The sequence below is a fragment of the Roseomonas gilardii subsp. gilardii genome (genome assembly GCF_023078375.1).
In the GTDB taxonomy this organism is placed as follows: Bacteria; Pseudomonadota; Alphaproteobacteria; order Acetobacterales; family Acetobacteraceae; genus Roseomonas; species Roseomonas gilardii.
The window spans coordinates 1071639-1128259 of the sequence record NZ_CP095554.1; the positions used below are offsets into that span (position 1 = coordinate 1071639).

General features: G+C 71.1%; 48 protein-coding genes and 3 pseudogenes (2 of these 51 cut by a window edge). 34 read left to right on the forward strand and 17 right to left on the reverse strand.

Going from position 1 to position 56621, the window contains the following annotated elements:
- The 5 genes in view from MVG78_RS04920 to MVG78_RS04940 are tightly spaced (at most 35 nt apart) and all read left to right on the forward strand, a layout consistent with a single transcriptional unit that may run on beyond the window.
- Positions 1–309: the final stretch of a methionine ABC transporter ATP-binding protein gene (locus MVG78_RS04920; protein WP_247558740.1), read on the forward strand. It extends 759 nt beyond the left edge of the window; the window shows 309 of its 1068 coding nt (coding positions 760–1068); the start codon falls outside the window, past its left edge; it ends in the stop codon at positions 307–309.
- The gene (locus MVG78_RS04925) at positions 309–983 is read left to right on the forward strand and encodes a methionine ABC transporter permease (RefSeq protein ID WP_247558742.1); all 675 of its coding nucleotides are present in this window, start codon (positions 309–311) and stop codon (positions 981–983) included. The genes MVG78_RS04920 and MVG78_RS04925 overlap by 1 nt, the downstream gene beginning before the upstream one ends.
- 35 nt (positions 984–1018) lie before the next feature.
- On the forward strand, positions 1019–1840 hold the full coding sequence (locus tag MVG78_RS04930) for a MetQ/NlpA family ABC transporter substrate-binding protein (protein WP_247558744.1): 822 nt from the start codon (positions 1019–1021) through the stop codon (positions 1838–1840).
- 10 nt (positions 1841–1850) lie between these two features.
- Positions 1851–2681, forward strand: coding sequence for a MetQ/NlpA family ABC transporter substrate-binding protein (locus tag MVG78_RS04935; protein WP_247558746.1), 831 nt, complete (start codon positions 1851–1853; stop codon positions 2679–2681).
- A gap of 10 nt (positions 2682–2691) precedes the next feature.
- Positions 2692–3579: a MetQ/NlpA family ABC transporter substrate-binding protein gene (locus tag MVG78_RS04940; protein WP_247558748.1), complete on the forward strand. Its 888-nt coding sequence runs from the start codon at positions 2692–2694 to the stop codon at positions 3577–3579.
- Between the two features lie 271 nt (positions 3580–3850).
- On the opposite strand, the gene MVG78_RS04945 is transcribed toward MVG78_RS04940, so the two are convergent.
- The gene (locus tag MVG78_RS04945; RefSeq protein WP_247558750.1) at positions 3851–4054 is read right to left on the reverse strand and encodes a succinate dehydrogenase assembly factor 4; all 204 of its coding nucleotides are present in this window, start codon (positions 4052–4054) and stop codon (positions 3851–3853) included.
- A gap of 41 nt (positions 4055–4095) precedes the next feature.
- On the opposite strand from MVG78_RS04945, the gene htpX reads away from it, so the two are divergent.
- The 11 genes and pseudogenes from htpX (at position 4096) to MVG78_RS05000 (ending at position 17606) form a co-directional block, all read left to right on the forward strand.
- Positions 4096–5103, forward strand: a complete 1008-nt coding sequence (htpX, locus tag MVG78_RS04950) for a zinc metalloprotease HtpX (protein ID WP_247558751.1) — start codon at positions 4096–4098, stop codon at positions 5101–5103.
- Between the two features lie 324 nt (positions 5104–5427).
- Entirely contained in the window at positions 5428–6978 is a 1551-nt protein-coding gene (locus MVG78_RS04955; protein ID WP_247558753.1) for an ABC transporter substrate-binding protein, read from the forward strand.
- The gene (locus tag MVG78_RS04960; protein WP_247558755.1) at positions 6978–7928 is read left to right on the forward strand and encodes an ABC transporter permease; all 951 of its coding nucleotides are present in this window, start codon (positions 6978–6980) and stop codon (positions 7926–7928) included. Before MVG78_RS04955 ends, MVG78_RS04960 begins: the two co-directional genes overlap by 1 nt.
- A gap of 2 nt (positions 7929–7930) precedes the next feature.
- Positions 7931–9793, forward strand: a complete 1863-nt coding sequence (locus MVG78_RS04965) for a dipeptide/oligopeptide/nickel ABC transporter permease/ATP-binding protein (RefSeq protein WP_247558757.1) — start codon at positions 7931–7933, stop codon at positions 9791–9793.
- Positions 9790–10772: pseudogene (locus MVG78_RS04970) on the forward strand (ABC transporter ATP-binding protein). Before MVG78_RS04965 ends, MVG78_RS04970 begins: the two are co-directional and overlap by 4 nt.
- Before the next feature lie 60 nt (positions 10773–10832).
- Entirely contained in the window at positions 10833–11657 is an 825-nt protein-coding gene (locus MVG78_RS04975; RefSeq protein WP_247558759.1) for a creatininase family protein, read from the forward strand.
- Positions 11658–11907: 250 nt separating this feature from the next.
- Positions 11908–13362, forward strand: a complete 1455-nt coding sequence (gene hydA / locus MVG78_RS04980) for a dihydropyrimidinase (protein ID WP_247558761.1) — start codon at positions 11908–11910, stop codon at positions 13360–13362.
- Between the two features lie 87 nt (positions 13363–13449).
- On the forward strand, positions 13450–14412 hold the full coding sequence (locus tag MVG78_RS04985; protein WP_247558763.1) for a GAF domain-containing protein: 963 nt from the start codon (positions 13450–13452) through the stop codon (positions 14410–14412).
- A 133-nt stretch (positions 14413–14545) separates the two neighbouring features.
- Positions 14546–16063, forward strand: a pseudogene (gene adh, locus MVG78_RS04990) (aldehyde dehydrogenase).
- Between the two features lie 86 nt (positions 16064–16149).
- Positions 16150–17180: pseudogene (gene adhP, locus MVG78_RS04995) on the forward strand (alcohol dehydrogenase AdhP).
- 51 nt (positions 17181–17231) lie between these two features.
- The gene (locus MVG78_RS05000) at positions 17232–17606 is read left to right on the forward strand and encodes a DUF779 domain-containing protein (RefSeq protein ID WP_247558764.1); all 375 of its coding nucleotides are present in this window, start codon (positions 17232–17234) and stop codon (positions 17604–17606) included.
- Between the two features lie 160 nt (positions 17607–17766).
- Here the strand turns inward: MVG78_RS05000 and MVG78_RS05005 are convergent, their stop codons facing one another.
- From MVG78_RS05005 to MVG78_RS05020, 4 genes are all read right to left on the reverse strand, one after another.
- A complete protein-coding gene (locus MVG78_RS05005; protein ID WP_247558766.1) occupies positions 17767–18717 on the reverse strand; it encodes a LysR family transcriptional regulator in 951 nt (316 codons plus the stop codon).
- Between the two features lie 528 nt (positions 18718–19245).
- Positions 19246–20505 (reverse strand): glycosyltransferase, encoded by a 1260-nt coding sequence (locus tag MVG78_RS05010; RefSeq protein WP_247558768.1) that lies wholly within the window; start codon positions 20503–20505, stop codon positions 19246–19248.
- A 417-nt stretch (positions 20506–20922) separates the two neighbouring features.
- Positions 20923–22116 (reverse strand): extracellular catalytic domain type 1 short-chain-length polyhydroxyalkanoate depolymerase, encoded by a 1194-nt coding sequence (locus MVG78_RS05015; RefSeq protein WP_247558770.1) that lies wholly within the window; start codon positions 22114–22116, stop codon positions 20923–20925.
- Positions 22117–22208: 92 nt separating this feature from the next.
- Positions 22209–22631: a CopG family transcriptional regulator gene (locus MVG78_RS05020; RefSeq protein ID WP_247558772.1), complete on the reverse strand. Its 423-nt coding sequence runs from the start codon at positions 22629–22631 to the stop codon at positions 22209–22211.
- 170 nt (positions 22632–22801) lie between these two features.
- On the opposite strand from MVG78_RS05020, the gene MVG78_RS05025 reads away from it, so the two are divergent.
- The 3 genes from MVG78_RS05025 to MVG78_RS05035 all read left to right on the forward strand — a co-directional run bounded on the left by MVG78_RS05025 (position 22802) and on the right by MVG78_RS05035 (position 27841).
- A complete protein-coding gene (locus MVG78_RS05025; RefSeq protein ID WP_247558773.1) occupies positions 22802–24583 on the forward strand; it encodes a S9 family peptidase in 1782 nt (593 codons plus the stop codon).
- Positions 24584–24696: 113 nt separating this feature from the next.
- Entirely contained in the window at positions 24697–26271 is a 1575-nt protein-coding gene (locus MVG78_RS05030) for an ABC transporter substrate-binding protein (protein WP_247558775.1), read from the forward strand.
- Between the two features lies 1 nt (position 26272).
- Positions 26273–27841: a GMC family oxidoreductase gene (locus tag MVG78_RS05035; RefSeq protein ID WP_247558777.1), complete on the forward strand. Its 1569-nt coding sequence runs from the start codon at positions 26273–26275 to the stop codon at positions 27839–27841.
- Positions 27842–28085: 244 nt separating this feature from the next.
- Here the strand turns inward: MVG78_RS05035 and MVG78_RS05040 are convergent, their stop codons facing one another.
- From MVG78_RS05040 to MVG78_RS05055, 4 genes are all read right to left on the reverse strand, one after another.
- Positions 28086–29384: an MFS transporter gene (locus tag MVG78_RS05040; protein ID WP_247558779.1), complete on the reverse strand. Its 1299-nt coding sequence runs from the start codon at positions 29382–29384 to the stop codon at positions 28086–28088.
- A 107-nt stretch (positions 29385–29491) separates the two neighbouring features.
- On the reverse strand, positions 29492–31021 hold the full coding sequence (locus tag MVG78_RS05045; RefSeq protein WP_247558781.1) for a DHA2 family efflux MFS transporter permease subunit: 1530 nt from the start codon (positions 31019–31021) through the stop codon (positions 29492–29494).
- 4 nt (positions 31022–31025) lie between these two features.
- Positions 31026–32228: an HlyD family secretion protein gene (locus tag MVG78_RS05050; RefSeq protein ID WP_247558783.1), complete on the reverse strand. Its 1203-nt coding sequence runs from the start codon at positions 32226–32228 to the stop codon at positions 31026–31028.
- Between the two features lie 20 nt (positions 32229–32248).
- A complete protein-coding gene (locus MVG78_RS05055) occupies positions 32249–32755 on the reverse strand; it encodes a MarR family winged helix-turn-helix transcriptional regulator (RefSeq protein WP_247558785.1) in 507 nt (168 codons plus the stop codon).
- 371 nt (positions 32756–33126) lie between these two features.
- Here MVG78_RS05055 and hchA point away from each other — a divergent pair, with 371 nt between their 5' ends.
- Together hchA and MVG78_RS05065 are read left to right on the forward strand one after the other, a co-directional pair.
- Positions 33127–33993 carry a glyoxalase III HchA gene (gene hchA, locus MVG78_RS05060; protein WP_247558787.1) on the forward strand — a complete coding sequence of 289 codons (867 nt, stop codon included), beginning with the start codon at positions 33127–33129 and terminating at the stop codon, positions 33991–33993.
- Between the two features lie 56 nt (positions 33994–34049).
- On the forward strand, positions 34050–34706 hold the full coding sequence (locus MVG78_RS05065) for a PA1136 family autoinducer-binding transcriptional regulator (protein ID WP_247558789.1): 657 nt from the start codon (positions 34050–34052) through the stop codon (positions 34704–34706).
- Positions 34707–34844: 138 nt separating this feature from the next.
- Here the strand turns inward: MVG78_RS05065 and MVG78_RS05070 are convergent, their stop codons facing one another.
- The 3 genes from MVG78_RS05070 to MVG78_RS05080 are packed head-to-tail and all read right to left on the reverse strand — an operon-like array spanning position 34845 to position 37844.
- The gene (locus tag MVG78_RS05070) at positions 34845–36380 is read right to left on the reverse strand and encodes a tripartite tricarboxylate transporter permease (RefSeq protein WP_247558790.1); all 1536 of its coding nucleotides are present in this window, start codon (positions 36378–36380) and stop codon (positions 34845–34847) included.
- Positions 36381–36384: 4 nt separating this feature from the next.
- Complete coding sequence (locus tag MVG78_RS05075; protein ID WP_247558792.1) at positions 36385–36864, reverse strand: tripartite tricarboxylate transporter TctB family protein; 480 nt, start codon at positions 36862–36864, stop codon at positions 36385–36387.
- Positions 36861–37844: a Bug family tripartite tricarboxylate transporter substrate binding protein gene (locus tag MVG78_RS05080; RefSeq protein WP_247558794.1), complete on the reverse strand. Its 984-nt coding sequence runs from the start codon at positions 37842–37844 to the stop codon at positions 36861–36863. The genes MVG78_RS05075 and MVG78_RS05080 overlap by 4 nt, the downstream gene beginning before the upstream one ends.
- 146 nt (positions 37845–37990) lie before the next feature.
- On the opposite strand from MVG78_RS05080, the gene MVG78_RS05085 reads away from it, so the two are divergent.
- From MVG78_RS05085 to MVG78_RS21480, 3 genes are all read left to right on the forward strand, one after another.
- Entirely contained in the window at positions 37991–39259 is a 1269-nt protein-coding gene (locus MVG78_RS05085; RefSeq protein WP_247558796.1) for a hypothetical protein, read from the forward strand.
- Entirely contained in the window at positions 39256–40221 is a 966-nt protein-coding gene (locus MVG78_RS05090; RefSeq protein WP_247558797.1) for a hypothetical protein, read from the forward strand. The genes MVG78_RS05085 and MVG78_RS05090 overlap by 4 nt, the downstream gene beginning before the upstream one ends.
- A 168-nt stretch (positions 40222–40389) precedes the next feature.
- A complete protein-coding gene (locus tag MVG78_RS21480) occupies positions 40390–41139 on the forward strand; it encodes a helix-turn-helix domain-containing protein (protein ID WP_282615050.1) in 750 nt (249 codons plus the stop codon).
- A 39-nt stretch (positions 41140–41178) separates the two neighbouring features.
- Here the strand turns inward: MVG78_RS21480 and fbaA are convergent, their stop codons facing one another.
- The 3 genes from fbaA to MVG78_RS05110 all read right to left on the reverse strand — a co-directional run bounded on the left by fbaA (position 41179) and on the right by MVG78_RS05110 (position 43621).
- Complete coding sequence (gene fbaA / locus MVG78_RS05100) at positions 41179–42276, reverse strand: class II fructose-bisphosphate aldolase (protein ID WP_247558799.1); 1098 nt, start codon at positions 42274–42276, stop codon at positions 41179–41181.
- Positions 42277–42557: 281 nt separating this feature from the next.
- Positions 42558–43217, reverse strand: a complete 660-nt coding sequence (locus MVG78_RS05105; RefSeq protein ID WP_247558801.1) for a hypothetical protein — start codon at positions 43215–43217, stop codon at positions 42558–42560.
- Between the two features lie 38 nt (positions 43218–43255).
- The gene (locus tag MVG78_RS05110; protein WP_247558803.1) at positions 43256–43621 is read right to left on the reverse strand and encodes a hypothetical protein; all 366 of its coding nucleotides are present in this window, start codon (positions 43619–43621) and stop codon (positions 43256–43258) included.
- Between the two features lie 253 nt (positions 43622–43874).
- On the opposite strand from MVG78_RS05110, the gene MVG78_RS05115 reads away from it, so the two are divergent.
- The 3 genes from MVG78_RS05115 (at position 43875) to MVG78_RS05125 (ending at position 46797) form a co-directional block, all read left to right on the forward strand.
- Positions 43875–44687 (forward strand): FadR/GntR family transcriptional regulator, encoded by an 813-nt coding sequence (locus MVG78_RS05115; RefSeq protein ID WP_247558805.1) that lies wholly within the window; start codon positions 43875–43877, stop codon positions 44685–44687.
- A gap of 88 nt (positions 44688–44775) precedes the next feature.
- Entirely contained in the window at positions 44776–45699 is a 924-nt protein-coding gene (gene kdgD, locus MVG78_RS05120; protein ID WP_247558807.1) for a 5-dehydro-4-deoxyglucarate dehydratase, read from the forward strand.
- A 105-nt stretch (positions 45700–45804) separates the two neighbouring features.
- Positions 45805–46797, forward strand: a complete 993-nt coding sequence (locus MVG78_RS05125) for a Bug family tripartite tricarboxylate transporter substrate binding protein (RefSeq protein ID WP_247558809.1) — start codon at positions 45805–45807, stop codon at positions 46795–46797.
- Here MVG78_RS05125 and MVG78_RS05130 read toward each other — a convergent pair.
- Positions 46784–47845: a DMT family transporter gene (locus MVG78_RS05130; protein ID WP_247558811.1), complete on the reverse strand. Its 1062-nt coding sequence runs from the start codon at positions 47843–47845 to the stop codon at positions 46784–46786. The two genes, MVG78_RS05125 and MVG78_RS05130, sit on opposite strands and share 14 nt — an antisense overlap.
- A gap of 242 nt (positions 47846–48087) precedes the next feature.
- On the opposite strand from MVG78_RS05130, the gene MVG78_RS05135 reads away from it, so the two are divergent.
- A complete protein-coding gene (locus MVG78_RS05135) occupies positions 48088–49554 on the forward strand; it encodes an MFS transporter (protein WP_247558813.1) in 1467 nt (488 codons plus the stop codon).
- Positions 49555–49994: 440 nt separating this feature from the next.
- On the opposite strand, the gene pdxR is transcribed toward MVG78_RS05135, so the two are convergent.
- Complete coding sequence (pdxR, locus tag MVG78_RS05140; protein WP_247558815.1) at positions 49995–51392, reverse strand: MocR-like pyridoxine biosynthesis transcription factor PdxR; 1398 nt, start codon at positions 51390–51392, stop codon at positions 49995–49997.
- 86 nt (positions 51393–51478) lie between these two features.
- Here pdxR and MVG78_RS05145 point away from each other — a divergent pair, with 86 nt between their 5' ends.
- The 6 genes from MVG78_RS05145 to MVG78_RS05170 all read left to right on the forward strand — a co-directional run.
- Positions 51479–52114: an FMN-binding negative transcriptional regulator gene (locus MVG78_RS05145; RefSeq protein ID WP_247558817.1), complete on the forward strand. Its 636-nt coding sequence runs from the start codon at positions 51479–51481 to the stop codon at positions 52112–52114.
- A gap of 13 nt (positions 52115–52127) precedes the next feature.
- Entirely contained in the window at positions 52128–52772 is a 645-nt protein-coding gene (locus MVG78_RS05150; RefSeq protein ID WP_247558819.1) for a LysE family translocator, read from the forward strand.
- A gap of 250 nt (positions 52773–53022) precedes the next feature.
- The gene (locus MVG78_RS05155) at positions 53023–54771 is read left to right on the forward strand and encodes an alkaline phosphatase (protein WP_247558821.1); all 1749 of its coding nucleotides are present in this window, start codon (positions 53023–53025) and stop codon (positions 54769–54771) included.
- A 4-nt stretch (positions 54772–54775) separates the two neighbouring features.
- Positions 54776–55225 (forward strand): hypothetical protein, encoded by a 450-nt coding sequence (locus tag MVG78_RS05160; protein ID WP_247558823.1) that lies wholly within the window; start codon positions 54776–54778, stop codon positions 55223–55225.
- Complete coding sequence (locus MVG78_RS05165; RefSeq protein ID WP_247558825.1) at positions 55218–55946, forward strand: ABC transporter ATP-binding protein; 729 nt, start codon at positions 55218–55220, stop codon at positions 55944–55946. The genes MVG78_RS05160 and MVG78_RS05165 overlap by 8 nt, the downstream gene beginning before the upstream one ends.
- A gap of 67 nt (positions 55947–56013) precedes the next feature.
- Positions 56014–56621 carry the 5' portion of an FtsX-like permease family protein gene (locus MVG78_RS05170; protein WP_247558827.1) on the forward strand. 613 nt of this gene lie beyond the right edge of the window, so only the first 608 of its 1221 coding nucleotides appear in the window; its start codon is at positions 56014–56016; its stop codon lies off the right edge, out of view.

A 56621-nucleotide genomic window follows, 5' to 3' on the forward strand; every position in this document is an offset into this window, starting at 1 on the left:
ATCGGCCATGCCGTGCCGCCCGGCACGGTCGCCCGCCTGCCGGCGCCGCGGCCGGGGGAGGAGCGGCGGCTTCTCCAGGTGCTCTTCGCCGGGCCGCATTCCACCCGCGCCGTGGTCAGCGAGGCCTCGCGCCGCTTCGGGCTGGACCTGAACATCGTGTCCGGCCGCATCGACGAGATCGGCGGCGAGCCTTTCGGCCTGATGGCCCTCGCCGCCTATGGCACGCCGCCCCAGCTCGACCAGGGCGTGGAATGGATGCGCTCGCTCGGCCTCGACGTGGCTGATGTGAAGGAAGGGAGCCAGCACTGATGCCGAACCTGTTCCCCTGGCTGCCCCCCGCGTTGCAGGATCTGATGATCGACGCGGCCTGGGAGACCCTCGTGATGGTCTTCGTCTCCATCGCGGTGGCGGTGGCGATCGGCCTGCCCCTGGCGCTGCTGCTCTACAGCACGGGGCAGGGCGGGCTGCGCCCGAACGGCTGGATCAACCGGCCGCTCGGCCTGCTGATCAACGCGGTGCGCTCCACCCCCTTCATCATCCTGATGGTGGCCATCGTGCCCTTCACCCGCTTCATCGCGGGCACCTCGATCGGCACCAGCGCCGCCATCGTGCCGCTGGCACTCGCCGCCACTGCCTTCATCTCCCGCCTGTTCGAGGGCGCGCTGCGCGAGGTGGACCGGGGGGTGATCGAGGCCGCCCGCGCCATGGGCGCCACGCGGATGCAGATCCTGACCCGCGTCCTGGTGCCCGAGGCGATGCCCGGCATCATCGCCGCCATCACCGTCTCGCTGGTCAGCCTGGTGGGCTTCTCCGCCATGGCGGGCGCCATCGGCGGCGGGGGGCTCGGCGATCTTGGCATCCGCTTCGGCTACCAGCGCTTCATGCCGGAGGTGATGGCGACCGTGGTCGTCATCCTGATCCTTTTCGTCCAGGGCCTGCAATCGCTGGGCGACTGGCTGGTCCGGCGCGTCAGTCACCGCTGAACAACGAAACGCCACACGACACGGGAAAGAAGACCATGACCCTCGCACGCCGCACGGCCCTCGCCGCTGCCCTCGCCATCCCGGCCTTCGCCGCCGCGACCCGCGCCCGGGCCCAGGGTGCGGAGATCGGCACCGCCGCCCGCCCGCTGAAGATGGGTGTCACCGCCGGCCCGCATGCCCAGGTGATGGAGAAGGTGCGCGAGATCGCCGCCAGGGACGGGCTGGTGATCCGCATCATCGAGTTCACCGACTACATCCAGCCCAACGTGGCGCTCGCCTCCGGCGACCTGGACGCGAACTCCTTCCAGACCCAGCCCTTCCTCGACCAGCAGGTGAGGGACCGCGGCCTCAAGCTGGTCTCGGTGGCCAAGACCCTGACCTTCCCGATGGGCATCTATTCGAAGAAGTACAAGTCGGTGGATGCGCTGCCGCAGGGCGGCCGCATCGCCATTCCCAACGACCCCACCCAGGGCGGGCGCGGCCTGATGCTCTTCGCCCAGGCCGGTGCCATCAAGCTGCCGGCGAATGCGGATGTGGGCGTCACCGTGGCCGACATCACCGAGAACCCGAAGCGCCTGCGCATCGTGGAGCTGGAGGCGGCGCAGCTTCCGCGCGCGCTGGACGATGTGGACGCGGCCGCGATCAACACCAACTACGCCATCACCGCCGGGCTGCAACCGACCCGCGACGCCATCGCCATCGAGCGCAGCGACAGCCCGCATTCCAACCGCATCGTGGTGCGCCAGGGCGACGAGGAGAAGCCCTGGGTGCGGAAGCTGATCAACGCCTATCAGAACGACACGGTGAAGGCCTTCGTGGCGGAGACCTTCTCCGGCTCCGTCATCCCGGCTTTCTGAGGACAGAGCCATGCAGCGTCGCCCCCTCCTCGCCGCCGGCCTCCTGGCCGGCGGCATGCTCCTCCGCCCCGCCCTCCTCCGTGCCCAAACGGGGAACCAGGCGGCGGAGATCGGCAGTGCCGCCCGGCCGCTCAGCATCGGTGTCACCGCCGGGCCGCATGCCCAGGTGACGGAAAAGGTGCGCGAGCTGGCCGCGAAGGACGGCCTCGTACTGCGCCTGGTCGAGTTCACCGATTTCATCCAGCCCAACGCGGCGCTGGCCTCGGGCGACCTCGACAGCAATTCCTACCAGCACCGCCCTTTCCTGGAGCAACAGATCCGGGACCGTGGCTACAGGCTCGCCGCCGTGGCGAAGACGCTGGTCTTCCCGCTCGGCGTCTATGCGCGGAAGTACAAGGCGCTCTCCGACCTGCCGCAGGGCGGGCGCGTGGCCATCCCCAACGACCCGTCCAATGGCGGCCGCGCCCTGCTGCTGCTGGCGAAGGCCGGGCTGATCGGGCTGACGCCGGGCATGGATTTCCGCGCCACCGTGGCCGACATCACCGAGAACCCGAAGCGCCTGCGCATCGTGGAGCTGGAGGCCGCGCAGGTCGCCCGCTCGCTGGACGATGTGGACGCGGCGGTGGTGATCACCGACTACGCGCTGATCGCGGGGCTGGACCCGGCGAAGGACGCGCTGTTCCGCGAGGATGCGGACAGCCCCTATGCCAACCTCCTCGTGGTGCGTGAGGCCGACCGGGACGCCCCCTGGGTGAAGCGCCTGGTGGCCGCCTATCACCGCGACGAGATCCGCGCCTTCGTGCGCGACACCTTCCACGGCAATGTCGTGCCGGCCTTCTGAGGAGCATCCCATGAATCGGCGCCCCCTCCTGCTGGCCACGGCCGGCGGCCTCTTGCTTCCGGCGATCCTGCGGGCGCAAGGCACGGCCCAGACCGGCACGACGCAGACCGGCACGACGCAGACCGGCACGACGCAGACCGGCACGACGCAGACCGGCACGACGCAGATCGGCACGGCGGCGCGGCCCTGCCGCGTCGGCGTCACCAGCGGCGTGCATGCCCAGGTGCTGGAACAGGTGCGCGACGTGCTGGCGCGCGACGGCTTCGCCGTGAAGATCACCGAGTTCGGCGACTTCATCCAGCCGAACGTGGCCCTGGCGGGCGGCGACATCGATGCCAACACCTACCAGCACCAGCCCTTCCTCGACGCGCAGAAGGCGCAGCGCGGCTACGACTTCGTGCCCGTGGGCAAGACCGTGCTGACGGTGATGGCGGTGTTCAGCCGCAAGCTGAAGTCGCTCGCCGACCTGCCGCAGGGTGGGCGCGTGGCCATCCCCAACGACCCGACCAATGGCGGCCGCGCCCTGCTGCTGCTGGCCCAGGGCGGCGTCATCAAGCTGGCCCCCGGCGTGGATTTCCGCGCCACCGTGGCGGATGTGGTGGAGAACCCCAAGCGCCTGCGTTTCGTGGAGCTGGAGGCGGCGCAGATCGCCCGCTCGCTGGACGACGTGGACGCCGCCGCCATCACCGGCAACTACGCCGTTCCGGCCGGGCTGAACCCGCTGAAGGACGGGTTGGTGAAGGAGGGCGCCGAGAGTGTCTACACCTGCCTCGTGGTGGTGCGGCGCCCGGATGCCGATGCCGCCTGGGCGCGGAAGCTGGCTTCCGGCTATGGCGCGCCGGAGGTCAGGCGCTTCGTCGAGGAGAAGTTCGGCGGCGCGGTGATCGTCGGCGCCTGAGGCGGCCGGCGGGGCCATTGCCCCCGCCGTCCGGATGGAACGGGTGTGGCCGATGGGACGCACCCGGTTTTCCGCAAGCCCATTCCCGATTCGGTCCCTGAACGGACGGGGAACGGGATGGGCAGGAAGGCACCGGGAACAGCGGTTTGACAGGATTCGGCCGCGATTTCGGCGGCACCTCGGGCGACTCGGCGGCGCGACTAGATCTTGTGGTGCTCCGCCCGCCGGCACGGCCCCCGGTTCGTGGCCTGTTCGCCCCTGGCCCCGTGGCTCAGAAATCGCTCACCCGGCCCTTGCGCTCCCAGTCGCCATAGCGGGTCGGCTCCGGCCCCTTGGGGCCACCGATCTCCGGCGGCCGGGGCTGTTCCGGGGCGGCTCCCTGGGGGGTGGTCCCGGCTCCGGCCGGCGGGGCGGCCGGCTTCTGCTCGTCCTGGATCTTCACGGCGGGTTCGGGGGAGGCGGATTTCTCGCTCATATTCCCCATATGAGGCGGGACAGAGCCGGGAGAAATACCCGATGAACGGAACACTGCGAACGACGATCCTTCTGGCGGGGCTGATGGCGCTCTTCGCCGGGGTGGGCTTCCTGCTGGGCGGCAGCCAGGGGATGGTGATCGCCCTGGTGATGGCCGGCGGCATGAACCTCTGGGCTTGGTGGAACAGCGACCGGGCCGTCCTGCGCATGCACAACGCCCAGCCCATCGGCCCGGGCGACGCCCCCCGCCTCCATGCCATGGTGCGGGAACTGGCCGCCCGCGCCGGCCTGCCCATGCCCGCCCTCTACGTGATCCACGAGGCCCAGCCCAATGCCTTCGCCACCGGCCGCGACCCGCGGAACGCCGCCGTCGCCGTGACCGCCGGCCTGCTGGAGATGATGCCGGAGGAGGAGGTGGCCGGGGTCGTGGCGCATGAGCTGGCGCATATCCGCCACCGCGACACGCTGATCATGACGGTCACTGCCTGCCTCGCCGGCGCCATCGGCTTCCTGGCGCATTTCGGCGGGCTGCTCGGCGGCGGGCGGGACAACCGCAACCCGCTGGGCTTCATCGGCGTGCTGGTGATGATCGTGGTGGCGCCCCTCATGGCCATGCTGGTGCAGATGGCCATCAGCCGCGCCCGGGAATACGAGGCCGACCGTCTCGGCGCCCAGATCGCCGGCGGGCCGCGGGGCCTGGCCAATGCGCTGCTGCGGCTGGAAGGCGCCCGCCACGCCATCCTCAACCGCTCCGCCGAGGCGCATCCCGAAAGCGCGCCCCTCTTCATCGTCAACCCGCTCTCGGGGCAGGGGGTGGACAATCTCTTCTCCACCCATCCCAGCACCGAGAACCGGGTCCGCGCCCTGCTCGGCACCCATGGCTCCCCCATGGGCGCGGCACCGATGGGCGGCCCGGGGATGCGCGGTTACCAGGGTGGCCCCCAGGTGGGTCCCCAGGTGGGTCCCCAGGCGGGGCCCTGGAGTGGCGGCCCCCGGGGGCGCGGCTCCGTGCCTCCCACCGGCCGCCGCCGCCGTGGCCCCTGGGGATAGGTCCCGCCCGGGCCTCCCGCCTTCGGGGAACCCCCTGGCCCAGGGGTAGTCGCAGGGGCAGTCGCGACGGGATGCCGGGGCCGCCCCTGCCACCGGGTGGGCAGGCTTGCCCAGCCCCGCTGCCCCATTCCCGGGCAGGCCGGGGCCGCCCCGGACATCCTTCCGCCCCGGAACTGCCATGGCACGACGATTGCTGGCTGTGCCGGGCTGACGGGGTTGCTGTTGCGCTGCGATCAGGCCGAGCATGTGGCGGGCATGATACCCGCCGTGCCGGTCCGGAGCGCGACAGGGACCCGCACGACAGCCCGAGACGGAGGCTTGCCGATGAAGACGACCCGCCGCGCCCTTCTGGCCCGCAGCCTCGCGGTGCCCGCCCTGGCCCCATTGGCCGCGGGCGGCGCGCTGCCCTTCCTGGCGCGGCCGGCGCGCGCCCAGGCGGCCAATGGCATCCTCCGCTTCGGCCTGTCCGCCTTTCCGCCGAACCTGCAGCCCTGGGCCAGCTCCGGCGCCTCCGCCGGCACGGTGAAGATGCTGATCCACCGCCGGCTGATCTCCTTCGACGGGAAGGGCGAGCTGAAGGGGGAACTGGCGGAATCCTGGGCGCATGAGGACGGCGCCTGGGTCTTCCGCCTGCGCAAGGAGGCGATCTTCCAGAATGGCGAGCCGGTGACGGCGGAGGATGTCAAATGGACGATCGAGCAGATCGCCGGCGAGAAATCCACCGCCTACATGCGCTCGCAGTTCCAGCAGGTGACGCGCATCGAGACGCCGGACGCGTACACGCTGAAGCTTTACACCAAGGAACCGGTCGCCACCGTCCCGAGCTGGTTCAGCAACTACAACATGGCCATCGTCTGGCGGAAATCCTCCGCGAACGAGCCGGTCGGCGCCGGGCCGTTCCGCATCGCGGGGCAGGAGCGCGGCACCTCCATCGACCTCGTCCCCTTCGACAAGTACCCGCGCCAGGGTTTCCCGAAGCTCAAGGGCGTGAAGTTCACCGTCTATGCCGACGAGAACCTGCGCGTCGCGGCGCTGCAGTCGGGCGATGTGGACCTGATCGAATATGTGCCCTGGCAGTCGATGAGCGCCATCGAGGGCGATCCGCGTCTGAGGATGCAGACGCAGTACGGCCCCTTCATGGACATCCTGTTCAACGGCGCCAAGGGCCCCTTCGCCGATGCCCGGGTACGCCGCGCCGTCGCCCATGCCGTGCGGCGCGAGGACATCGTGAAGGCCGCCTTCTTCGGCCGGGGCAAGGTGCTGGAGGGTGTGCCGATCGCCGAGGGCACGCCCTGGTACGATGAGACGCTCGCCCATGGCTGGAACTATGACCCGGCGCGCTCCAAGGCCCTGCTGGCCGAGGCGGGCGTGCCGGGCGGCTTCCAGGCCACGCTGCTCGCCACCGCGCAATACGGCATGCACAAGGACACGGCGGAAGTGGTGCAGCAGCACTTGGCCGCCATCGGCATCCAGTGCGAGCTGCGGCTGCCCGACTGGTCCACCCGCGTCAGCCTGGGCATGCGCGGCCAGTACGAGATCGCCATCCATGGCGTGTCCAGCGACAACAACGACCCGGACGGTCTGTCGGTGGTGATGGACACATCGCTGGCGCCCACCCATGGCCGCTCCTATGCGCTCCAGGCACCGCGCACGGTGGCGGCGCTGGCGCGCGGCCGCGCCGAGTTCGACCAGGCGAAGCGCATCGAGATCTACCGGGAGATGCAGCGGGCGGCGCTGGAGGAGGTGCCGCTGGTCGGCCTCGCCTGGCGCGCCCAGGGCTATGCGATGGACAAGAACGTCCAGGGCTTCACCAACCTGCCCGGCGCGCTCACCCTCCTCTCCGGCGCGACGCTGGAAGAGGTGAGCTTCGCCTGATGCTCTGGATCCTCCGGCGCATCGGCATCTCGCTCGCCCTGGTCTGGGTGGTGGCCAGCATCGTCTTCATGGCCCTGCATCTCGTGCCCGGCGATCCGGCGGAGCTGCTGCTGTCCACCGGCGGCGTCTCGCCCGATCCGGCGGCGGTGGCCGAGCTGCGCGAGCGCCTGGGCCTCGACCTGCCGCTGATGACGCAATACGGCAGCTTCCTCGCCGGCCTGCTGCGCGGCGACCTGGGTTCCTCGCTGGTCGATGACTATCCGGTGGCGCAGGAGATCGCGCTGCGCCTGCCGCGCACGCTGGAACTGATCCTCTCCGGCACGCTGCTCGCCGTCGTCGTCGGCATGCCCGCCGGCACCTGGGCGGCGCTGCACCGGGGCGGGGTTTTCGACCGCATCGCCTCCGGCATCGCCGCCTTCCTGCTGGCGCTGCCGGTCTTCGTGGTCGGCACGCTGCTGGTGCTGGTCTTCGCGCAGATGCTGCGGATCATGCCGGCGGGCGGCTACGTCCCCTTCGCGCAGAGCCCCGGCCAGCACCTCCTTCTCCTCACCCTGCCGGCCATCGCCATCGGCAAGGGGCTGGCCGCCGTGGTCTTCCGCATGACCCGTGCCTCGGTGCTCGATGCGCTGGGCAAGGATTTCGTCCGCACCGCCCGCGCCAAGGGCCTCAGCCCCCGGCGCATCCTGGTGCATCATGTGGTGCGCAACGCGCTGACCCCGGTGCTGACCGTGCTGGCGCTGCACATGGGCTCGCTGCTCGGCGGCACGGTGCTGGTGGAATACGTCTTCAACTGGCCGGGCCTTTCCACGCCGCTGCTGCGCGCGGTGGAGGCGCGGGACTATCCCATGGTGGTCGGCATCGTGCTGGTGATCTCGGCGCTCTTCCTGCTGATCAACCTGCTGACCGACCTGCTCTACGCTGCCCTCGACCCCCGCATCCGGACAGCCTGACCATGAGGAAGCCCTGGATTCCCGGCGCGGCCGTCGCCGTCATCATCCTGCTGGCCCTCGCCGCGCCGCTGCTCGGCCTGCCCGACCCGGTCCGGCAGGACATCGCCCACCGCTTGTCCGGCCCCCTGGCGGGCAGCCCGCTGGGCCGCGACGAGTTCGGCCGCGACGTGCTCTCGCGCCTGATCTGGGGCGCCCGCACCAGCCTCTCGGTCGCCTTCGCCTCCGCCATCGTCGCCGGCATCCTGGGCACGCTGCTCGGGCTGATCGGCGGCTGGTTCCGCGGGCTGGGGGAGATGCTGGCGGTGCGCAGCATGGACATCATCCTCTGCTTCCCGCCGGTGCTGCTGGCGCTGCTCGTCGTCACGCTGATGGGGCCGGGGGCGGGGACGCTGATCCTGGTCCTGTCCGTCCTCTACCTTCCCGGCTTCGCCCGCGTGACCTATGCCGAGGTCCTTTCGGCGCGCGAGCACGACTATGTGGAGGCCGTCCGAGCCCTCGGCGCCCCCACCGGCCGCATCCTGCTGCGCACCGTGCTGCCCAATGTCGCCGGGCCGATCCTGGTGCAGTTCTCGCTGGCCGTGGCCGCCGCCGTGGTGCTGGAAAGCGGCCTGTCCTTCCTTGGCCTCGGCGTGGTGCCGCCGGCGCCGTCCTGGGGGCTGATGATCCGTGGCGCCCGCGCCACGATGGAACAGGCGCCGCTGCTGCTGCTCTGGCCCTGCCTCGCGCTGACGCTGACCATCCTGGCCATGAACCTGCTCTGCGACAGGCTGCGCGACGCGGTGGATCCGCGCACCGGCGCCGGGCGGATGCGCCTGCGCGCGGTGGACCGCGTGTTGCCGGGCCTGCTGCCGCGCCGCGAGGCCCATGGGGAGGCCGAGGCGGAGGCGGTGCTGGAGGTGCGGGACCTCACCGTGGAGATCGCCACCCCGCGCGGCACGATCCGCCCGGTGGAGGGCGTCTCCTTCTCCGTGAAGCCCGGCGAGACCCTGGCCGTGGTGGGCGAGAGCGGTTCCGGCAAGTCGGTCACCGTCACCGCGGTGATGGGCCTGCTGCCGCCCGTCGCCCAGGTCGCCGGCGGCGCCGCCTGGTTCGGCGGGCGCGACCTGCTGCGCCTGCCGGAGGAGGAACTCCGCCGGCTGCGCGGCGGACCCATGGCGATGATCTTCCAGGACCCGATGAGCAGCCTGAACCCCGTCCACCGCGTGGGCGACCAGGTGGCCGAGGCGATCCTGGCGCACCAGCCGAAGCTGGGGGGAGCCGAGGCGTGGAAGCGCGCCCTGGAACTCTTCCGCCGCGTCGGCATCGCCGATCCGGAACGCCGCATGCGCGTCTTCCCGCACGAGATGTCGGGCGGCATGCGCCAGCGCGTGATGATCGCCATGGCGCTGGCCAACCGCCCGCGCCTGCTGATCGCCGACGAGCCCACCACGGCACTGGACGTCACGGTGCAGGCGCAGATCCTCGACCTGCTGGCCGATCTCCAGCGTGAGACCGGCATGGGCATGGTCTTCATCACCCACAGCCTGGGCGTGGTGGCGGAGATCGCCGGCAGTGTCGCCGTCATGTATGCCGGGCAGGTGGTGGAACGCGGCAGCGTGGAGGCGGTCTTCCGCGACCCGCTGCACCCCTATACCCGCGCCCTGCTGGCGGCGGTGCCGGAGGGGGAGCACCAGCCCGCCGGCATCCCCGGCGTGGTGCCGCCGCCGCATGCCTTCCCGGTCGGCTGCCGCTTCGCCCCCCGCTGCCCGCATGCCATCGCCGCCTGCGAGGCCGGGCCGCCCCCGCTGGAGGAAGCCCGCCCCGGCCGCAGCACCCGCTGCATCCGCTGGGCCGAACTCGGCGCCCTGGAGGATCAGGCGGCATGAGCCCGTTGCCCCTTCCGCTGATCGAGGCCGAGGCCCTTTCCAAGACTTTCCCCGCCAAGGGCGTCTTCCGCCGCGGCAGGCCGGTGCAGGCGGTGCGCCAGATCCACGCCCGGGTCGCGCGCGGCGAGGCGCTGGGCGTGGTCGGCGAGAGCGGCTCCGGCAAAAGCACGCTCGGCCGCATGATGCTGGGCCTGCTGCCCGCCACCTCCGGCAGCCTGCGCTTCGACGGGCGGGAGATGGAGGGCATCTCCCGCGCCGAATGGCGCCGCCTGCGCCGGCGCATGCAGATCGTCTTCCAGGACCCCTTCTCCAGCCTCGACCCGCGCCGCCGCATCGGCCCGCAGATCGCCGACGGGATGGATATCCACGGCCTCGCCTCCGGTGCGGAGCAGGCACGGATCGTGGGCGAGCTGCTGGCCCGCGTCGGGCTCGACCCCGCCCATGCGCAGCGCTTCCCGCATGAATTCTCCGGTGGTCAGCGCCAGCGCATCGGCATCGCCCGCGCCCTGGCGACGAAACCCGACTTCCTGGTGGCCGACGAGCCGGTGAGCGCGCTAGACGTCTCCATCCAGGCCCAGGTGGTGCAACTCCTCTCCGACCTGCGGCGCGACCTGGGGCTGGCGATGCTCTTCATCAGCCACGACCTGCCGGTGGTGCGGCATCTCTGCGACCGGGTGATGGTGATGTATCTCGGCCGCGTCATGGAGGAAGGGCCGGCCGGGACCGTCTTCAGCCGCCCGGCGCATCCCTATACCCGCGCCCTGCTCTCGGCGACGCCGCGCTTGGACCCGAAGCACCGGGTGAAGCGCATCCTGCTGGCCGGCGACCCGCCCAGCCCGTCCAACCCCCTTCCGGCTGCGTCTTCCGCACCCGCTGCGCCCATGCGGTCGCGGCCTGCGCGGGCGACGTGCCGGCGCTGCGGCCCTTCGGAGCCCCCGGCCAGGCCGTCGCCTGCAGCCGGGCCGAGGAGCTCGCCTGACGGCATCCCCGGCACGTGCCGGGGGCCGTCCCGTCCAGAACTGTCCAGGAGTGTGTGAGAGTGGCCACCAAGACGACGCCCAAGGTGCATATGGGCACGCTGACCGGCGGCGAGGGGCGCGAAGCCTACGCGAAGAACCCGGTCATCCTGCTGCCCATGGGCAGCCATGAGGACCAGGGGCCGCATGCCCCGATGGGCGACTATCTCCTGGCCGAGAAGATCGCGGAACTCGCCGCGCTGCGCGCCACCGGGCTCGGCACGCCCACCTATGTCGCCCCGGTCCTGCCCTTCGGCGGCGCCGACTGGTTCGCGCCGATGATCGGCGGCATCGCCATCACCCAGGCGACGCTGACCAGCGTCATCACCGACATGGTGGAAAGCCTGCACCGCAACGGCCTGACCCGGATCGTCGTGATCAACGGCCATGGCGGCAATGTCGGCCCGATCGCCGAGGTGGCGCGCCGCCTCTACGAGAAGGACAGGACGATCCTGCCGAGCCTCTACCTGTGGCGCATCGGCTATGGCCTGCTGCCCGGCATCGTCGGCGCGGAGAAGGCCAAGGCGGTGTCCGGCCATGGCGCCGATCCGCTGACCAGCATCGGCCTGCACCTCTTCCCCGAGCTGATCCGCAAGGACATGGTCCCCGCCGCCGCGCCGCTGAAGAGCGACAGCGTCCTGGGCCTGCCCTTCACCGGCCTGGGCACGGCCAGCTTCGACGGCGCCGAGATCGGCCTGCCCAACTCCTATGACGAGGTCTATCACGACGGCGTCGCCAAGGGCGACCCGAACCTCTCCTCCGCCGAAACCGGCGCCGCCCTGGCCGAGAAGCTCACCGACATCGTCGCCCGCTTCGCCGTCCACTTCGCCAGCCGCATTCCGGCCTGATCGGGCCGGGGCCAGGGAGGGCTCTGCCCTCCCTGGAACCCACCCGCCCAGGGACGTTGGTCCCTGGGAACCCTGTGAGCGCTCCGCGAGGAGGGGGATGGCCACCGCCGTACCGATGGCGACCGGTGTCCTGCTCCCCCTCCTCGCGGAGCGCTCATGGCGGGGTCTCGGGGGGCACACTGTGCCCCTGAGCGGAGGGTCCGGGAGGCAGAGCCTCCCGGTTCCCAGGCCCAATCAAGGCAGGAAGGCGATGGTGGGATACGATCTGGTGGTCCGGGGCGGCGTGGTCGCGGCGGGCGGGGAGGCGCGGCGCTGCGATGTGGGCGTGCGGGCCGGGCGGATCGCGGCGGTCGGCGAGGAGCTGCCCGTGGAAGGCGCGCGGATCGTCGAGGCGGACGGGCTGCTGGTCCTGCCGGGCGGTGTGGACACGCATTGCCATATCGAGGAGCCGCAGCCCGATGGCAGCATCCATGAGGAGAGCTTCACCACCGCCAGCCACTCGGCCTTCGCCGGCGGCACCACGACGCTGGTCTGCTTCACGCCGCAGTTCAAGGGCGGCGGCATCCTGGCGCAGCACCGCGCGAACCGGGCGCGCGCGGCGCGCGGCATGATCGACCACGGCTTCCACCAGGTGATCACCGACCCGACCCCGGCGGTGATGGAGACCGAGCTGCCGCAGGTGGTGGCCGATGGGGTGGCCAGCCTGAAGGCCTTCCTGACCTACGATCCGCTGCACCTGACGGATGCGGAGTTCCTGCGCGTCCTGCTCGCCGCGCGCCGGCACGGGCTGATGGTGCATGTGCACTGCGAGAACCACGACGCCATCCAGTGGCGGCAGCAGGCGCTGCTGGCGGCGGGCCTGACCGCGCCGAAATACCATGCCTGGGCCCGGCCCCCGGTGGTGGAGCGCGAGGCCACGCACCGCGCCATCGCCCTGGCGGAACTGGTGGACCAGCCGATCCAGGTCTTCCACGTCTCCTGCGCCGAGGTGGCGGAGGAGATCGCCCGCGCCCAGGCCCGGGGGCTGAAGGTCTGGGGCGAGACCTGCCCGCAATACCTGGTCCTGACCGCCGGGGACATGGACCGGCCGGGCTTCGAGGGCGCGAAGTTCATCTGCAGCCCCGCCCCGCGCCAGGCGGAGGATCACGAGGGCACCTGGGAGATGCTGCGCCGGGGCACGCTCTCGGTCGTTTCCTCCGACCATTGCGGCTTCTCCTTCGAGGGGGAGCGGGGCAAGGCCCGGAACGGGCGCGACGCCTCCTTCGACGCCATCCCCAACGGCATTCCGGGCCTCGCCGCCCGCCTGCCGGTCCTCTTCTCCGAGGGCGTCTCGAAGGGGCGCATCGACCTCGCCCGCTTCGTCGCCCTCACCGCCACCGAGCCCGCCCGGATCGCCGGCCTGTCCCGCCGCAAGGGAGCCATCGCCCCCGGGCTGGATGCCGACCTGGTGCTCTGGGACCCGGCGAAGGAGGTCACTCTCACCAACGCCCTGATGCAGCATGCCATCGACCACACCCCCTATGAGGGGCTGGCGGTGAAGGGCTGGCCGGTCATGACCATCGCCCGGGGGGAGGTGGCGATGGATCAGGGCAGGATGCTGGCCCGGCCCGGTTCCGGCCGCTGGCTGCCCCGCGACACCAGCGAGGCCGCCCGCCCCCTGGGCCGCCTGCCGGACGGCTTCGAGGCCGCACCGCCGCTGCCCTGACGGAAATTTGCCCTTTCCTTCCCCGGGCGTGGCCGTGGTAGGGCTCTGGTTCCAGAGCAAGGCCCACTTGCCCCGAGGGAGGGAAGCATGTCCGGTTCTCCGGCACGCGCACATGCCGATCAGGTCCGCGCCGTCCTGCAGGATGGCACGGCGGCGGCGCGCTCCGTGGTGGCGGCCTCCTGGCGCCGCTCGATGACCCAGTACGGGCTGGATCCGGAGAACCGCCGCGCGCCCTGGCGGATGACGGAGGCCGAGCTGCGCGAGGCGCGCGAGCGCATGGAGCCGCTGATCCAGCTCGCCCAGCCGAGCATGGACCGGCTGTTCCAGGCGGTGGGCGGGATCGGCTGCTGCGTGCTGCTGACCGACCGCAACGGCGTGCCGGTGGAACGCCGCGGCGCCCCGGCGGACGACGCGCAGTTCCGCGACTGGGGCCTCTGGACCGGCACGGTCTGGAGCGAGGCGCAGGAGGGCACCAACGGCATCGGCACCTGCATCGCCGAGCAGCGCGCGCTGACCATCCATCGCGACCAGCATTTCCACACCCGCAATGCAGGGCTGAGCTGCAGCACCGTGCCGATCTTCGACGAGGAAGGCCGCCTCGCCGCCGCGATCGACGTCTCCTCCTGCCGCGCCGACCTCACCGAGGGCTTCACCGGCCTGATCGCCGCCGCCGCGGGGGAGGCCGCGCGCCGCATCGAGGAACGCAACTTCCGCCGCGCCTTCCCGCGCGCGCGCATCGTCCTGGCCGATGACCGCGCCCCCGGCGCGCTGCTCGCCATCGATGCGGACGACCTGGTGATCGGCGCCACGCGCGCCGCGCGCCTGGCGCTGAACATCTCCCCCGGCCGGCTGCGCCAGCCCTTGCCGGCGGCCGACCTGCTGGGTTCCGGCGGCCCGGCCACGGATCTGCTGCAGGCCGAGCGCAGCGCGGTGCAGCACGCCCTCGCGCGCGCCGGTGGCAATGTCTCCGCCGCCGCCGAGGCACTCGGCATCAGCCGCGCCACGCTGCACCGCAAACTGCGCCGCCTCGGCCTGCGCGGAGCGAACTGAACGGGGGCCTGTCGCAGATCTGCGACAGGCAAAGGATTCTCCCCATTCCGGACAGGTGACAGGACGGGAGCGGAAGCGCCAGCTTACCCGCGATGCGATCCGCAACGCATGACGGATCGCGACGGAGGGAAGCATGACCAAGCTCGACGCCCTGCGCGTGACGGATTCCCCGTTCAAGCGCCGCTATGGCAACTTCATCGGCGGCCAATGGGTGGAACCCGCCAGCGGCCGCACCTTCGCCAACACCTCTCCGATCAACGGCCGCGTCCTGTGCGAGGTCGCGCGCTCCGACGCCACCGACATCGACCGTGCCCTCGACGCCGCCCATGCGGCCAAGGACGCCTGGGGCCGCACCAGCGCCGCGGAACGCGCCCGGCTGCTGAACGCGATCGCGCAGCGCATGGAGGACAATCTCGACCTCCTCGCCCGTGCCGAGACGCTCGACAACGGCAAGCCGATCCGCGAGACCACGGCGGCCGACATTCCGCTCGCCATCGACCATTTCCGCTACTTCGCCGGCTGCATCCGCGCGCAGGAAGGCACGATCAGCGAGATCGACCACGACACCGTCGCCTACCACTTCCACGAGCCGCTGGGCGTGGTCGGGCAGATCATCCCGTGGAACTTCCCGATCCTGATGGCCTGCTGGAAGCTCGCCCCCGCGCTGGCCGCCGGCAACTGCGTGGTGCTGAAGCCCGCCGAGCAGACGCCGGCCTCGATCCTCGTGCTAGCGGAGCTGATCGCCGACATCCTGCCGCCCGGCGTGCTGAACATCGTCAACGGCTTCGGGCTGGAGGCCGGCAAGCCGCTGGCGCTCAGCCCGCGCATCGCCAAGATCGCCTTCACCGGCGAGACGACGACGGGCCGGCTGATCATGCAGTATGCCAGCCAGAACCTGATCCCCGTGACGCTGGAGCTCGGCGGCAAGTCGCCCAACATCTTCTTCCAGGATGTCGGCGCCGAGGATGACGACTTCCTCGACAAGGCGATCGAGGGCTTCGTGATGTTCGCGCTGAACCAGGGCGAGGTCTGCACCTGCCCCTCCCGCGCTCTGATCCATGAGAGCCTCTACGACCGCTTCATGGAGAAGGCACTCCGGCGCGTCGGCGAGATCCGGCAGGGCGATCCGCTCGACCCCGGCACCATGATCGGCGCCCAGGCCTCCAGCGAGCAGCTGGAGAAGATCCTGAGCTATATCGACATCGGCAGGCAGGAAGGCGCCGAGGTGCTGATCGGCGGGGAGCGCAACATCCTGTCCGGCGACCTCGCGGAAGGCTTCTACGTGAAGCCCACCGTCTTCCGCGGCCATAACCGCATGCGCATCTTCCAGGAGGAGATCTTCGGCCCCGTCGTTTCCGTCACCACCTTCAAGGATGACGAGGAAGCCCTTTCCATCGCCAACGACACGCTCTACGGCCTGGGCGCCGGCGTCTGGACGCGGGACGTGAACCGCGCCTACCGCTTCGGCCGCGCCATCCAGGCCGGGCGTGTCTGGACCAACTGCTACCACGCCTATCCGGCCCATGCGGCCTTCGGCGGGTAAAAGCAGTCGGGCATCGGGCGTGAGAACCATCGCATGATGCTCGACCACTACCAGCAGGCCAAGAACATGCTGGTCAGCTACAGCCCGAAGAAGCTCGGCTTCTTCTGACGGGCTGTGGGGGCGGCGCGGGATGTCCACCCCGCGCCGCCCGGGAGCACACAGGACCCTGAACAAACCGAGAGAGGAGAACGTCCATGGCCAGGACCATGAAGGCGGCGGTCGTCCGCGAGTTCGGCAAGCCACTCACCATCGACGAGGTGCCCATTCCCGAGGCAGGGCCGGGGCAGATCCAGGTCGCCATCCGCGCCTCCGGCGTCTGCCACACCGACCTGCACGCGGCGGAGGGCGACTGGCCGGTGAAGCCCAACCCGCCCTTCATCCCGGGGCATGAGGGCGTCGGCTATGTTTCCGCCGTCGGCGCGGGCGTGAAGAACGTCAAGGAGGGCGACCGCGTCGGCGTGCCCTGGCTCTACACCTCCTGCGGCCATTGCAGGCACTGCCTGGGCGGCTGGGAAACGCTGTGCGAGGCGCAGCTCAACACCGGCTATTCGGTCAATGGCGGCTTCGCGGAATATGTCGTGGCCGATCCGAACTATGTCGGCCACCTGCCGAAGAACGTGTCCTTCGCCGAGATCGCGCCCGTGCTCTGCGCCGGCGTCACGGTCTACAAGGGCCTCAAGATGACCGAGGCCAGGCCCGGCGACTGGGTGGTGATCTCCGGCATCGGCGGGCTCGGCCATATGGCGGTGCAGTATGCCAAGGCGATGGGCCTGCATGTCGCGGCGGTGGATATCGACGATGCCAAGCTCGACCTGGCCCGCCGCCTGGGCGCCAGCCTGACGGTGAATGCCCGGAACGAGGACCCCGCCACGGCGGTGAAGAAGCACACCGGCGGCGGCGCCCAGGGCGTGCTGGTCACCGCCGTCTCGCCCAAGGCCTTCGAGCAGGCCCTCGGCGTGGTCGGTCGCGGCGGCACGGTGGCGCTGAACGGCCTGCCGCCCGGCGACTTCCCGCTGCCCATCTTCGACATGGTGCTGAACGGCATCACCGTGCGCGGCTCCATCGTCGGCACGCGGCTCGACCTGCAGGAATCCTCGACTTCGCCGGGGAGGGGCTGGTCAAGGCCACCGTCAGCACCGAGCCGCTGGAGAAGGTCAACGAGGTCTTCGACCGCATGCACAAGGGCCAGATCGAGGGGCGTGTCGTGCTCGATCTCGCGTCATGATGGGCGGGGAGGGGCACCGCCCCTCCCCAGGACCCCCGGAGGACCGCGCCCATGACCCAGAGCCACACCCGAAGTGACACCAGGCCGGACCGCGTGCGCGCCACGCCCGCCGCGCTGGAACTCCTGGCCGAGATCCAGGCGGATCACGGCCCGGTCCTGTTCCATCAGTCCGGCGGCTGCTGCGACGGGTCCTCGCCCATGTGCTATCCGCAGGGCGATTTCATCGTCGGCGAGCGCGACGTGCTGCTGGGCGAGATCGGCGGCGCGCCCTTCTATATCGGCGCGGCGCAGTACGAGGCCTGGAAACACACCGACCTGCTGATCGACGTGGTGCCCGGCCGCGGCGGCATGTTCTCGCTCGACAACGGGCGGGAGAAGCGCTTCCTCGTCCGCTCCTCCTGCGCCATCCCGCCACGGCAGTGCTGACCGGACTGCTCCCGGGCGTTGTGCCGGTGGCCCTGGGGAAAGCTCCGCCTTTCCCCAGACCCCACTCCGCCAGGATCTGCGGGCCCCGGACCCGGTTCGTGGACGCGTATTGACGCCGGATCGCGCCTTGGTGATTCATGCCGTGGCCGGAAGCGCGCTTTCAGTCTTCCGGGCCGGCCACCTCGCCACCCTTCGCGGCGCCGACCTCCCGCGCCACTGCCAGGAGCCGCCGGCGCAGCCAGGCATGCCCGCTATCCGCCTCGAAGCGCCGGTGGAAGATCATCGACAGCCGCGTGTGCTGGATCTCCACCGGCACCGGCCGCAGCACCAGCCCATGCGCCTCCGCCAGACGGTGCGCGAGGCGGGCAGAGAGCGTCATCACCATTTCGGTGCGCGTCAGGATCTCCGGCACCGCCGCCAGATGCGCCACCACCGCCCCCAGGCGGCGGGGATGCCCGGCGGCGCGCAGCGGCTCGTCCAGCGCCCCGTCGCGGGAGCCGTTGGGCGAGTGCAGCAGATGCGGGAAGGCGGTGAAGCGCTCCACCGTCAGATCTCCCTCGCAGAGCGGATGGCCCGGCCGCAGCAGCACGCAGAATTCCTCCGGTAGCAGCCGTAACCGCGTGTAGAGGCTCGGCGGTTCCGGCAGCACGCCGATGGCGATCTGCACGGAGCCCGCTTCCAGCAGCGCCTCGGCATTGGTGCGGTCGCCGTGGCGGATCGCCAGCAGGCAGCCCGGCGCCTCCCGCGCCATCCGTTCCAGCAGCGGCGGCGCCAGGATCGCCTCGGCATATTCGCTCATCGCCACGGGAAAGACCCGCTCGGAGGTGGCAGGCTCGAAGGGCGCCTGCGCCGCCAGGGTCTCGCGCAGCTTCTCCAGCGTCTCGGCCACCGGCCCGGCGAGCGACATGGCCAGCGCTGTCGGCTCCACGCCGCCCGGGGCGCGCAGGAACAGCTCGTCGCCCAGCATCGTCCGCAGGCGCGCCAGGGCGTTGGAGACGGCTGGCTGCGACAGGTTCAGCCGCGCTGCCGCCCGGGTGACATGCCGCTCCCGCGCCACCGCGTCGAAGACACGCAGCAGGTTGAGGTCGAGATTGCAGGGGTCCGCTGTCATGGCACCGGCGAGGTTGGGCGCTCGGTGGCGCCAGGGGAAGGGGGTTGGAAGGGGGATCGGAAGGGGCTGCGGCGGCACCATTCCCGGCCACCACCCGTTCCGCCGCGCGCTCCTCCGGCGTCGCCGCGATCCCGTGCCGGCGCAGCAGGGCGGAGAAACGCGGATCGGCCGTCAGCACCGCGAAGGGCACGGCCAAAGCGAGGCCCAGCAGGAAGGGCAGCCCCCAGAGCAAGGCAGCCAGGGAATGCAGCCCCAGCGCCAGCAGCAGGACGAGGCCCAGAAGCGTATGCGGCCAGAGCTGCCGCAGCGCCTCCCGCACCCGCAGCCCCCGCGCCGCGCGCCGCTGCACCCCCCAGCCGCCCCGGCGCCCGAAGGGCAGGGCGAGCAGCACCATCGCCTTGTTCAGCAGGCTGACCGGATCGAGCAGCGCGGTGAACAGGATCTCCGCCCCCGCGCCCCGCAGCACGGCGCCGCGGCCCCCATAGGGCACGGCCCGCCCTGGCCGGAACAGCAGCTCGGCATAGCCCATCAGCTTCGGCGCGTAGGTGCAGAGCCAGGTCGTCCCCAGCAGCAGAGCCAGGGCCGCCCGGGGCGTCGCCTCGCCGCCGCCGCTCGCGGCATTGCCCACCGCCGCCACGGCCAGCAGCACCCAGAGCGGCGCCCCGGCGAAGAGCAGGATCGCCTGTAGCAACTGCCACCGCCCCATGGCGCGCAGGCCCGGGCGGAACAGCAGGCGCCCGTACTGCATGTTGCCCTCGCCCCAGCGGCCGTCGCGCGCCAGGAAATCCGGCAGGGTGGGCGGGTTGCCCTCCAGGCTGCCTTCCTCCACCGCAGGCAGCGCACCTTCCATCCGGCGGCCTGGAGCTGCACCGCCTCCACCTGGTCGTGCGACAGGATGGCCCGCCCGTCCGGCAGCGGCGCCAGCCGGGCATGGGCGCGGAAGGGTGAGATCCGCAGCACGGCATTGTGCCCCCAATAGGGTCCGTCATCCCCCTGCCACCAGGCCTGCCCCGTGGCCCAGGCCCGCATCCCCGCCCGCATCCCGAACTGGAACAGCCGGGGAAAAGCCGCTTCCGCCGGGCGCCCGACGATCAGCGGCTGCACCACGGCCAGCCGCGGATCAGCCTCCATGCAGCCGACCAGCCGCAGCACCGCCGGGGCGCTCATCCCGGAATCCGCGTCCAGGCAGAGGAAGAGGTCCAGCCCCCCGGCATGGCGGTCCAGGAACTCCATCACGTTCCCGGCCTTGAAGCCCGTGTTCTCCCGCCGCCGCCGGTAATGCGCCCGTCCCGGAAAGCGCCGCGCCAGCGCCGCCACGGCCGCTTCCTCCCGCGCCGCCAGCGCATCGTCGCGCGTGTCGGAGAGCAGCCAGAAGACGAAGCTCCCGCCCACCCCGGCGGCCTCCAGCCCGGCCAGCAGGCGCGCCACCGGCGGCAGCACGTCCTCCACCGGCTCGTCCCGCACGCAGCAGAGGATGCCCGTCCTGAGCCCGGGCGGCGCCAGGGGTCCATAGGCCGGTGCCGCGCGAAGCTGCGGCATCACCGCCGCCGCCGGATCGCGCGACCCCAGCAGCAGGGCACCCCCCAGCAGCCCGTTCGCCGCGCTGAGCGCCGCCCAGGGGATCAGCCCCAGGAAGCAGGCGAAGCCCAGCACCTCCCACCCCGTCCAGCCACCGGGCGCCATCGCGCGCCAGGCCAGCCAGGCCAGCAGCGCCCCGGTCAGGGTACAGAGCAGCCCGAAGCAGGCACGCCGGAATCGGGGGAGGGATCGCAACGCTTCGGACGGCACGCCCCCGCTCATGGAGCAGGACCGCCCCCCTGGCCAGCCGTCATCACGTCCTCCCGCCATGGCGCCTCGTGGCTGGCCGCCGGGGGCAAGGCGCTGCCTCGCCCCCGGGCCCCCACTCCGCCGGGGACCGAAGCCGGTCCCCGGACCCCGGGCTTTCGTTGGCTCCTGTGGCTACCGTTGCTCCATGGCCTGATCCCTGAGAGCAGGTGGATCAGCGGGGCTCCCGGAAAGAAAAACAACACCCTGCCCGCGCTGGTGGCACCGGCAGTCGCCGGAGAGCCAGGCTCTCCGGCGTGATCCGGCCGCAGGAAGTACCAACGGATGGGAGGTCCAGGAAACTCAGTTTCTGGCGGATCAGGGGGGCCGGGGGAAAGGCGGAGCCTTGTCCCCCGGGAAGCGCGACGCCGAATCCGAAGTTCAGCCCTGGCCGAGCGGGTGGTCCAGAAAGAAGCGGAGCATTTCGCGCGAGGCGTCAGGGCCTTTCGGATCGGTGTAGGACCCGTCCGGGGAGCCGCCGGACCAGGCATGGCCGCCGCCATGGACCAGCCACTGTTCCAGCGGGTGCCGGCCGCTGCCGTCGGCGTAGAGCGTGCGGCGCCAGGCATGGCCGTTGGGCACGCGGCCTTCCTCCACCCGCATGCGCCAGTCCACCGGCCGGCTGCGCTGCAACTGCTCGATGATCTGGTCGCCGTTGCGCGGGTTCACCGTGCTGTCGCCATCCGCGTGGAAGACGATGGTGGGCACGAGGCGCGCGCCCGTTCCGGCGGGGGCGGGCAGGTCGGGCGCGCCCTGGCGCATGGCGGACAGGGCCGAGGGCAGGTCGCGCGCCGCGCCACAACCCAGGCCGGAATGCACACCGGCCGCGGCGAAGAGATCCGGGTAGCGTGCGGCCAGGATCGCTGCCGCCGCGCCACCGGCCGAAAGCCCCGCGACATAGACGCGGCGCGGGTCGGCGCCGTCCTCGCGCAGGATCTCGCGCGCCATGCCGGCGATCAGGCCGGGCTCGCCGGAATCGCGTTGCTGGTCGCCGGGGCGGAACCAGTTCCAGCAGCGCTGCATGTTGGCGCTGCCGGACTGGGCCGGATAGGCGACCAGGAAGCCCTTCTCCTCGGCGAGCTGGTTCATGCGGGTGCCGGCGGCGAAGTCCTCCGGCGACTGGGTGCAGCCATGCAGCATCACCACCAGCGGCATGGGCGTCGTGCTGCGGTTGGCGGGGATGTAGAGGCGGTAGGAAAGGCGGCCGCCTTCGCCCTCGAAGCTGCGGGCGAGGAACTGCGCGCCTTCAGGAGGCGGGGGCCGCGGCGCCTCGGGGGCGGACCAGCCGCCCTGAAGCATCTCCGGCAGGCGGCCCGGCAGGTCCGACAGGCCGCGCAGCGCCTCGGGCAGGTTGGAGAGCAGTTGCTTCGCCATGGAGGTGGCATCGGCCAGCCTGCCGGCGCCATCCGGCATCCCGGGCCGGGCTGCACCTGCGGGGGACGGCCCGGGGTCCGGCTGGCCGGGGGTCGCCTCGCCCGTCAGGTGCCGGCGCAGCAGCGCCGTCGCCTCGCTGAGCCGTCCGTCACGCGTGAGGCGCGCGGCCTCGATGATTTCGCGCGGTAGGATCCTGGTCATCTCGGCTGTGTTCTCCTGGCCTGGGCAAGGCGCGGCCGAAGCCGCCGCCTGTCCGGGCGGGGTGGCTGGGAAGGATGTCGTGGAACGGGCGTTCAGCCCATCCGGTCGGCCAGGGCCGCCTTCACGGCGGCGCTGGCCTGGAAGGCGCCGAGCACGGTGACCGACTCGATGGTGGCGCGCGCCAGCTCCGGGGAAACATCCGCGGCGATGCTGGCCAGGCCGACGACATGGAGGCGCAGTCTCTGCCCCGAGGCGCGCAGACCCTCCAGCTCCGCGCGGCCGAGATGGCGCGTCCCCAGGTCGAACTGCTGCCGTGCCACCGATTGCCGGGTGGCCTCGGCATGGCGTTCGAGCTGGTTGCGGATGGCGGTGCGGATGAAGTCCGTCCGGTTGGAATAGAAGCCGTCGCGGACCAGCAGGTCGATATGGCCGAGATCGACGGGGCCGAGATTGATCGTGATCTTCTCCGTCTCGCCGCCGCTGCGCGGCCGCAGGCTGTGGATCTCGGCTGACATCCCGTTACCATCCTCTTACCATCCAACGGGATGGTATCTGGCCCTGCGGCTGGGATCTTCAAGGGGGCTCATGTTGCAGCGCAGCAGGTGGCGCGGGGTTGCGGAGGCTGGCGACATTCTGCCTGGCGGATGCTTCCCAGGATGCCATCCTGGTGCTGCAAATGGCGTCCATGACCGAGCTGACCCAGCGGATCGACCGCCTCCTCGCCGCCCCTGCCGCCACCGCCCCGTCCTTCGCGGCGGATGGCCGGCTGTACTTCCTCAACGACGCCGGAGGATCGGCGCAGGTCTGGGAGATCCCGGCCGGCGGCGGCGAGGCGCGGCCGCGCAGCGCGCACCGCGACCCGGTGGGTTTCGTGGCGGGCAGCCCGGTGGATGGCGGCGCGGTCTTCGGGCGCGACACGGCGGGGGATGAGCGGGTGCAGCTCTATGCCCTGCCGCCGGAAGGGGAGGCGCGGACACTGACGGCGAATCCGAAGGCCATCCATGGCTGGGGCGCCTTCTCGCCGGATGGGCGGCGGATCGCCTGCACCGCCAACAGCCGCCACCCGGCGCATACGGACCCTGTGGTGATCGACCTCGCCAGCGGGGAGGCACGGCGGGTCCATGAGGTCGAGGGGCCGCACGAGCTGCGCGGCTGGACGCCGGATGGGCAGGCGCTGGTGCTGGCCGTGGCGCCGCGGACCTTCGCCGATGATCTCCTGAGGGTGCCGCTCGAGGGCGGGGCGGTGACGGCGCTGGCGCCGCACGAGGGCGACTGGCGGCACCTCTTCCCACGCTGGAAGCGGGATGGCAGCGGCTTCTGGCTGGTGACCGACCGGGGACGGGACTTCCTCGGCGCCGCTTTCATGGAACCGGGCAGTGAACCGCGCTTCCTCTACACGCCCGAGGCGGATCTGGAGGCGATGGAGGTCTCGCCCGACCAGTCCACCCTGGCGGTGGTGGTGAACGAGGGTGGCTGGTCGCGGCTGCTCCTGGTGGATGCCACGAGCGGCGCGGTGCTGGAGGAGCCGGCGCATCCGCGCGGGGTGATCACCAAACTCACCTGGCGCCCGGACGGGCGGGCCGTGGGCTTCGACCTTGCCCGTCCGACCGCGCCCGGGACGATCTGGCTGGCGGAGCGCGGCGGCGCGGCGCGGATGGTCTTCGCCGCCAGCCCGGCGCCGGAAGGGATGCGGGAATGGGAAACCGTGTCCTTTCCGACCTTCGACGGGCGGCAGGTGCCCGCCTTCCTGGCGCTTCCGGCCGGAACGCCGCCGGAGGGGGGATGGCCGGTGCTGCTCTGGGTCCATGGCGGGCCGGAGGGGCAGGCGCGGCCGAACTGGCGGCCGGACCTGCAGACCGTGCTTTCCCTCGGCATCGCGGTGGTGGTGCCGAATGTGCGCGGCAGCACCGGCTATGGCCGCGCCTATGCGGCGCTGGACGACCGGGAGCTGCGGCTGGACAGCGTGCGCGACCTGGCGGCGGCGCATGACTGGATCGGCCGGCAGCCCGGGCTGGATGGGTCGCGTATCGCCATCATGGGGCAGAGCTATGGCGGCTGGATGGTGCTGGCGGCGGTGACGGAATATCCGGAGCTCTGGGCAGCGGGCGTGGACTACTACGGCATCGCGCGCTGGAAGACCTTCTTCGAGCGCACCGGCCCCTGGCGCGTCGGGCACCGCGCGGCGGAATATGGCGATCCGGTGAAGGATGCGGCGCTGCTGGAACGCCTCTCCCCACTGCATCGCGCCGACCGCATCACCTGCCCCATGCTGGTGGCGCAGGGCCTGACCGACCCGCGCGTGCCACCCTATGAGAGCGAGCAGATCGTGGCGGCGCTGAAGGCGCGGGACGTGCCGGTGGAGTATGTGATCTTCCCCGACGAGGGCCACGGCTTCCTCAAGCGCGACAACAAACGGCGCATCTACGGCGCCGTGGCGCGCTTCCTGCGCGAGCATCTGCGGGCCTGAGCGGAGCGGTCTCCGGAGGAAAGCCGCCGCCTTTCCTCCGGCCTCGCCCTACCCTGGCATCGCGCTTGCTGGCAGCCTGCTTCATTCGGGCGGAACCGAAGGGAGACCGGGCAATGGAATGGTGGCGAAGAAGCCTTCTGGCGGGGGCGGCGGTTCTCGCCTCGGCACTGGCGGTGCCTGCGGCGCCGGTGCGGGCGAAGACGATCAACGCCGTGCTGGAGGCGGAGATCGTCACGCTCGATCCGCACTTCATCGGTGCCTATATCACGCGCACCTTCGGCTACATGGTGTTCGACACGCTCTTCGCGCCGGACGGCAAGGGCAACATCCAGCCGCAGATGGTGCGGTCCTGGACCGTCTCCGATGACAGGCTGACCTGGGACTTCACGCTGCGCGACGGGCTGAACTTCCATGACGGCGCGCCGGTCACGGGCGAGGATGCCGTCGCCTCGCTGAAGCGCTGGGGCACGCGCAGCGCGCTGGGCGGGCGGCTGCTGAAGGTGGCGGCCTCGCTGGAGGCCACGGGGCCGAAGAGCTTCCGCCTCGTGCTGCGGGAGCCCTATGGCCTCGTGCTCGACACGCTGGGTACGACATCCAGCCCGACACCCTTCATCATGCCCGCGCGCATCGCGGCGAACACGCCCGGCAGCACGCAGGTGACGGAGATCGTTGGCTCCGGCCCCTTCGTCTACAGCAAGGCGGACCACCGGCCGGGCGACCGGATGCTGCTGCGGAAGAACCCGGACTACGTGCCGCGTGCGGAGCCACCGGATTTCCTGGCGGGCGGGCATGTGGTGAAGGTCGATGCGCTGGATATCCGCGTGGTGCCCGATGGCGCGACGGCGGCGGCCGCCCTGCAGCAGGGCGAGATCGACTACATGCAATACGCGCCCTTCGACCTGCTGCCGGTGATGGAGAAGGACCGGCAGATCAAGGTTCTGGACTTCACCGGCCCGCATATGTTCACCGGGCACTACCGCATCAATACCGCCTCCAGGCCCTTCGACGACCCGGCGGTCCGCCGCGTGCTGCTGCGGCTGGTGGACCAGAAGGAGGTGATCGCGGGGCTGGGGCTCGACAGCCGCTACGGGCAGAGCTGCGATGCCTTCTTCATCTGCGGCTCGACCAACGAGACGCATGCCGGCACGGAGTTGCTGAAGGACCCGTCGATCGAGGCCGCCGCCAAGGCGCTGAAGGAGACGAAATACGACGGCACGCCGGTCGTGGTGATGATCGCCAGCGACCTGGAGGCGCCGCGCGTGGCCTCGCAGATCCTGGCGGACCGGCTGGCGCGGGCGGGCTTCAAGGTGGATGCGCAGATGACGGACTGGGCGACTCTGCTCGCCCGCCGCACGCAGCGCACGGGCTGGAGCGTCTATGGCGTGCATGCGCTGGGCCTCGACCTCTCCTCGCCGCTGACCAATTCGGTGATCAACTTCAACTGCACGGATTCCGCCACGGCGGGCTTCATGTGCGACCAGCGGATGGTGCCGCTCTTCGACGAATTCGCCCGCGCCCCGACGCGCGAGGCGCAGCGCGAGGTGGCGGGAAAGATCCAGGCCATCGTCTACGAGCAGGGGCTGGGCATACCCTTCGGCCAGTTCGCGCAGCCCGCGGCCTACCGCGCCAACCTGACCGGCGTGATCCCCTCCGCCATCCCGCTCTTCTGGAACATCGGGAAGAACTGACATGTACGACGTGATCGTGGTGGGCGCCGGCTCGGCCGGCGCCCCGGTGGCCGCCCGGCTGTCCGAGGATTCGCACCGCAGGGTGCTGCTGCTGGAGGCGGGGCGCGACTGGCGCTCCGCCGAGGCGCCGCACGAGCTGCGCAGCGCCAACATCATCCCCTTCATGCACGACCCCGCCTATCAGGCGAAATGGCAGTGGCCGGGGCTGATGACGCGCCGGACCCGGGCGCAGGAGCCGAAATTCTACTGGCGCGGCAAGGCGCTGGGCGGCTCCTCCACGGTGAACGCGCAGATCGCCATCCGCGGCGTGCCGCAGGCCTTCGACGGCTGGGCCGAGGCGGGCTGCGAGGGCTGGGCGGCGGAGGATGTGCTGCCCCTCTTCGACCGGATCGAGGACGATGCCGAGACCGGCACGGCGCCAGGCGTCCGGCGCGGTGGGCCGCTGCCCGTCTATCGCGCGCCCTTCGACCAGTGGGGCAAGGTGGACCTGGCGCTGCGCGATGCCGGGCTGGCCGAGGGCTATCCCTGGAAGGCCGACCTGAACGCGCCGACCGGCGAGGGCATCTCCTGCAACCCGATCAACAGCCGCGACGGCCGGCGCGTCACCACCAATGACGGCTATCTGGAGCCGGCGCGCGGGCGGCCGAACCTGGAGATCCGTGGCGAGGCGCTGGTGGATAAGGTGCTCTTCGAGGGCAGCCGCGCCGTCGGCGTCCGGGTGCGCTTCGGCGGCGGGGCCTGGGAGGAGATCCGGGCGAAGGAGATCGTGCTCTGCGCCGGCGCGATCCACAGCCCCGCCATCCTGATGCGTTCCGGCATCGGTCCGGCGGCGAAGCTGGCGGCGCTGGGCATTCCCGTGCTGTCCGACCAGCCGGCGGTGGGGCGGAACCTGATGGACCACCCGATCCTGCGCGCCACGCTGAAGCTGAAGCCGGAGCACCGCGCCCATGGCGTGGATGCCCGCCACACCAACTGCTGCCTGACCTACAGCAGCAACCTCGGCGGTGGCGGCGAGCGCGACATGATCATGATCGCCTACAACCATCGCGGCGCGATCACGCCGGAGCCGGGACCCGAGGGCGCCATCGGCGTGGCGCTCTACGACGCCTATTCGCGCGGCTCGCTGGAGCTGGTCTCGGCCGATCCGGACGCCCATCCGGTGGTGGAGGAGAACATGCTCGACCACCCCGACGACCGGCTGCGGCTGCGCGACGCGGTGCGGCGCCTGGCGCGGATCACCCGGCAGGCCGCCGTGGCGGATCTCTGCGACGCCATCACCTTCGGCGAAAGCCCGCTGACGGTGGAACAGGCCGCCGCCCTGCCCGACGAGGAGCTGGACGCGCTGATGCTGCGGGAGGCAGGCGACATCCAGCACGCCGCCGGCACCTGCAAGATGGTGGCCTATGAGGAGCCGCGCGGCGTGGTGAACCCGGACCTGACGGTGAAGGGCGTGACCGGCCTGCGCGTCGCCGATGCCTCGATCATGCCGACCGACTGCCGCGCGAACCTGCACTTCACCTGCGTCATGATCGGCGAGAACCTCGCCCGCCGCATGCGGGCGGAGGGCTGAAGGTTCCGGCCGGGGCCAGAGGGGCTCTGCCCCTCTGGGCACCCCGCCCAGGGACGTTGGTCCCTGGGAACCCTGTGAGCGCTCCGCGAGGAGGGGGATGTCAGGCCGGTCGCCAAGTGGTGCAACGGCGGTCGAAGCCCCTCCCCGCGGAGCGCTCATGGCGGGGTCTCGGGGGCACACTGTGCCCCTGAGCAAAGGGTCCGGGAGGCAGAGCCTCCCGGTTCCCAGGCTTGATCCTTGAAGCCTACTCCGCCGGTGCGGTGGAGGCGCGTTCCAGGGCGCGGTTGTGGCCCAGGACGAGGATCAGGACGATGGACATGAGCGGCAGGGCGGCCAGGAAGAGCAGGCCGTAGTAATCGGCGCCGGTGCGGTCCTTGATGATGCCGAAGACCTGCGGGCCGAAATAGCCGCCGAGATTGCCCACCGAGTTGATCCAGGCGATGCCGGCCGCGGCGGCGGTGCCGCTGAGCACGGCGGTCGGCAGCGTCCAGAAGATCGGCAGGGCGGAGAAGATGCCGAAGCTCGCCAGCGCCAGCGCCAGGATCTTCAACGTCAGGTCCGGCGTGCTGGCGGCCAGGATGAGGCCCAGGGTGACGCAGACCGCGGCGAAGATCGTGCTCCACTTCCGGTCGCCGGTGCGGTCGGAGAAATAGCCCCAGAGGACCATGCTGATGGCGCCCACCGCATAGGGGAAGGCGTTCAGGAAGCCGAGCTGGACGTTGGAGATCTCGCCCACCGCCTTGAGGATCTGCGGCTGGAAGAAGCCCAGCGCGTAGAGCGGCGAGACCAGGCCCAGATAGATCAGCCCATAGCCCAGCACGCGCGGGTTCAGCAGGGTCTGCCACCACTCCATGCGGTGGACGGATTCCCGCGTCTGCTGCTCGGCGCGGAGCTGGCGGTCCAGCCACTCCTTCTCGTCCGGCTCCAGCCACTTCGCCTCGGAGGGGCGGTCCGTCAGGTACCAGAGCACGCCGCCGGTCAGCAGCAGGGCGGGGATGGCCTCGATGATGAACATCCACTGCCAGCCATGCAGGCCCCAGATCCCGTCCATGTTCAGCAGATAGCCCGAGATGGGCGAGCCGATGGCGGAGGAGAAGGGGATGGCGAACATGAACCAGCCGATGATCCGCCCGCGATAGGCCGAGGGGAACCAGAGCGTCAGGTAGAAGATCACGCCCGGGAAGAAGCCGGCCTCGGCGGCGCCGAGCAGGACGCGGACGATGTTGAAGCTGGTCTCGCCGGTCACGAAGGCCTGGGCGCCCGACAGCAGGCCCCAGGTGAACATGATGCGGGCGATCCACATCCGGGCCCCGAAGCGGTTCAGGGCGAGGTTGCTCGGCACCTCGAAGATGAAATAGGCCAGGAAGAAGATGCCCGCCGCCGTGCCGAAGGCGGTGGCGGACAGGCCCAGATCGGCCCGCATCGCGGGGCCGGCGAAGCCGACATTCACGCGGTCCAGATAGGAGACGAAGTAGCAGAGGATCAGGAAGGGGATGAGCCGCCAGGCCACCTTCCGGATCGTCCGTTGCTCGACGGATTCCATGCGTTTCCTCCAATGCCCCCGGGACAGGCGGGAGAGGCGCTCTCGGGGGCGCTTGGGGCGGACGCTACCAGCCGCCGCGGGGAACGGAAAGCGGGGCCTCGCGGCGGCTACTCCATCACCATCGCATGGTCGTCGGCGGGGGCGGCCGAGGCGCGCGGCGGACGCAGCAGCAGGAGCAGCGGCATGACCGCGAGCGACAGCACCATCAGCAGCTTGAAGTCGTCGATATAGGCGATCAGCGTGGCCTGCTGCGTCACCAGCGCATCGAGCGCGGCGCGGCCGTCCAGCGTCGTCGGATCGAGCGTGGCGCGCAGGGCGGGGTTCCGCAGCACGTCGTTGAAGGCGGTGACGGCGCGGCCGATCTCCTCGTGGTTCTGCTGCGTGTTCTGGCTGATCAGCGCGGTGACGAGGGAGATGCCCACCGCCGAGCCGATGTTGCGGGACAGGTTGTAGAGGCCGGTTCCCTCCGGCCGGGAGGCGGCGGGCAGGGTCGAGAAGGTCACGGTGGTCAGCGGCACGAAGAGGAAGCCCAGCCCGGCGCCCTGGACGAAGCCCGTGGAAACGATGGTCCATTGCGAGACATCGGCGGTCCAGCCGGTCATGTCGTACATGGCCCAGGCGGTGAGGCCGAGGCCGGTCGCCAGCAGAAGCCGCGTGTCCACCCGCCCGATCAGCCGTCCCACGGCGAACATGCAGACCATGGTGCCCACGCCGCGCGGCCCCATGACGATGCCGGCGGTGACCACGGGATAGCCCATGAGCGTCTGCAGATAGGGCGTCATCAGCGCCAGCGAGGCGAGATAGGTGATGCCGACGACGAAGATGAAGAGCAGGCCGACGCAGAAGTTCCGGTCGAGGAAGAGGCGCGGGTTGACGAAGGAATTGCCGCGTGCCGTGAAGGTGTGCACGAGGAAGACGTAGAAGGCCGCCGCGGCGATGGTCATCTCGATGATGATCTCGCCCGAGCTGAACCAGTTGAGCTGCTCCCCACGGTCGAGCGCGAGCTGGAGGGCGCCGATGGCGATGCTGAGCGAGCCGAAGCCCAGCCAGTCCAGCCGCGCCGCGCGGTTCACCGGCGTCTCCTGCACGAAGGCGGAGATGCCGAGGAAGGCCAGGGCGCCGAGCGGCACGTTGATGTAGAAGACCCAGCGCCAGGACAGGTTGTCGGTCAGCCAGCCACCGATCACCGGCCCCAGCACCGGCCCCACCATCACCGAGACGCCGAACAGCGCCATGGCGGAGCCGCGCTCCTCCGGCGTGTAGATGTCGAGCAGGATGGACTGGGAGAGCGGCACCAGAGCCGCGCCGAAGAAACCTTGCAGAAGCCGGAAGCCCACGATCTGCACCAGCGACTGCGCCAGGCCGCAGAGCACCGAGGCGGCGACGAAGCCCGCCACCGAGGCCAGCAGCACGCGCTTGCGCCCGAAGCGGCCGGCGAGCCATCCCGAGGGTGGCGTCATGATCGCCGCCGCCACGATATAGGAGGTGAGCACCCAGTTGATCTGGTCCGCGCTCGCCGCCACGCTGCCCTGGATATAGGGCAGCGCCACATTAGCGATGGTGGTGTCCAGCGCCTGCATGATCACGGCCAGGATCACGCAGGCGGTGATGGCGCCGCGATTGGCGACGGCGGCCATGGTGCTAGCGGCTGGCCGAGGCGGCGAGCGCGGTGCCCGGCGCCGGGGCGAGCAGGTTCTGCACGAAGGCCGGCAGGCCGCGCGGCTTGCCCGTATCGACGTCGATGACCGCGCTCATCCCCGCGCGGAGCTGCGGCTTGCCCTCCAGGTCGTCGATGCGCACGCGCATTGGGATGCGCTGCACCACCTTCACCCAGTTGCCGCTGCTGTTCTGCGCCGGCAGCAGGCTGAAGCTGCTGGAGGAGGCGGGATTGATGCTGTCCACCCGGCCGTGCCACTCGACGCCGGGATAGGTGTCGATCGTCACCGTCACCACCTGGCCAGGCACCACGTTGGTCAGCTCCGTCTCCTTCGGGTCGGCATCGACCCAGAGATGGTCCGCGGCGACGATGCTGAAGGCGGGCGTGGCGGCGGCGAGGTACTGGCCGGGCTGCAGCGAGGGGACATTCGTCACCGTCCCGTCCAGGGGCGCGCGCACGATGGTATGGGCGAGCTGCCGCGCCGCCTCGTCCCGCTCGGCCACCGCCTCCAGGTAGCGGGGGTGCCGCTCCAGCGCGATGTCGGGATCACCGGCGAGGTTGGCGACGATGCCGGCAAGCTGCTGGTTCAGGGAGGCGACCTTCTGCCGCGCATATTGCAGGTTGCGCCGCGCCTGGTCGAACGCGGCCTCCGAGGCGAAGTTCCGCGCCACGAGCTGGCGCTGGCGGTCCTGCTCCCGGCTGTAGAAATCCACATCGACCTGGGCCTGGGCGATCTGCGCCTGCATGTCGCGGTAGCTGGCTTTCAGCGCGGCGATGTCGTTGGTGACGATGCCGATCTGCGCTTCCGCCTTGGCGAGCGCGTAGCGGAAGGGTGCGTCATCCAGGGTGAAGAGCAGGTCGCCGGCCTTCACGGGCTGGTTCTGCCGCACGGCGATCTGCTTCACGATGCCGGAGACGTCGGTGGAAACGCCCAGCATGTCCGCCCGGACATAGGCATTCTCGGTGGACATCACCCGCCCGCCGGTGACGTAGAGATAGCCGCCCGCGACCAGCGCGACCGGCAGCAGCAGGAACAGGAAGGGCCGCAGCCAGCGCCGCTTCGGCCGCGCCGGTGCCTGCGCGAGGTGGGCCGGGGCCTGGGGCGGCGCGGCCGGTCGCGGCGGCTGGGCTGGCGCGGTGGGGCCGGTCTGGCCGCTGTCCCGATCTCTGGCTGTGGTCAGGCTCATGGGTTTCCTCGGTCGCTGCCTTAGGCCCGGCGGTGCTGCGGGGTGTTTTCGGGTGTGCGGTCCTCGGACGGGGCCGCTTCGGGCGGCCGCTCGCAGGCCGCGATCAGGTTCTTCCGCATCAGGGACAGCGAGCGCAGCAGCACGGCGCGCTCCTCGTCGCCCAGCCCGGCCAACGCCTCCTGCCGGGTGCGGTCGCCGATCTCGTGCATGCGGGCGACGATGGGATGGGCGGCGGGCGTCAGGTAGAGCTGCCAGGCGCGGCGGTCCGAGGGGTTGCGGCGGCGCTCGATCAGGCCCTGCGCCTGCAGGCGGTCCAGCAGCCGGGCCAGGGTGATCGGCTCCACCTCCAGCTGGTCTGCCAGCTGGTTCTGCTGGAGCCCCTCCCCACGGCTCAGCCAGGCCAGGGCCTGCCATTGCGCACGGGTCAGTTCCAGGCCGCTGGAGCGGGCATTCTGCTCGAAACGCCGCCGCAGGAAGCGGGCGACGTCATTCAGCACGAAGCCGAGTGTGGGTTGGGGATCAGGCATCGGGAGGATGTTTAGTATGCTTTGCTTATTATAATGAAATGAAATCAAATTCAGGCAGCCATGCCGAAAAGGCGTGGACCTCAGGCGAGGCCATCCAGGCCCCACGCGTGAACAGGGTTTCGGGACACGGCTCCAGCCACCAGGCGGCGACGGTCGGACCCGCTGCAAGAAGCCTCGCCAAGAGTGGCTCACGGCCCATTCCGACCTGTCGTGGCGGCTCTCTGGAAGGCTGCGTGCCCTCCGGAAGAGTGTGCACCGGTCACGAAGGCACTTGCGACATCTCGTACGGATCGCCTGCCCGGACTGAGGGAAATCCCTCATTCCCGTACGCCAGAGGATACCTATCTTCACATCGGTCGAGGAGAAACGAGATGAGCATTCTACCCCTTAGCAAGAAGCCGCAGCCCGACGCAGCCGAGTTCAACGCCTTCTTCCCGTCTCCTTTCTCGCTGAAACAGTTCACCAGCCCGAAGAGCGATCTGGAGGGTGCCGACTATCCCCACCCCTATCGCGGCACGCGCCGTATCCTGGTGATCGGCACCGATGAGCGGTATCTGAAGACTGAGAACGGCACGCTGTTCTCGACCGGCAACCATCCGGTCGAGACGCTCGTGCCAATGTACCACCTGCACAAGGCAGGTTTCGAGTTCGATATCGCCACTGTGTCCGGCAACCCGGTGAAGTTCGAGTTCTGGGCGATGCCCAAGGAGGACGAGGCGATCACCGGCCTGCACCGCGCCTATCTCGAACAGTTCCAGAAGCCGTTGAAGCTCTCCGATGTGGTCGCCGGTCTTGGCCCGGACAGCGACTATGCCGCCGTGTTCATCCCCGGTGGGCATGGCCCTTTGGCCGGCCTGCCATTCAGCGAGGATATCGCCTCGGTGATCCGCTGGGCCTTCGACACCGACCGGCACATCGTCTCGATCTGCCACGGCCCCGCGGCTTTCCTCGCCTGCGCGAAGGACGATGCCGGGGACTTCCCCTTCGCGGGTTACTCGATCACGGCCTTCCCGGATGCGGCCGACCGCATGACCCCCGATATCGGCTACATGCCGGGACAACTCACTTGGCATTTCGGCGAGAAGCTGAAGGCGCTCGGCGTCACCATCCTCAACACCGAGCCGGATGACTCGACGCACAAGGACCGCAAGGTGCTGACCGGCGCCAGTCCATTTGCCGCCAATGCGCTCGGCAAGCTCGCAGCCGAGACGCTGCTGGCCGAGGTCGCCGAGGGCTGACGATGGACCGGCCGGGGCTGGCCGCGACGGTCGTCACGATCGAGCGGAGCGCGGACATGGACGCGCTCCGCGGAGCCGTCCGCGCCTTTGCCGGCCCCCTGGGATATGACCGCTTCGTCCTCTACGCCGCGCCGCCCGCCGACGACGGCTTCGGCGTAGAGCTGTTCTGGCTGGAAGGCGACTGGTTCGGCGAAGGGGGCAAGGTCGATCCCAGGACCTATCTGGCACGTTGCCCGGTCAATCGGCACGTGCTGGAAACCCATCATCCCTTCTTCTGGACGAAGACGGGCGGGCCGGGCCACGAAGCCTATCGGCTCGTCCGCCAGCCGCGTGGCCCGGGCATCCATGGGCTCCAGGTTCCGGTATTCGGCCATGCCGGGCTGATCGGCGCGATGAGTTTCGGCGGCACTTCAATCAGCAGTACGGTCGAGACCCGGCTGGCCCTGACGCTGGTCGCAGCCGCCGCCTTCCACACCGCCCAGCACCTCGCCAGCCCGAACGGGCGCGTCTCCACGCCGCGCCTGTCCGAACGCGAGCGAGAGGTGATCCGCTGGGTCGCTTCCGGCCGCCGCCAGGCCGATATCGCGCTGCTTCTGGGCCTGTCCGAGCGCACCGTCGAGAATCACCTGCGCCGTATCCGCAAGCGCCTTGGCGCGACCAGCACGGCGCAAGCCGTGCATCTCATGATTCGCGCCGGCGATCTGGAAGCGTGATACGTCGCCGGCGAAATTGACAGGCCCCAACGGCTTCGCAGGCCGATGCAGGCGTTTCGCTGGAGGCCAGGGAAGCCACTGCCGCCCTGGATGACGGGCCGGAAACCTCTGGCCCGCCCCGTCGGGTGTCCGATCCCGTCAGGCGTCCACCCCGTCGCTGCTGCTGTTGCCGCCTATCAGTCCCCGGCGCCGGGCCCAGGCGCCGTAGAGGCGCGGGCCGAGCAGGGCGAAGGCGGCGATGATCAGCAGCGCCAGCGAGATCGGGCGGGTGAGGAAGACCGTCCAGTCGCCCTGGCTGATGGTCAGCGCCTGCCGCATCGCCTGTTCCGCCATCGGGCCCAGGATCATGCCGATGACCACGGGCGCGGTGGGGAAGTCGAAGCGGCGCATGAACATCCCGATCACCCCGATCACGTAGAGCAGGATCAGGTCGGTCACGCTGTTGCTGATGCCGTAGGTGCCGATCGTGGCGAAGACCAGGATGCCGGCATAGAGCTGCGGCGTCGGGATGGTGAGGATGCGCGCCCAGAGCCCGACCAGCGGCAGGTTCAGCACCACCAGCATGACGTTGGCGATGTAGAGCGAGGCGATCAGCGTCCAGACCAGCTCGGGCTGGGAGGTGAAGAGCAGCGGCCCGGGCTGGATGCCATAGGACTGGAAGGCATTGAGCATGATCGCCGCCGTGGCCGAGGTCGGCAGGCCGAGGGTGAGCATGGGCACCAGGATACCGGCGGCGGCGGCGTTGTTGGCGGCCTCCGGCCCGGCCACGCCCTCGATGGCGCCGGTGGTGCCGAATTCCTTCTCGAATTCCGGCTTCACCATCCGGCGCTCGGCGTAATAGCTCAGCATGGTCGGCATCTCGGTGCCGCCCGCCGGCATGACGCCGAAGGGAAAGCCCAGCGCCGAGCCGCGGATCCAGGGCCAGAAGGAACGCTTCCAGTCCGTGCGGCTCATCCACAGGCGGCCGACGGGGCGGACCACCTGCTTGCCTTCCACATGCCGCCAGGCGAGGTAGAGCGTCTCCCCCACCGCGAAAAGCGCCACGGCGACGAGCACCACGTCGATGCCGTCCAGCAGGTCGATCATGCCGAAGGTCATGCGCGGCTGGCCGGTCTGCAGGTCCACTCCGACGAGGCCCAGCATCAGCCCGAAGGCGAGCGAGGTGAGGCCGCGCAGCGCGGAGCCGCCGAGCACGGCGGAGACGGTGACGAAGCAGAGCACCATCAGGCAGAAATACTCGGCCGGGCCGAGCTTGAGCGCCAGTTCCACCAGGATCGGGCCGAGGAAGGAGATGCCCAGCGTGCCGACCGTGCCGGCGATGAAGGAGCCGACCGCCGCCGTCACCAGCGCCGGGCCGGCGCGGCCGTTGCGGGCCATCTTGGCGCCTTCCAGCGCGGTGATGATCGAGCCGCTCTCGCCCGGCGTGTTCAGCAGGATGGAGGTGGTGGAGCCGCCATACATCGCGCCGTAGAAGACGCCGCAGAACAGGATGAAGGCGCCGGTGGCCGAGACCTTGAAGGTGATCGGCAACAGCAGCGCGATGGTGAGCGCCGGGCCGATGCCCGGCAGCACGCCGACGGCGGTGCCGAGGAAGCAGCCGAGCAGCGCCCAGCCGAGATTGGCCGGCGACAGCGCGTTGCCGAAGCCGAGCGAGAGGCCCGCGAAGGTGTCCATGGGCTCAGAGGATCCCTTCCAGCACGCCGGCGCCGATGTTCACGCCGAGGAGGTGGCTGAAGGCGAGATAGGCGACGAGCGTGACCGCGGCGCCGATCAGCAGGTCGCGCAGCGGATGGCGCGAGCCGAAGGCGGCGCAGACCAGCACGTAGAGGATGGTGGAGGCGATGACGAAGCCGAGCCATTCGATCAGCGCGACCTGCACGAGGAGAGCCGCCGCCATCAGCCCGAGCGAACGCCAGTTGACCGGCGGCGCGTCCTGCATCTCCTCCAGCGCGTGGCTCCAGCCGCCGCGCAGGGCGGAGACGCAGAGGCCGGTGCCGAGGCCGAGCAGCAGCAAGGCCACCAGCCAGGGGACCAGCGCGGCGCTGACCTCCGCATAGACGGGGGTGGGCGGGATGACGAGGGCCTGCCAGACCGTCAGCAGGCCCAGCCCCACCACCCCGAGCCCGACCAGCAGGTCGGGCCGGGAGCTGCGGTTCATGCGGCGAGCCCGAGGTCCCTGAGGACGGATTCGGTGGTCTTCGTGTCCTCCGCCAGGAAGGTCTCGAAGGCCTTGCCGGCGAGGAAGTCGTCGTCCCAGCCGCGCGTCTCCAGCAGTTGCTTCCAGGCCGGCAGGCCGTGCAGGGCGGTGACGAAGCGGATCAGCGTCTCGTGCCCGTCGGGCTTCAGCCCCGGCGGGCCGAAGACGCCGCGCCAGTTGGTGGCCACCACGTCGAGCCCGCTTTCCTTCAGCGTGGGCACGCCGGGATCGACCCGCTTCTCGCCCGAGGTGGCCAGCGCCCGCAGCCGTCCGGCCTTCACCTGCTCGGAGAACTCGGCCCAGCCGGAGATGCCGGCCTTCACCTGCCCGCCCAGGATGGCCGCCATGGCCGGGCCGCCGCCGGCGAAGGCGACGAAGTTCGCATCCTTGGCCGAGCGGCCCATGGCCTTGATGAGCTGGCCCAGCACGATGTGGTCGGTGCCCCCGGCGCTGCCGCCCGCCACCGGCACGGCGCGCGGATCGGCCTTCAGCGCGGCGGCGAACTGCCCGATATCCTTGTAGGCGCTGTCGGCGGGCACCACGATGGCGGCGGCCTCGGCGGTCAGCCGGGCGATCGGGGTCACGTCCTTGAGGCTGTAGGGCGATTTGTTGCTGATCGCCGCGCCCACCATGATGCTGCCGCCGACCAGCAGGCTGTCCGGCTTGTTACGGCGCTGTGAGATGAAGCGGGGCAGGCCGACCATGCCGCCGGCGCCGCCGACATTCTCGAACTGGAAGGTTTCCACCAGCCCGCCCTCGCGCGCCACCTGCTCGATGGCGCGGCCGAGGCCGTCCCAGCCGCCGCCGGGATTGGCCGGGATGAACATGTGCAGGCTGCGCAGGATCGGTGCCGCCAGGGCGTGGCGGGGCAGGCCGGCGAGCAGCGCGGCCCCCGCGGTGGGCGCCAGCAGGGAGGAGAGCAGGAGGCTGCGACGGAGCACGATGGCGTTCCCTATTGTTGTCGTGTTGTGACGCCAGCTTAACAAGCGGCCCGGAAAGGGCAATTCACGGGACGGTCCGGTGCCGCGCGGCTTGCGTCCGGAGGAGTGGTTGTGAATCTTGGGTCTCTGGATTCGGGGGATTGTGGATGCGGGCATGCGTTCCGGGGGCGGCGGGCCTTCTGGCCCTCTCCCTGCTGGCCGGCATCGCAGCCTTCCTGCCCGCCATCCCGGCGGCATGGGCCGCGACGCCGCCGCGCCAGCCGCAGGCCCCGGCCCGCACGGCGGAGCGCGAGGTGGTGGTGCAGAACGCCACCGACATGCCGCTGCGGGAGCTGTACCTGCGCCCGGAGGGCGCCGCGGAGCGCGGGACGGACCGGCTGGGCAACGAGATGCTCGGCCCGGATGCCAGCACGCGCCTGCGGCTGGGCCGGGGGCGGGAATGCGTCTTCGAGGTGACCGCGGTCTTCGCCGATGATTCGGAGGAGAAGCGGGCGCGGCAGGACCTGTGCCGGAGCCCGCGCCTGGTCTTCGGCGACCCGGCGGTGCCGAAGCGGTCCCTGCTGATCGAGAACCGTTCCGGCCAGGCGCTGCGGGAGCTCTACGCCTTGCCCGCCGGGCGGCTGCGTGACCGGAACGGCGCCCCCAATTGGGGCGTGGACCGGCTGGGCGAGGAACCCGTGGGGGATGGGGAGACCTTCCGCCTGACGCTGCGCGTGCCCGACTGCCGCGTGGACCTGCGGGCTGTCTACGAGAATGACGAAGCGGAGGAGAAGCGCGGGGTGGATGCCTGCTCGGTGCGGAACCTGGTCTTCGACGGCAGCGGCGTGCCCCACCCGCCGGACATCCCGCTGAGCTTCCTGAACCGGCATGACGCGCCGATCGCGGAGCTCTACATCTCCGGCACCGACAAGGACGAATGGGGGCCGGACCGGCTGGAAACGCCGCTGGAGCGCGGCAGCCGCCGGCGGCTCGACATCGCGGTGGACTGCACCGCCGACATGCGCATCGTCTTTCCCAACGGTGCGGCGGAGGAGCGGCGGGAGGTGGATCTCTGCGCCGAGACGCTGATCGTCTTCCGCCCCGGCTGGACCGTGGCCGCGCGGCTGGATGCCGGGCTGGCGGAACCGCCGCCGCCGCGCCCGGGCAGCCTGCGCCTGCGCAACGCCGCGCGGGTGCCGGTGGTGCAACTCTACGTGGATGCACCCCGGAAGGAGGGCGCCGCTCCGGCGGGGGCACCGGAGCGGGGGCCGGACCGGCTGGGCCGCAACGTGCTGGGGGTGGGCGAGACGCTGGACCTGGCGCCGCCGGAGCCCGGCGCCTGCGCCGCCAGCCTGCTGGCCGTGCTGCGGGACGGGACCGAGATCCGCCACGATTCCGTCGATCTGTGCTCCGGCCAGGAACTCGCCCTGCGATGAAGCCCTTTCCCCCGCGATCCGCTTTCCTGCTGCGCTGTCTGGCGGCGGCCCTGGCCCTGCCGGTGCTGCTGGCCGCCATGCCCGCCGCCGCCCAGGCGCCGCATGCCATTCCCGTGGCGCTGCGCGGCAACTGGTTCGCCGGTTCCTGCGAGGCGCCGGAGGCGATGCTGGCGCTGACCGCGCGTTCCGCCGCGCGGATCGGCAAGGGGCCCTCGCGGCTCGACCGTTTCACCGCGCTGCGCGACATCCCCGGCTGGCTGCTCGGCACCTCCGAGGGGGTGGAGGCCCCGCGCCTGCTGCTGCGCGCCCGCGATGCCGGGCTGGAAACAGCGGAACCCGAGGCCAAGACCCTGGATACCGGCCTGCCCGGCGATGTCCCGGTGATCACCTGGCGGCGCTGCGAGCCGCCGCCCCTGGCCTGGATGCTGCGGCATGGCGAAGGGGCGGCCGTGATGGGCGCGGTGGAGCGGATGGAGGCGGGCTGCATGCCCGGCGCCACCGCCCTGTCCTGCGCGGAGGCGGTGGTCGCGGCGGCGGATGTGTCGGGCGACCGGCTGCTCGGCCCGGCCGAGATCGCCCGCATCGCGCGCGGCCTGGGCTGGATGATCGCCGTGCGGGCGGGCACGGCGGGGGATGACGACCTGCTTTCCGTGGGCGGGCCGCTGCTGGGCGGGCTCGCCGCCGCCCGGGTGATGGTGGGCAGCCTGGACTATGACGGGGATGGCAGGCTCTCGGCCCGGGAACTGGCGCAGGACCGCGGCGGCCCCATGCCCGTGCCCGCCGCCGGGGGCTTCCCCCGGGACCATGGCGGGCGCTCCCCCGGCCCCCACTTCCCCGGCGCTGGGGGCCGCCGCGGGCCGGCCGCTGAAGCTGGACGGGCTGGAACAGGGGGCAGGGCTGCTGCGGGACCTGCTGGACGGGCTGCTGGGCGGGGGGTAGCCCCCGGGCGGGAGGCGCTGTAACCTCCCGACATTCATGCATGAAGGTAAGTTTGGCCGTCAGTCTTCTGTCCCTGCACACCCACCGCCCGGGTCCCATGGCCCCGGTACCGCCGTTCCGCCGCGCCTTCCGCGCCGGTGGAACGGCCCCGTCGCCCTGGCTTCCCCGGGCGCATTGAGGTCTGAACCGCCATGTCGATGCTGAACACCGCCGCCGCGGTGCTGCGCTGCTTCTCGCCGGACCACCCGGAACTGACCACCTCCGAGGTGGCGGACCTGCTGCACCTGCCGAAGAGCAACGCCTCACGCGTGCTGCGCGCGATGCGGGAGGCCGGCTTCATCGATGCCGTGCCCGGTTCCCGCCGCTACCGGCCGGGGCTGCTGCATCTCGACCTGGGGCAGGTCCTGCGGAACGGCTCCGTCCAGTGGCGGGAGGCTCAGGCGGTGCTGCTGCGCCTGTCCCGGCTCGGGCGGCTGACCGGCGAGGTCAGCCTGCTGGACGGGGCGCAGGTGGTGCGGCTGATGCGGATGAAGGATGGCCTGCCGGTGGCCCCGCTCCCCAGCCGTGTTCCCGCCTGGGACGATGTGGCGGGGCTGGCGCTGCTGGCACGGCTGCCCGAACCCGCCCTGCCGGCGCTGCTGGAACAGGTGCCGCCGGAACCCGGGGCGGAGGCGGTGGCGCGGATCGTGGCGGCGGCGCGGCGGGAAAGCCTCGTGCGCCTGCCGGGACCGGAGGAGCGGCAGGAAAGCCTGGCCTTCGCGGTGCTCGACCCGGCGCGGGAGGAAGCCGTCGCCATCAGCCTGCTGGTGCCGGACCTGTCCTATCCCGAAGGGCAGAGGCTGCTGCCGGCCATCCTGACCGAGATGCGGAGCCTCGCGGCCCTGATCGGCGACCGGGATCTGCTGCGCGGCCTCGCCCCGGCCCAGCCCCGCGCCGCCTGAGGCATCCCCCCGGCACGCTCGCGCGGCCGGGGGCGGGCGTCAGCCCGCGATGCTCTTGCCCTTGGAGCCGAGATCCGTGAAGGCCTCCGCCAGGCGCTCGACGATGCCGAGCTCGCCCGCGCGCAGCCACTTCCGCGGGTCGTAGAGCTTCTTGTACGGCTTGCCGGTTTCCGGATCGACCTGGAACTCGAAGGCCTTCGGGTTCGCCTTCACATACTCGCCCACCGGCTTGGCGAAGGCGAACTGCGTGTCCGTGTCGATGTTCATCTTGAACACGCCGTAGCTCACCGCCTCGTGGATCTTCTCCTTCTCGGAGCCCGATCCGCCGTGGAAGACGAGGTTCAGCGGCTTGGCCCCGCCGCCATGGCGCTCGGAGACCAGCGCCTGCGAAGCCTTCAGGATCTCGGGCCGCAGCTTCACGTTGCCCGGCGCATAGACGCCATGGACGTTGCCGAAGGAGGCCGCCACGGTGAAATGGCCGACCGGGCTCAGCTTCTCATAGGCGTAGAGCACGTCCTCGGGCTGGGTGTAGAGATGCGCGTTGTCGGCGGACTCCTCCAGCTCGTGGCCGATGCCGTCCTCCTCGCCGCCGGTCACGCCCAGCTCGATCTCCAGGCTCATGCCCATCGGCGCCATGCGCTTCAGCACGCGCACGCATTCCTCGACATTCGGCTCCAGCGCCTCTTCCGAGAGGTCGAGCATGTGCGAGGAGAAGAGCGGCTTGCCCGTCTTGGCGAAGTGCTCCTCGCTGTGGTCGATCAGCGCATCCACCCAGGGCACCAGCTTGCGGTCGGCATGGTCGGTGTGGAGCACCACGCAGATGCCGTACTGCTCGGCCAGCAGATGCACGTGCTGCGCGGCGGACACCGCGCCCAGGACGCGCGCCTTGGCGGCGTCGGGGCAGCCCTCGCCGGCCATGAAGCGGGCACCGCCGTTGGAAAGCTGGATGATGACGTCGGACTTGTTCTTCGCGGCGGCTTCCATCACCGCGTTGATGCTGTCGCTGCCGACCACGTTCACTGCGGGCAGGGCATAGCCGCCGGCTTTGCAGGCCGCGACCAGCGTCGCATAGTCCTTGCCGGAGACGACACCCGGCTTCAGGCGGGTGGCCGGGTTCAGGGTCGCTGCATCACTCATGGGATATCCCTTCGGCGGACAGTTCTGCCGGTCCTTCTAGCATGCTGCGCCGCCCAGGGGACCGGGGCGGGGCCGGGAATATGTCTGCGAAGCCCCTTGTGGAGCTTCTCGCCCGGGCAGGGCTGGGCCTCAGGCCGGGGCGGAAACGGAAGCGGGCCGTTTCCGCCGGTCGGGAAGGGCCCCCGTAAACCCCTTCGGGGCCTTTGGCCGGGGGTGGAAAGGGCACCGCGACAGGGTGGCGGAAGGGTCTGGAGCGGGCCCCGCGGACGGGCGGATCGCGCTCAGCCCTGGCCGCAGACCTGCCGCACATAGTCGCGCCCGGCCTGGGTGGTCGGCGCGGCGCGGAGGCACCAGTCGGGGCGCTGGGCCGTGGCAACCGGCACCTGGGCGCGGACCTGCTGCAACCGGGGCTGCCCCATGGGCTGGCCGGCGGGCCGGACCATGACGTTCTCGGGCTCCGCCGGCGCCACCATCACGGGGGCGAAGCGCGCCTGCTGGGCCTGCTGCGCCTGGGCCGCCGCCAGCCTGGCCTGCTCCACGTCCCGCAGCGCCTTGGCGACGTTCGGGTCCTGCGACAGGATGGCGATCGCCACGTCATCGCGGCCCATGGCATGGAAGGCGGCCGCGTTGGCGCGCCGGGCACAGCCCTCGCTCTCGCTGCCGAGCGAGGCGGTGAAGCCGCCGCCCAGGAAGGCGCCGCCGATCTGCGCCGCGGTGGTGCAGGGCGCCACGGACAGCGCGCCATAGACGCTCGGCACGTTCTCGACGCCGCCCTTGTAGGTGACGGTGTTGGAACCGCTGCTGGAGCCGGAGCCGCTGACCACGATGGCATTCGCCACCGCACCCGCCGAGGTGCTGCTGGACTGGGTCTGGGCCGAGGCGGGAAGGGCGGCGAACGCCACCCCCACCGCCAGCACGCCAGCGCCGAGGAGGCGTGCCATCGGCACGCCCCGCCCAGCCGGCTGCCGCGCCGCGCGGCTCACTGGCCCACCCCTTGGCCCGCCCCGACGGGCGCGAAGCCCTGGCCGGTGAACGCGCCCTGCCAGGCGCTGCCGCTGAAGTCCACGCCGCTGGCGAAGGACGAGCCCGCGCCCGTGGCGGCGCCCCAGGTGGCCGAGAGGCCTTCCACGCTGGAAGTGCCGCCGCTGTTGAAGGAGTAGACCTTGCCCGCGCTCTGGGAGGAGGCGCTGGTGTCGCCGATGCCCTTGGCAAAGCTGCCGCCGGTCACGCCGGCGCTGCTGAACTGGCTGCTGCCGGAAAAGTTCTGCGCCATGGCGATGCCCGGGATGGTCGCGCCCAGGGCGAGGGCGCTCGCCATGAGGGAGGTTCTGAGAATGGCACGCATCGATCTGTCTCCTCGTGGCATTTCATTTAAATGCTAACGTCTCAATTTTTAATAATACCTTTAGATCGTGTCAACTGGTGATTGCGATCCCACCAAGCTGTGAACGTCGCTGCAATTGCACGCGTGCCGCATCGTCCGCCGGACTGCCTTGCCCCCATCCGGTCCACCGCAATGTCATCTGGAAGTCATATGACGGGCGATCTATGCATCCTTCCCGCTTTCCCTCTCTGACCCGCCAGGACGGAGACCGACCATGGCCCGATCCGCAGTCTCCCCATCCGATCCCCGGCCCGCGGCTTCCCGCGGGGATGGCCCGGCCGGACCCGGTGGCACCCTCCTGCCGCGCTCCGTGGCGCAGCCCCGCCGCGCCAGCCTCGCCGTTCAGGTCTGCGGCGACCTGTCCGCCCGGATCGAGGCGGGCGAGCTGCGCCCGGGCGACAAGCTGCCGACCGAGAAGGAGCTGATCGCCCGCTATGGCGTCAGCCGCACCGTGATCCGGGAGGCCGTCTCCAGCCTTCGCGCCGCCGGGCGCCTGTCGGTGGAACAGGGGCGCGGCATGTTCGTGCTCGCCGCGCCCCAGGCGCCGCACTACCGGCTGGAAGCCTCGCAGATCGATACGGCGGAGGAGATGCTGCGCCTGATCGAGGTGCGGGTCGCGCTGGAATCCGAGGCCGCCTGGCTGGCCGCCCAGCGCCGTGGCGAGGACCAGGCCCAGGCCCTGCTGCAGGCCGCGGAACGCTTCGGCACCGACCCTTCCGATGCCGGGGGCTCCACCGCCATGGACCGCGCCTTCCATCTCCAGATCGCCGCCTGCTGCGGCAATGCCTATTTCGAGACGCTGCTCTCGGGCCTGCCCGCGCAGCTCGTCCCGCGCTCCCGGCTGGAACTCTTCCGCGATGCAGAGGCCCGGGCGGCCTATCTCCGCATCCTGCGCATCGAGCATGTGCAGATCGCCACCGCCATCCTGCATGGCGATGGCGAAGGCGCGCGCGCCGCGATGCGCCTGCACCTGCTGAACAGCCGGGAACGCCTGCGGGAGGCGGTCTCCGCCATCGCCGCCGGCTGAGCCGCGTATCTTCCCGCTTGCCTTCCGGAAGGCTTATTCATAAGACGTCATACCACTATATGTTTACATCCAGACGATGGAGAGCGGCATGGCGGAGCATTTCACCCCGGAGGCCCTGAAGGCGAAGCTGCCCACCGGGCTCCTTTCCTTCCCGGTGACGGATTTCACCCCCTCCGGCGACCTGGATGTGGACGGCTACCGCCGCCGCCTGGAATGGCTCTCGCCCTATGGCACCGCCACGCTCTTCGCCGCCGGCGGTACGGGCGAGTACTTCTCCCTCACCCCGGGCGAGTATTCCCAGGTGGTGAAGGCGGCGGTGGAAGGCGCGGCCGGGCAGCTCCCCATCGTGGCCGGCGCCGGCTACGGCACCCGCACCGCCATCGAATACGCGCAGGAGGCCGAGCGACTCGGCGCCGCCGGCATCCTGCTGATGCCGCCCTACCTCACCGAAACCTCCCAGGCCGGGCTGCGCGCCCATATCGCGGCGGTCTGCAAGGCCACCTCGCTCGGCGTCATCGTCTACAACCGCGCCAACTGCCGGCTGAGGCCCGAGACCCTGGCCGCCGTGGCCGAGGAATGCCCGAACCTGATCGGCTTCAAGGACGGCGTCGGCGACATCGAGGCGATGACCGCCGTCTACAGCGCGCTGGGCGACCGGCTGACCTATCTCGGTGGCCTGCCGACGGCGGAGGTCTATGCCGCCGCCTATCTCGCCATGGGCGTGCCGACCTATTCCTCGGCGGTGTTCAACTTCATCCCGCGCACGGCGCAGGAATTCTATGCCGCCGTCACCACCGGCGACATGGCGACCGTGAACCGGCTGCTGAAGGACTTCTTCTTCCCCTACCTCGCCATCCGCAACCGCCAGCCGGGCTATGCGGTCAGCATCGTCAAGGCGGGTGCCGGGATCATCGGCCGCGGCGCCGGCCCGGTGCGCTCGCCGCTCAGCGACCTGACGGCGGAGGAGAAGCAAAGCCTGCGCGCGCTGGTCGAGAAACTCGGCCCGCAATAGGCGGCCCGCAACAGGCGGCGTGGCGGCGGGGAGGCCGCCACGCCATCCACCTCACCGCATCCCGCAACAGGGCTGCGGTTCCGTCCGGGAAGGAAAAGACGAAACATGCACCGCCGTGGATTCCTGCGCGCCTCGCTCCTCACGCCTCTCCTGGGTGCCCCCGCGCTCCTCCCCCGCGCCGCGCGGGCGGAGGCGGCCTGGCCGGAGCGCACCGTCACCATCGTCTCCCCCTTCGCCCCGGGCTCCTCCTCCGACATCGTGGCGCGCGCCATCGGGGTGCAGATGCAGCAGGGGATCGGCAAGCCCGTGGTGGTGGAGAACCGCCCCGGCGCCACCGGGGAGATCGGCGCCCGCTTCGTCATCCGCTCCGCCCCCGATGGCCACACGCTGATGCACGCGCCGATCAGCACCTGGGCCATCAACGCCGCGCTGCGCCCCAATCTCGGCTACGACCCGGTGCGCGACTTCACCGGCCTCAGCCAGACCGTGCGCACGCCCAATGTCCTGGTGGTGAACCCCGCGCAGGTGAAGGCCGGCCATCTCGCCGGGCTCGTGGAATGGCTGAAGGCGCGCAAGGGCGCCACCTCCTACTCCACCTCCGGCGTCGGCTCCTCCGACCATCTGACCATGGAGATGTTCAAGCAGGTCACCGACACGGAGATCTCGCACATCCCCTATGCCGGCGGCGCCCCCGCCACCACCGACCTGATCGCCGGCAACGTCCAGCTCTCCTTCCAGAATCTCGGCTCCATCCTGCCGCAGATCCGCGACGGCCGCGTGAAGCCCATCCTGATCACCAGCGAATCGCGCTCCGCCCTCCTCCCCGAGGTGCCGACGGGTATCGAGGCCGGGCTGCAGGGCTTCACCGTCTATTCCTGGCAGGCGATCGGCGGCCCCGCCGGCATGGCGCCGGACCTCGCCACCCGTGTCCACGCCGCCATCCTGGCGGCGCTGCGCCATCCCGACACCCGCCGCCGCATGGACGAGATCGGCTTCGAGGTCGTGGGCAGTACCCCGGCCGAGTTCGCCGCCTTCCAGAAGGGTGAGATCGCCCGCTGGAAGGAGGTCGTCCGCCGCGGCAACATCACGCCGGACTGAGACCGGTTCGCGAAAGTTCCGGCTTTCGCAGCCCGGTATCGCACGCGGGGCTGGCGGGGCCCCGCGCCCGCCGGGGGCCGGAATCGCCCCCGGCACCGCGCCGGGCGGGCGCGCCCGGAACCGGCGCGCTCACGCCCCGGCCAGCACCAGCAGCACCCCCGCCACCACCGTCATCGCCCCCGCCACCTCCGGCCGGGTGAAGCTTTCCCGCAGGTAGAAGCGGCCCAGCATCATGGTCATCAGGATCTCGACCTGCCCCCACCGCCCGCACCAGCCCCAGCGGCGCCAGGGCGAAGCCGGTGAACCAGCAGGCCGAGCCCAGCGCCGAGAGCGCCCCCACCGGCGCCGCCTTGCGCCAGCCGCGGAAGACCGCGCGCAGGTGCTCCGGCTCCCGCCACAGCATCCAGCCGCCCTGCATCAGCGATTGCAGGATGTTCATCGCCGTCAGCGCCACCAGCGCCCCGCGCACCGCATCCGTGCCGGGCGGCAGCGAGGCCATGGCCAGCTTGGTGAACATGCCGGTGGCGGCGAAGGCCAGCCCCGCCCCCAGCCCGCACAGCGCCGCCGGCTGCACCGTCGCGCGCAGCAGGTCGCGCGGCCCGCTGGCCTTGCCCGCCAGCGAGAGCACCAGCACCCCCGCCACGCTCACCAGCACGCCGAGCCAGGCCAGGGGCCGCAGCACCTCCCCCAGCACCAGCGTGCCCAGGATCGCGCCCTGCATCGCATCCGTCTTGCTGTAGGCCGTGCCGACCACGAAGTTGCGGTAGCTGAAGCTCATGATCAGCAGGTTGGTGCCGAGGATCTGCACCGTCCCGCCCACCAGCGCCCAGCCGAGGAAGGCCCAGCCCGGCCGCGGCATCGCGCCGCCCAGCAGCAGCCCGTGCAGCAGCAGCAGCCCCAGCGCCGTGGGGGCGCCATAGAGGAAGCGCACCAGCCCGGCGGCGTTCACCGACATCGCGCCGCGCAGCCGCTGCTGCATCGCCGTGCGCCAGGACTGGAAGAAGGCGGCCCCGAGCGTCGCCGGCAGCCAGAGGACGGAAAGGATCACACGGATATCCAACGGAAGGGGAGGCGGGTCCCGCCCAGGCCGGCAGGCTAGGCAAATCGCGCGCCGCCGGGCATGGGCCGGACCGGGACCCAGCCTCCCGCCCGCTCCGCCTCGCCCGGGACCGGCCCGGCCCGCCGGGCCTTTCCCTCCGGGAACCTTCCGCCGTTTCGGCGTTTCCTATCCGGGCGGCCCGTGCCAGGGAGGGCGGGGACCGCGACAACAGGGAGGGGAGGATCGGACCGATGGAGGGACGCGCCAGCACCGCCACAGCGGCAACCGGGAAGGCCAGCTTCGAGACCGACATCCCCGCCCGGCTGGACCGCCTGCCCTGGTCGCGCTTCCACTGGCTGGTGGTCGTGGCGCTCGGCATCACCTGGATCCTGGACGGGCTGGAGGTCACCCTCGTCGGCTCGCTCGGCGGCGCCATCCACAACAGCCCCGTCCTGCGCCTGACGGAAACCCAGATCGGCCTCAGCGCCTCCGCCTATCTCATCGGCGCCGTCCTGGGCGCCCTGTTCTTCGGCCGCCTCACCGACAGCCTGGGCCGCAAGAAGCTCTTCACCGTCACCCTGCTGGTCTACATGGCGGCCACCATCGCGACCGGCTTCTCCTGGAATTTCTGGAGTTTCGCCCTGTTCCGCTTCCTCACCGGCGCGGGCATCGGCGGCGAGTACGCGGCGGTGAACTCCACCATCCAGGAACTGATCCCCGCCCGCCGCCGCGGCGTCACCGACCTCGTGGTCAACGGCACCTTCTGGGCCGGCGCCGCCTTTGGCGCCCTGGGCGCGGTGGTGCTGCTCGACCCGCGCGTGATCGACCCGGAACTCGGCTGGCGCCTCGCCTTCGGCATCGGCGGCACCCTGTCGCTCATCGTCCTCTTCCTGCGCCGCTGGATTCCCGAAAGCCCCCGCTGGCTGATGACCCATGGCAGACAGCACGAGGCCGAGCGCATCATCGGCGACATCGAGGACTGGGTGCGCGACAACCATGGCCCCCTGCCGGAGGCGGAGCACCGCACCATCCGCCTCGTGCCCCGCACCCACACCAGCCTGCGGGAGGTCGCGGCCACCATGTTCCGCACCTATCCGCAGCGTTCCATCCTGAACATCGTGCTGATGGCCTGCCAAGCCTTCTGCTACAACGCGATCTTCTTCACCTACGCCCTGGTGCTCACCCGCTTCTACGGCATCGAGGCCAACCATATCGGCTGGTTCATGCTGCCCTTCGCGGTCGGCAACCTGATGGGCCCGCTGCTGCTCGGCCATTTCTTCGACAGCATCGGCCGCCGGCCCATGATCACCGCCACCTACGCCCTGTCCGGCATCCTGATAGCCGCCACCGGCTATGCCTTCGCCCAGGGCTGGCTCTCCGCCTGGGAGCAGACGGCGGCCTGGACGGTGATCTTCTTCTTCGCCTCCGCCGCCGCCTCCGCCGCCTACCTCACCGTGGGCGAGAGCTTCCCGCTGGAGATGCGCGCCATGGGCATCGCCCTCTTCTACGCCTTCGGCACCGGCATCGGCGGCGTCGCCGGCCCGGCCCTGTTCGGCGCGCTGATCGAGGGCGGAGCGCGCGAGAACATCATGTGGGGCTACATGCTGGGTGCCGCCCTGATGCTGATCGCCGCCGCCACCGAATGGAAGCTGGGCTTCGCCGCCGAACGCCGCTCGCTGGAGGATGTGGCGACACCCCTGTCGCATGCGGCGGAGTGAAGCTCATCCGGGGCTTGGGCGCTGCTCCGGTTGATCCCCCGGGCGGAGGCGCCGCCTCCCCCGGTCCCCCTCCGCTGGGGAGATCGTATCTCCCCAGACCCCGCCTTTCGTTGGCGCCGGGTGGCCAGGTCAATCTGCCACCCGATCCCTGGGAACAGGTGGATCAACTGGGCTCCCAGAAGCAGAAAAACACCTTGCCCACGCTGGTGGCGCCCACAGTCGCCGGAGCGCCATGCGCTCCGGCCGCAGCAGGCGCCCACGAACCGGGTCCAGGGCCCGCAGGGTCCTGGTGGAGTGGGAGTTTGGGGGCGAGGCAAAGCCTTGCCCCCAAGGCCGCCACCATCACAGACCATTCCTTCCAAAATCAAAACCGTTCAGCACATCCCGCAGCAGCCGCACGCCCCCGTGGATGGCGGGCTCGTCGAGGCTGGCATAGCCCATCACCAGCCCTGCCATATCGTGGCGGCTGGCGGGGAGGGGGCATAGAGCGGCGTGACGGGATAGAGGCCGAGCCCCGCCGCGCGGGCCTGGGCGACGAGGGCATCCTCCGCCGCGGCCGGCACATGGGGGAGCCAGGCCACGAGATGCAGCCCGGCCTCGGCGCCCACCACCTTCACCGCGCTGCCGAGATGGTCCGACAGGGCCGCCAGCAGGGCAGCGCGCCGCTCCCCGTTGCGGCGGCGGACACGGCGCACATGGCGCTCATAGGCGCCGCTCTCGATCATCCCGGCCAGCGCCTCCTGCTCCAGTCCGGGCGAATGCCGGTCCGTCAGCCGCTTCGCCTTGGCGAAGACCGCCGACAGCGATGCGGGAAGCACGAGATAGCCGAGGCGCAGCCCGGGCGAGAGCGTCTTGGACACCGTGCCGAGATAGATCACCCGCCCCGCCTCATCCAGCGCCTGAAGGGGTGGGATGGGGGCGATGTCGAAGCGGTACTCGCTGTCATAGTCGTCTTCGACGACATGGGCGCCCGTGCGCCGGGCCCAGGCGAGCAGTTCCCGCCGCCGCCCGGCCGGCATGACGCCGCCGAGCGGAAACTGGTGCGAGGGCGTGACATAGGCCAGGCGTGCCCCGGGCAGCGCCTCCGTCGCCATGCCGGCCCGGTCCACGGCGGTGGGGATCACCTCCGCCCCCGCGGCCAGGAAGACCTGCCGCGCGAGGTTGTAGCCAGGGTCTTCCATGACGGCGCGGTCCCCGGGGTCGAGCAGCAGCCGCGCGCAGAGGTCCAGGCCCTGCTGCGAGCCATTCACCACCACGATCTGGTCCGGCTCGCAGCGCAGCCCCCGGGCGCGCCAGAGATAGCCCCGCAGGGCATCGCGCAGGGCCGGGGAGCCGCGCGGATCGCCATAGCGGAGGCGCCGGGGGCGGCGCAGCAGGGCCGCCACCAGCGCCCTGCGCCAGGCGAGCCGGGGAAAGTCGGCGGCGGCGAGGTCGCCATAGCGGAAATCCGCGATCATCCCCCTGTCTTCACGCGGGGGCGGCAGGTCGAATTCCTCCAGCCTCCGGCCATAGGCCGACAGCCTTCCAGGCTGCCCGGGCGGATCGGGCGGCTCTGGTCCGGACGGCTTTGGCTCCGGCACCGTGGGCATCGGGCCGAGCCGTGGCGCGACCCGTGCCCGTGTGCCCTGTCGGGTTTCCAGATAGCCTTCGGCGATCAACTGGTCATAGGCCGCCGTCACCGTCGTGCGCGAAACGCCCCATTCGGCGGCCAGGGCGCGGGTGGAGGGCAGGGGGGCGCCGGGGCCGAGCAGGCCCGAGGCGATCCGCTCCCTGATCGACGCGCAGATCCGCCGGGCGACTCCGTCCCGGGGCCACGCCTCCGCCGCCTTGCCTGGCAACTGGCCCTCCGTTTCCGCTGGAAACTGGATGTTCCTTCTGGGCCAGTACCGGACCATGGTCCAGCCCGATCGATGAGGCCCTGCCGATGTATGTCCCGCCCGCCTTCCGCGACGATGACCTGACCGTCCTGCACGCGACGATGCGGCAGGTCCGCCTGGCCAACCTGGTCACGGCCACGGCGGAAGGTCTGATCGCCACGCCGCTTCCGCTCTTCCTCGTGCCGGAGGAAGGTCCCCACGGCACGCTCTACGGCCATCTGGCCCGCGCGAACCCGCAATGGAGGCTGCCGCCGGCGGGCGAGGCCATGGCCCTGTTCAACGGGCCGGACGCCTATGTCAGCCCCGCCTGGTATCCCTCCAAGCAGGAGCATGGGAAGGTCGTGCCGACCTGGAACTACGTCGCCGTCCACGCCTATGGCCCGGCCGAGTTCTTCGAGGATGCGGGCCGCCTGCTCGACGTCGTGACGCGGCTGACCGCGCTGCACGAGGCGCCCCGCGCGGCATCGGGCGCCGGGCCCTGGGCCGTGGCCGATGCGCCGGAGGATTTCATCCGTGCCCAGCTCAAGGGGATCGTCGGCCTGCGCCTGCCCATCACGCGCATCGACGGCAAGCGGAAGATGAGCCAGAACCGCAGCGCCGAGGACCGCGCGGGCGCCGCCGCCGGCCTCGCCGCCAGCGACCGGCCCTCCGACCGCGCCGTCGCGGCGCTGATCCCGGGCTGAGGGGCGCCTCGCCATGCCCGACCTGTCCCAACTCGCCCTCTACCTGGCCGCGGCACTGCTGCTCGCCATCACACCCGGCCCGGGGCTCTTCTACGTCGCGGCCCGCACACTCGCCGGCGGCCGGACGGAAGGCGTGGCCTCCAGCCTCGGCACCGGGCTGGGCGGCATGGTCCATGTCCTGGCGGGCGGCCTGGGCGTGTCCGCCATCGTGCTGGCCAGCGCGGAGCTCTTCACCGCGCTCAAGCTGGCCGGCGCCGCCTATCTCGTCTGGATCGGCCTCCGCACCTTCCGTTCCGCACGCCGGGAGGCCCCGGTGGCCCTGGCCGGCGATGCAGCCCCGCCGGCCGGGCCGTGGCGGGCCTTCCGCGAGGGCGTGCTGGTCGAGGCGCTGAACCCGAAGACGGCCGCCTTCTTCCTGGCCTTCGTCCCGCAGTTCGTGGACCCCGGCGGCCCGGTGGCGCTGCAGTTCGTGGTGCTCGGCTTCGCATCGGTCGCGCTCAACACCCTGGCCGATGTCGCGGTCGCCTTCGCGGCGGGCGGCCTCCGCGACGGCGCGGCGGCACGCCCCGCTTTGGTCCGCCGCCTGCGGGAGGCATCGGGCGCTGCGATGATCATGCTCGGCATTGGTCTGGCGCTGGTACGACGGCCCGCTCCCTGAAGCCGGTCCCGGTCCCGGGGGCTTTTCCCGTCCCGCCTTCGCCCCCGATCCTGGCCGCCGCCAGCGTTCCAGCCCCGCACCGGCGGGGACGGGGCGCGGATGGCGCGCCTGCCCGGTTCCGGCCACCCACCATGGCTGCCCGCCTGGTCCGTCTTTATGAAATTTCTTTGTCGGTCTCCCGGAGCCAGTGATCGACCGTATCGTCCCGGACCGGAAACCGCGATTCGAGCGGCCGGGAAAAGGTTGGGACATGGTTGGGATCTGGAAGACCGGGCTGCTCTGCCTGGCAGCCGCCACCGGACTGGCGGGCATGAGAGGCGCGGAAGCGCAGACCATCTACCCGATCGACCGGGCGGAGATCCTGGCCGGCAGCCGCTTCGACCTGAAGGTGGAGTTCCCCGGGGTGGTGGCGCAGGACAAGCTGCGCGTCACCATCAACGGGCGCGACGTCCAGTCGGTGCTGGGCCGCGCGCCGGAATTCATCGAGCGCGAGGACGGCAAGGCGGCCTCCAGTGTCCTGCTGCGGGATGCGAGCCTCGCCACCCCCGGCGTCTACACCGCGACCGCCACCGACGGCACCCAGACCGCCAGCGTCACCTGGCAGGTCTATGCCGGCAACGGGCGCCAGGCCCGCAACGTCATCCTCTTCGTCGGCGACGGCATGACGGTCGCCAACGTGACCGCCGCACGCATCCTGTCCCGCGGCATCCGGGAGGGCCGCTACGACGGCCGCCTGACCATCGACAACTTCCCCGCCATGGCCACGGTCGGCACTTCCGGCGTGGACAGCATCGCGACCGACAGCGCCAACTCGGCCGCCGCCTATAACACCGGCCACAAATCGGCGGTGAACGCGCTGAACGTCTATCCCAGCCGCGCCGCCGACACCCTGGCCCATCCCAAGGTGGAGACGCTCGCCAGCATCGTGCAGCGCACCCGCGGCATGTCGGTCGGCGCGGTGACCAACACCGAGATCCAGGACGCCACCCCGGCCGCGGTCTTCGCCCATACCCGCCGCCGCTCCGACTACATCCCCATCACCGACCAGATGCTCGACAGCGGCGTGGACGTGCTGATGGGCGGCGGCTCCGCCTCCCTCCTGCCGCGCTCGGTCGCCGGCTCGCGCCGGTCGGACGAGCGCAACATGCTCGACGCCTTCCGCCAGCAGGGCTACGCCTTCGCCGAAACGGCGGGCGGCCTGGCCGAGGCCGCGGCGCAGCCCGAGACCCGCCGCCTGCTCGGCCTGTTCAACCTGGGCAACATGGACGGCGCGCTGGACCGCCGCGTGCTGCACCGCGGCACCACCGAACGCTTCCCGCAGCAGCCGGACCTGACCGAGCAGGTGCGCGCCGCGCTGCAGGTGCTCTCGCGCAACCCGGCCGGCTTCTACCTGATGGTGGAGAGTGGGCTGATCGACAAGGCGAACCACCCGCTGGACTGGGAGCGGGCGGTGTTCGACACCATCATGCTGGACAACGCGGTGAAGGTGGCGCGCGACTGGGCGGCCGACCGCAACGACACGCTGATCATCGTGGTGCCGGATCACACCCACGGCATGTCGATCATGGGCACGGTGGACGACAACAAGCCCGGCCCGCTGATGCGCGACAAGGTGGGCGTCTATCAGGATGCGGGCTTCCCGAACTATCCCCCGCCGGATGCCGACCACTATCCGACCCGGGTCGATGTCAGCCGCCGCCTGGCCGTCTTCTACAGCGCCACGCCGGACTACTGCGAGACCTTCCGCCCCAGCCTGGACGGCCAGCGCGTGCCGGCGGTGAAGAAGGGCGACATCTACGTCGCCAACGAGAAGCTCTGCGAGCAGCCGGGCGCGCAGCGGCGCGAGGGCGTCCTGCCGCGCACCGCTGATACCGGCGTGCATGCGGTGGATGACGGCATCCTCCGCGCCTGGGGTCCGGGCAGCGAGCGCTTCCATGGCTTCGTGGACAACACCTATGTCTTCCGCGGCATGGCCGAGGCGCTGGGGCTTGGCCAGTAGGGGCTTGGCCGGCAGCCACATGCTCGGCCGGCGCGCCATGTTCGGCGCGCCGGCCCTCCTGCTGCCGGGCTCCGCCCGGGCGGCGCCGGAGCGGCTCGGCTTCGACGAGCTCTACGGCACCTGGAGCGTCACCGGCCTGCGCTTCTCCGACAAGGTGCAGCGCCTCGCCGGTCGGATCGTCTCCCTGCGCGGCTACATGGCCCCGCCGCTTTCCGCCGAGGCGATCTTCTTCGTGTTGACCCGCGAGCCCATGTCGATCTGCCCCTTCTGCTCCTCCGACGCGGAATGGCCTCCGGACATCCTGGTGGTCTACCTGCGCCGCCGTGCCCTGCCGCTTGATCCCTCGGAACGGATCGAGGTGACCGGCCGGCTGGAAACCGGCTCCTGGACCGATCCGGAAACCGGCTTCGTCAGCCAGCTCCGCCTGCGCGACGCGGAATTCGCCCGTGCCTGAAAGCCTGTCCGAGCGCCTCTCCGCTCCCGCCGCCCGCCCCGCCGCCGGCGCGCTGTCCGTGCGCGGGCTGGTGCTGGGCGTGGCCGAGCGCGGCGCCGCGCCGCGCCGGCTGCTGGAGATCCCTGCGCTGGATCTGCCGGCCGGGGCCAGCCTGGGCATCGCCGGCCCATCGGGGTCCGGCAAGACCACCCTGCTGCACGCCCTGACCGGCATCGCCCAGCCACTCGCCGGCCACATCGCCTGGGGCGGGACGGAGCTGACCGCCCTGCCGCCCGCCGGCCGCGACGCCTGGCGGCGGCGCCATGTCGGCATGGTCTTCCAGGAGTTCCATCTGATCGACGGGCTGGACGCGCTGGGCAACGTGCTGCTGCCCATCCGCTTCACCCGCTGGGCCCCCACGGCGGAGGAAGCCGCGGCCGCCGTGGCGCTGCTCCGCCGGCTGGGCCTGCCCGCCGGGCACCAGCCCGTCGCCGCGCTCAGCCGGGGGGAACGGCAGCGTGTCGCCCTGGCCCGCGCCCTGCTCGGCCGCCCCGCGGTGCTGGTCGCCGACGAGCCCACCGCCAGCCTGGACGATGCCGCCGCCGCCACGGTCGCCACGCTGCTGCTGGATCTGGCGGCGGAGGCTGGCGCCACCCTGCTGGCCGCCAGCCACGACCCACGCCTGCTGGACCGGCTGGAACAGCGTGGCCGGATCGAGGGCGGTGCCCTCCTCCTCCCATGACGGCCCCTCCTGGTGAGCCCCTCCCTGGCGAACCGTCCTCCGATGAATCGCGCGCGATGAAGCGACCATGATGAATCCCTGGCCCGTCGCCCTGGCCTCGCTGCGCCGCCGTCCCTGGACGGCGGCGGCACTCTCCCTGCTGGTCGCCCTTTCCGTCGCGCTGGGCGTGGCGGTGGGGGCGGTGGAACGCGGCGTGCAGGCCGGCTCCATCCGTGCCGTCTCCGGCTTCGACCTGGTCATCGGCGCGCCAGGCAGCCCGACCCAGCTCGTCCTCGCCACCGTCTTCCTGCGCCCCGACGCCGTCCCGCTGATGCCCGGCACGGTGTTGAGCCGCCTCCAGGCGGAAAAAGGCATCGCCTGGTCCTCGCCGATCGGCTTCGGCGACAACTGGCGCGGCAACCCTGTCGTGGGCGTCACCGAGCCTTTCGTCACCCGCGGCGGGCGCCGCCCCCTGGCCGAGGGCCGGCTCTTCGCCGAACATTTCGAGGCGGTGGCGGGCGCCGCCGTGCCGCTGCGCCCCGGTGAGGAATTCACCCCCGGCCATGGGCGCCATGTCGATCCGGACGAGGCGGAGGGGCATGGCCACGAGCACAGCCACTACCGGGTGGTCGGCAGGCTGCCGCCGCAGGGCAATGCCTGGGACCGCGCCATCCTGGTGCCCATCGAGAGCGTCTG

What these genes read in the sequence shown, in the direction of transcription:
- MVG78_RS04925 (WP_247558742.1), top strand. Translation starts at nt 309, where the DNA reads ATGCCGAACCTGTTCCCCTGGCTGCCCCCCGCGTTGCAGGATCTGATG.
- MVG78_RS04930 (WP_247558744.1), top strand. Translation starts at nt 1,019, where the DNA reads ATGACCCTCGCACGCCGCACGGCCCTCGCCGCTGCCCTCGCCATCCCG.
- MVG78_RS04935 (WP_247558746.1), top strand. Translation starts at nt 1,851, where the DNA reads ATGCAGCGTCGCCCCCTCCTCGCCGCCGGCCTCCTGGCCGGCGGCATG.
- MVG78_RS04940 (WP_247558748.1), top strand. Translation starts at nt 2,692, where the DNA reads ATGAATCGGCGCCCCCTCCTGCTGGCCACGGCCGGCGGCCTCTTGCTT.
- MVG78_RS04945 (WP_247558750.1), bottom strand. Translation starts at nt 4,054, where the DNA reads ATGAGCGAGAAATCCGCCTCCCCCGAACCCGCCGTGAAGATCCAGGAC.
- htpX (WP_247558751.1), top strand. Translation starts at nt 4,096, where the DNA reads ATGAACGGAACACTGCGAACGACGATCCTTCTGGCGGGGCTGATGGCG.
- MVG78_RS04955 (WP_247558753.1), top strand. Translation starts at nt 5,428, where the DNA reads ATGAAGACGACCCGCCGCGCCCTTCTGGCCCGCAGCCTCGCGGTGCCC.
- MVG78_RS04960 (WP_247558755.1), top strand. Translation starts at nt 6,978, where the DNA reads ATGCTCTGGATCCTCCGGCGCATCGGCATCTCGCTCGCCCTGGTCTGG.
- MVG78_RS04965 (WP_247558757.1), top strand. Translation starts at nt 7,931, where the DNA reads ATGAGGAAGCCCTGGATTCCCGGCGCGGCCGTCGCCGTCATCATCCTG.
- hydA (WP_247558761.1), top strand. Translation starts at nt 11,908, where the DNA reads ATGGTGGGATACGATCTGGTGGTCCGGGGCGGCGTGGTCGCGGCGGGC.
- MVG78_RS04985 (WP_247558763.1), top strand. Translation starts at nt 13,450, where the DNA reads ATGTCCGGTTCTCCGGCACGCGCACATGCCGATCAGGTCCGCGCCGTC.
- MVG78_RS05000 (WP_247558764.1), top strand. Translation starts at nt 17,232, where the DNA reads ATGACCCAGAGCCACACCCGAAGTGACACCAGGCCGGACCGCGTGCGC.
- MVG78_RS05005 (WP_247558766.1), bottom strand. Translation starts at nt 18,717, where the DNA reads ATGACAGCGGACCCCTGCAATCTCGACCTCAACCTGCTGCGTGTCTTC.
- MVG78_RS05015 (WP_247558770.1), bottom strand. Translation starts at nt 22,116, where the DNA reads ATGACCAGGATCCTACCGCGCGAAATCATCGAGGCCGCGCGCCTCACG.
- MVG78_RS05020 (WP_247558772.1), bottom strand. Translation starts at nt 22,631, where the DNA reads ATGTCAGCCGAGATCCACAGCCTGCGGCCGCGCAGCGGCGGCGAGACG.
- MVG78_RS05025 (WP_247558773.1), top strand. Translation starts at nt 22,802, where the DNA reads ATGACCGAGCTGACCCAGCGGATCGACCGCCTCCTCGCCGCCCCTGCC.
- MVG78_RS05030 (WP_247558775.1), top strand. Translation starts at nt 24,697, where the DNA reads ATGGAATGGTGGCGAAGAAGCCTTCTGGCGGGGGCGGCGGTTCTCGCC.
- MVG78_RS05035 (WP_247558777.1), top strand. Translation starts at nt 26,273, where the DNA reads ATGTACGACGTGATCGTGGTGGGCGCCGGCTCGGCCGGCGCCCCGGTG.
- MVG78_RS05040 (WP_247558779.1), bottom strand. Translation starts at nt 29,384, where the DNA reads ATGGAATCCGTCGAGCAACGGACGATCCGGAAGGTGGCCTGGCGGCTC.
- MVG78_RS05045 (WP_247558781.1), bottom strand. Translation starts at nt 31,021, where the DNA reads ATGGCCGCCGTCGCCAATCGCGGCGCCATCACCGCCTGCGTGATCCTG.
- MVG78_RS05050 (WP_247558783.1), bottom strand. Translation starts at nt 32,228, where the DNA reads ATGAGCCTGACCACAGCCAGAGATCGGGACAGCGGCCAGACCGGCCCC.
- MVG78_RS05055 (WP_247558785.1), bottom strand. Translation starts at nt 32,755, where the DNA reads ATGCCTGATCCCCAACCCACACTCGGCTTCGTGCTGAATGACGTCGCC.
- hchA (WP_247558787.1), top strand. Translation starts at nt 33,127, where the DNA reads ATGAGCATTCTACCCCTTAGCAAGAAGCCGCAGCCCGACGCAGCCGAG.
- MVG78_RS05065 (WP_247558789.1), top strand. Translation starts at nt 34,050, where the DNA reads ATGGACGCGCTCCGCGGAGCCGTCCGCGCCTTTGCCGGCCCCCTGGGA.
- MVG78_RS05070 (WP_247558790.1), bottom strand. Translation starts at nt 36,380, where the DNA reads ATGGACACCTTCGCGGGCCTCTCGCTCGGCTTCGGCAACGCGCTGTCG.
- MVG78_RS05075 (WP_247558792.1), bottom strand. Translation starts at nt 36,864, where the DNA reads ATGAACCGCAGCTCCCGGCCCGACCTGCTGGTCGGGCTCGGGGTGGTG.
- MVG78_RS05085 (WP_247558796.1), top strand. Translation starts at nt 37,991, where the DNA reads ATGCGGGCATGCGTTCCGGGGGCGGCGGGCCTTCTGGCCCTCTCCCTG.
- MVG78_RS05090 (WP_247558797.1), top strand. Translation starts at nt 39,256, where the DNA reads ATGAAGCCCTTTCCCCCGCGATCCGCTTTCCTGCTGCGCTGTCTGGCG.
- MVG78_RS21480 (WP_282615050.1), top strand. Translation starts at nt 40,390, where the DNA reads ATGTCGATGCTGAACACCGCCGCCGCGGTGCTGCGCTGCTTCTCGCCG.
- fbaA (WP_247558799.1), bottom strand. Translation starts at nt 42,276, where the DNA reads ATGAGTGATGCAGCGACCCTGAACCCGGCCACCCGCCTGAAGCCGGGT.
- MVG78_RS05105 (WP_247558801.1), bottom strand. Translation starts at nt 43,217, where the DNA reads ATGGCACGCCTCCTCGGCGCTGGCGTGCTGGCGGTGGGGGTGGCGTTC.
- MVG78_RS05110 (WP_247558803.1), bottom strand. Translation starts at nt 43,621, where the DNA reads ATGCGTGCCATTCTCAGAACCTCCCTCATGGCGAGCGCCCTCGCCCTG.
- MVG78_RS05115 (WP_247558805.1), top strand. Translation starts at nt 43,875, where the DNA reads ATGGCCCGATCCGCAGTCTCCCCATCCGATCCCCGGCCCGCGGCTTCC.
- kdgD (WP_247558807.1), top strand. Translation starts at nt 44,776, where the DNA reads ATGGCGGAGCATTTCACCCCGGAGGCCCTGAAGGCGAAGCTGCCCACC.
- MVG78_RS05125 (WP_247558809.1), top strand. Translation starts at nt 45,805, where the DNA reads ATGCACCGCCGTGGATTCCTGCGCGCCTCGCTCCTCACGCCTCTCCTG.
- MVG78_RS05135 (WP_247558813.1), top strand. Translation starts at nt 48,088, where the DNA reads ATGGAGGGACGCGCCAGCACCGCCACAGCGGCAACCGGGAAGGCCAGC.
- MVG78_RS05145 (WP_247558817.1), top strand. Translation starts at nt 51,479, where the DNA reads ATGTATGTCCCGCCCGCCTTCCGCGACGATGACCTGACCGTCCTGCAC.
- MVG78_RS05150 (WP_247558819.1), top strand. Translation starts at nt 52,128, where the DNA reads ATGCCCGACCTGTCCCAACTCGCCCTCTACCTGGCCGCGGCACTGCTG.
- MVG78_RS05155 (WP_247558821.1), top strand. Translation starts at nt 53,023, where the DNA reads ATGGTTGGGATCTGGAAGACCGGGCTGCTCTGCCTGGCAGCCGCCACC.